Origin of the sequence: Streptomyces sp. NPDC000345 (assembly GCF_042898825.1) — a bacterium.
Lineage (GTDB): Bacteria > Actinomycetota > Actinomycetes > Streptomycetales > Streptomycetaceae > Streptomyces.
Genome location: NZ_JBIAZE010000006.1, coordinates 276,217 through 333,399 on the forward strand (window position 1 = coordinate 276,217; position 57,183 = coordinate 333,399).

45 protein-coding genes, 1 tRNA gene and 2 pseudogenes (1 of these 48 only partly in view) are annotated in these 57,183 nt (G+C 71.6%); 32 read left to right on the forward strand and 16 right to left on the reverse strand.

Annotated features, from left to right (window positions below):
* The 4 genes and pseudogenes from ACFY30_RS17120 to ACFY30_RS17135 all read left to right on the forward strand — a co-directional run.
* Window positions 1-152: the 3' portion of a hypothetical protein gene (locus tag ACFY30_RS17120; protein WP_390845985.1), read on the forward strand. Its footprint begins 127 nt before the window's first position; only the last 152 of its 279 coding nucleotides appear in the window; its start codon lies beyond the left edge, outside the window; it ends in the stop codon at window positions 150-152.
* A gap of 173 nt (window positions 153-325) precedes the next feature.
* Window positions 326-595: a barstar family protein gene (locus ACFY30_RS17125; protein ID WP_390845986.1), complete on the forward strand. Its 270-nt coding sequence runs from the start codon at window positions 326-328 to the stop codon at window positions 593-595.
* 355 nt (window positions 596-950) lie between these two features.
* Complete coding sequence (locus ACFY30_RS17130) at window positions 951-2,165, forward strand: PP2C family protein-serine/threonine phosphatase (RefSeq protein ID WP_390845987.1); 1,215 nt, start codon at window positions 951-953, stop codon at window positions 2,163-2,165.
* Between the two features lie 519 nt (window positions 2,166-2,684).
* Window positions 2,685-3,124: pseudogene (locus ACFY30_RS17135) on the forward strand (tyrosine-type recombinase/integrase); the annotation flags it as partial.
* A gap of 101 nt (window positions 3,125-3,225) precedes the next feature.
* On the opposite strand, the gene ACFY30_RS17140 reads toward ACFY30_RS17135, so the two are convergent.
* The 3 genes from ACFY30_RS17140 to ACFY30_RS17150 all read right to left on the reverse strand — a co-directional run bounded on the left by ACFY30_RS17140 (window position 3,226) and on the right by ACFY30_RS17150 (window position 5,228).
* A tRNA-Pro gene (locus ACFY30_RS17140) sits at window positions 3,226-3,299 on the reverse strand.
* A 42-nt stretch (window positions 3,300-3,341) separates the two neighbouring features.
* Window positions 3,342-4,127: a Pr6Pr family membrane protein gene (locus tag ACFY30_RS17145; RefSeq protein ID WP_390845988.1), complete on the reverse strand. Its 786-nt coding sequence runs from the start codon at window positions 4,125-4,127 to the stop codon at window positions 3,342-3,344.
* Between the two features lie 174 nt (window positions 4,128-4,301).
* A complete protein-coding gene (locus ACFY30_RS17150) occupies window positions 4,302-5,228 on the reverse strand; it encodes a metallophosphoesterase (RefSeq protein WP_390845989.1) in 927 nt (308 codons plus the stop codon).
* Between the two features lie 121 nt (window positions 5,229-5,349).
* Here ACFY30_RS17150 and ACFY30_RS17155 point away from each other — a divergent pair, with 121 nt between their 5' ends.
* Window positions 5,350-5,814 carry a GatB/YqeY domain-containing protein gene (locus ACFY30_RS17155; RefSeq protein WP_390845990.1) on the forward strand — a complete coding sequence of 155 codons (465 nt, stop codon included), beginning with the start codon at window positions 5,350-5,352 and terminating at the stop codon, window positions 5,812-5,814.
* Window positions 5,815-6,194: 380 nt separating this feature from the next.
* Here ACFY30_RS17155 and ACFY30_RS17160 read toward each other — a convergent pair whose 3' ends face one another.
* Window positions 6,195-8,474: a transglycosylase domain-containing protein gene (locus tag ACFY30_RS17160; protein ID WP_390845991.1), complete on the reverse strand. Its 2,280-nt coding sequence runs from the start codon at window positions 8,472-8,474 to the stop codon at window positions 6,195-6,197.
* Between the two features lie 407 nt (window positions 8,475-8,881).
* On the opposite strand from ACFY30_RS17160, the gene wblA reads away from it, so the two are divergent.
* Window positions 8,882-9,220 carry a transcriptional regulator WblA gene (gene wblA, locus ACFY30_RS17165; protein ID WP_390659500.1) on the forward strand — a complete coding sequence of 113 codons (339 nt, stop codon included), beginning with the start codon at window positions 8,882-8,884 and terminating at the stop codon, window positions 9,218-9,220.
* Window positions 9,221-9,234: 14 nt separating this feature from the next.
* Here wblA and ACFY30_RS17170 read toward each other — a convergent pair whose 3' ends face one another.
* Together ACFY30_RS17170 and ACFY30_RS17175 are read right to left on the reverse strand one after the other, a co-directional pair.
* Window positions 9,235-10,584: an ArsA family ATPase gene (locus ACFY30_RS17170; RefSeq protein ID WP_390845992.1), complete on the reverse strand. Its 1,350-nt coding sequence runs from the start codon at window positions 10,582-10,584 to the stop codon at window positions 9,235-9,237.
* Between the two features lie 10 nt (window positions 10,585-10,594).
* Complete coding sequence (locus tag ACFY30_RS17175; protein WP_390659337.1) at window positions 10,595-11,572, reverse strand: ArsA-related P-loop ATPase; 978 nt, start codon at window positions 11,570-11,572, stop codon at window positions 10,595-10,597.
* A 222-nt stretch (window positions 11,573-11,794) separates the two neighbouring features.
* Here ACFY30_RS17175 and ACFY30_RS17180 point away from each other — a divergent pair, with 222 nt between their 5' ends.
* The 4 genes from ACFY30_RS17180 to ACFY30_RS17195 are packed head-to-tail and all read left to right on the forward strand — an operon-like array spanning window position 11,795 to window position 14,177.
* Entirely contained in the window at window positions 11,795-11,953 is a 159-nt protein-coding gene (locus ACFY30_RS17180; protein WP_003967454.1) for a DUF4177 domain-containing protein, read from the forward strand.
* Window positions 11,950-12,414, forward strand: coding sequence for a RidA family protein (locus tag ACFY30_RS17185; protein WP_390845993.1), 465 nt, complete (start codon window positions 11,950-11,952; stop codon window positions 12,412-12,414). The genes ACFY30_RS17180 and ACFY30_RS17185 overlap by 4 nt, the downstream gene beginning before the upstream one ends.
* A 60-nt stretch (window positions 12,415-12,474) precedes the next feature.
* Window positions 12,475-13,350 carry an NUDIX hydrolase gene (locus ACFY30_RS17190; RefSeq protein ID WP_390845994.1) on the forward strand — a complete coding sequence of 292 codons (876 nt, stop codon included), beginning with the start codon at window positions 12,475-12,477 and terminating at the stop codon, window positions 13,348-13,350.
* Entirely contained in the window at window positions 13,347-14,177 is an 831-nt protein-coding gene (locus ACFY30_RS17195) for an MBL fold metallo-hydrolase (protein ID WP_390845995.1), read from the forward strand. Before ACFY30_RS17190 ends, ACFY30_RS17195 begins: the two co-directional genes overlap by 4 nt.
* A gap of 531 nt (window positions 14,178-14,708) precedes the next feature.
* Here ACFY30_RS17195 and ACFY30_RS17200 read toward each other — a convergent pair.
* On the reverse strand, window positions 14,709-15,383 hold the full coding sequence (locus tag ACFY30_RS17200; protein WP_029382547.1) for a Crp/Fnr family transcriptional regulator: 675 nt from the start codon (window positions 15,381-15,383) through the stop codon (window positions 14,709-14,711).
* A gap of 316 nt (window positions 15,384-15,699) precedes the next feature.
* Between ACFY30_RS17200 and nth the strand changes: the two genes are divergently transcribed.
* The 3 genes from nth (at window position 15,700) to ACFY30_RS17215 (ending at window position 18,773) form a co-directional block, all read left to right on the forward strand.
* The gene (nth, locus tag ACFY30_RS17205; protein ID WP_390845996.1) at window positions 15,700-16,614 is read left to right on the forward strand and encodes an endonuclease III; all 915 of its coding nucleotides are present in this window, start codon (window positions 15,700-15,702) and stop codon (window positions 16,612-16,614) included.
* Between the two features lie 142 nt (window positions 16,615-16,756).
* Window positions 16,757-17,479, forward strand: a complete 723-nt coding sequence (locus ACFY30_RS17210; RefSeq protein ID WP_390845997.1) for an NUDIX hydrolase — start codon at window positions 16,757-16,759, stop codon at window positions 17,477-17,479.
* Window positions 17,480-17,573: 94 nt separating this feature from the next.
* Window positions 17,574-18,773, forward strand: a complete 1,200-nt coding sequence (locus ACFY30_RS17215; RefSeq protein WP_390845998.1) for a MarP family serine protease — start codon at window positions 17,574-17,576, stop codon at window positions 18,771-18,773.
* Window positions 18,774-18,822: 49 nt separating this feature from the next.
* On the opposite strand, the gene ACFY30_RS17220 is transcribed toward ACFY30_RS17215, so the two are convergent.
* From ACFY30_RS17220 to ACFY30_RS17245, 6 genes are all read right to left on the reverse strand, one after another.
* Window positions 18,823-19,005 (reverse strand): hypothetical protein, encoded by a 183-nt coding sequence (locus ACFY30_RS17220; RefSeq protein WP_390845999.1) that lies wholly within the window; start codon window positions 19,003-19,005, stop codon window positions 18,823-18,825.
* A 127-nt stretch (window positions 19,006-19,132) separates the two neighbouring features.
* Complete coding sequence (locus ACFY30_RS17225; protein WP_390846000.1) at window positions 19,133-20,083, reverse strand: alpha/beta fold hydrolase; 951 nt, start codon at window positions 20,081-20,083, stop codon at window positions 19,133-19,135.
* Window positions 20,080-20,568: a phage holin family protein gene (locus tag ACFY30_RS17230; protein ID WP_390846001.1), complete on the reverse strand. Its 489-nt coding sequence runs from the start codon at window positions 20,566-20,568 to the stop codon at window positions 20,080-20,082. The genes ACFY30_RS17225 and ACFY30_RS17230 overlap by 4 nt, the downstream gene beginning before the upstream one ends.
* A gap of 71 nt (window positions 20,569-20,639) precedes the next feature.
* Complete coding sequence (gene nhaA / locus ACFY30_RS17235; protein WP_390846002.1) at window positions 20,640-22,172, reverse strand: Na+/H+ antiporter NhaA; 1,533 nt, start codon at window positions 22,170-22,172, stop codon at window positions 20,640-20,642.
* 190 nt (window positions 22,173-22,362) lie between these two features.
* Complete coding sequence (gene acs, locus ACFY30_RS17240; RefSeq protein WP_390846003.1) at window positions 22,363-24,318, reverse strand: acetate--CoA ligase; 1,956 nt, start codon at window positions 24,316-24,318, stop codon at window positions 22,363-22,365.
* A 281-nt stretch (window positions 24,319-24,599) separates the two neighbouring features.
* Window positions 24,600-27,326: a SulP family inorganic anion transporter gene (locus ACFY30_RS17245; protein ID WP_390846004.1), complete on the reverse strand. Its 2,727-nt coding sequence runs from the start codon at window positions 27,324-27,326 to the stop codon at window positions 24,600-24,602.
* 336 nt (window positions 27,327-27,662) lie between these two features.
* Between ACFY30_RS17245 and ACFY30_RS17250 the strand changes: the two genes are divergently transcribed.
* Window positions 27,663-28,928, forward strand: coding sequence for a hypothetical protein (locus tag ACFY30_RS17250; protein ID WP_390846005.1), 1,266 nt, complete (start codon window positions 27,663-27,665; stop codon window positions 28,926-28,928).
* A 53-nt stretch (window positions 28,929-28,981) separates the two neighbouring features.
* On the opposite strand, the gene ACFY30_RS17255 is transcribed toward ACFY30_RS17250, so the two are convergent.
* Window positions 28,982-29,962, reverse strand: coding sequence for an ATP-binding protein (locus tag ACFY30_RS17255; protein WP_390846006.1), 981 nt, complete (start codon window positions 29,960-29,962; stop codon window positions 28,982-28,984).
* 101 nt (window positions 29,963-30,063) lie between these two features.
* On the opposite strand from ACFY30_RS17255, the gene ACFY30_RS17260 reads away from it, so the two are divergent.
* Complete coding sequence (locus tag ACFY30_RS17260; protein WP_390846007.1) at window positions 30,064-30,888, forward strand: oxidoreductase; 825 nt, start codon at window positions 30,064-30,066, stop codon at window positions 30,886-30,888.
* A gap of 347 nt (window positions 30,889-31,235) precedes the next feature.
* Here the strand turns inward: ACFY30_RS17260 and ACFY30_RS17265 are convergent, their stop codons facing one another.
* Window positions 31,236-32,069, reverse strand: coding sequence for an HAD family hydrolase (locus ACFY30_RS17265; RefSeq protein ID WP_390846008.1), 834 nt, complete (start codon window positions 32,067-32,069; stop codon window positions 31,236-31,238).
* Window positions 32,070-32,650: 581 nt separating this feature from the next.
* Here ACFY30_RS17265 and ssd point away from each other — a divergent pair.
* The 7 genes and pseudogenes from ssd to ACFY30_RS17300 form a co-directional block, all read left to right on the forward strand.
* Window positions 32,651-33,754 (forward strand): septum site-determining protein Ssd, encoded by a 1,104-nt coding sequence (ssd, locus tag ACFY30_RS17270; protein WP_390846009.1) that lies wholly within the window; start codon window positions 32,651-32,653, stop codon window positions 33,752-33,754.
* A 160-nt stretch (window positions 33,755-33,914) separates the two neighbouring features.
* Window positions 33,915-35,126 carry a TadA family conjugal transfer-associated ATPase gene (locus tag ACFY30_RS17275; protein ID WP_390846010.1) on the forward strand — a complete coding sequence of 404 codons (1,212 nt, stop codon included), beginning with the start codon at window positions 33,915-33,917 and terminating at the stop codon, window positions 35,124-35,126.
* On the forward strand, window positions 35,119-35,979 hold the full coding sequence (locus tag ACFY30_RS17280) for a type II secretion system F family protein (RefSeq protein ID WP_390846126.1): 861 nt from the start codon (window positions 35,119-35,121) through the stop codon (window positions 35,977-35,979). The genes ACFY30_RS17275 and ACFY30_RS17280 overlap by 8 nt, the downstream gene beginning before the upstream one ends.
* 45 nt (window positions 35,980-36,024) lie before the next feature.
* The gene (locus tag ACFY30_RS17285; protein ID WP_390846011.1) at window positions 36,025-36,816 is read left to right on the forward strand and encodes a type II secretion system F family protein; all 792 of its coding nucleotides are present in this window, start codon (window positions 36,025-36,027) and stop codon (window positions 36,814-36,816) included.
* Between the two features lie 90 nt (window positions 36,817-36,906).
* Entirely contained in the window at window positions 36,907-37,116 is a 210-nt protein-coding gene (locus ACFY30_RS17290) for a DUF4244 domain-containing protein (RefSeq protein WP_390846012.1), read from the forward strand.
* Window positions 37,103-37,567, forward strand: a complete 465-nt coding sequence (locus ACFY30_RS17295) for a TadE family type IV pilus minor pilin (RefSeq protein WP_390846013.1) — start codon at window positions 37,103-37,105, stop codon at window positions 37,565-37,567. The genes ACFY30_RS17290 and ACFY30_RS17295 overlap by 14 nt, the downstream gene beginning before the upstream one ends.
* Window positions 37,564-37,956: pseudogene (locus ACFY30_RS17300) on the forward strand (Rv3654c family TadE-like protein); the annotation flags it as partial. The gene ACFY30_RS17295 and the pseudogene ACFY30_RS17300, both read left to right, overlap by 4 nt.
* On the opposite strand, the gene ACFY30_RS17305 reads toward ACFY30_RS17300, so the two are convergent.
* Window positions 37,901-40,588, reverse strand: coding sequence for a DEAD/DEAH box helicase (locus ACFY30_RS17305; protein ID WP_390846014.1), 2,688 nt, complete (start codon window positions 40,586-40,588; stop codon window positions 37,901-37,903). The pseudogene ACFY30_RS17300 and the gene ACFY30_RS17305 sit on opposite strands and share 56 nt — an antisense overlap.
* Window positions 40,589-40,668: 80 nt before the next feature.
* Between ACFY30_RS17305 and bldG the strand changes: the two genes are divergently transcribed.
* From bldG to ACFY30_RS17355, 10 genes are all read left to right on the forward strand, one after another.
* Window positions 40,669-41,010, forward strand: coding sequence for an anti-sigma factor antagonist BldG (gene bldG, locus ACFY30_RS17310; protein WP_352346343.1), 342 nt, complete (start codon window positions 40,669-40,671; stop codon window positions 41,008-41,010).
* A 108-nt stretch (window positions 41,011-41,118) separates the two neighbouring features.
* Window positions 41,119-41,550, forward strand: a complete 432-nt coding sequence (locus tag ACFY30_RS17315) for an ATP-binding protein (RefSeq protein WP_390846015.1) — start codon at window positions 41,119-41,121, stop codon at window positions 41,548-41,550.
* A 321-nt stretch (window positions 41,551-41,871) separates the two neighbouring features.
* On the forward strand, window positions 41,872-44,277 hold the full coding sequence (locus tag ACFY30_RS17320) for a sodium-translocating pyrophosphatase (protein ID WP_390846016.1): 2,406 nt from the start codon (window positions 41,872-41,874) through the stop codon (window positions 44,275-44,277).
* A 193-nt stretch (window positions 44,278-44,470) separates the two neighbouring features.
* Complete coding sequence (locus ACFY30_RS17325; protein WP_390659367.1) at window positions 44,471-45,070, forward strand: small secreted protein; 600 nt, start codon at window positions 44,471-44,473, stop codon at window positions 45,068-45,070.
* A 313-nt stretch (window positions 45,071-45,383) separates the two neighbouring features.
* Window positions 45,384-46,904, forward strand: a complete 1,521-nt coding sequence (locus tag ACFY30_RS17330) for a methyltransferase (protein WP_390846017.1) — start codon at window positions 45,384-45,386, stop codon at window positions 46,902-46,904.
* A gap of 439 nt (window positions 46,905-47,343) precedes the next feature.
* Window positions 47,344-47,541 carry a hypothetical protein gene (locus ACFY30_RS17335; protein WP_390846018.1) on the forward strand — a complete coding sequence of 66 codons (198 nt, stop codon included), beginning with the start codon at window positions 47,344-47,346 and terminating at the stop codon, window positions 47,539-47,541.
* Window positions 47,542-47,845: 304 nt separating this feature from the next.
* Window positions 47,846-50,680, forward strand: coding sequence for a type I DNA topoisomerase (gene topA / locus ACFY30_RS17340; protein ID WP_390846019.1), 2,835 nt, complete (start codon window positions 47,846-47,848; stop codon window positions 50,678-50,680).
* A 130-nt stretch (window positions 50,681-50,810) separates the two neighbouring features.
* Entirely contained in the window at window positions 50,811-54,092 is a 3,282-nt protein-coding gene (gene tmk, locus ACFY30_RS17345; RefSeq protein ID WP_390846020.1) for a dTMP kinase, read from the forward strand.
* A gap of 106 nt (window positions 54,093-54,198) precedes the next feature.
* On the forward strand, window positions 54,199-55,404 hold the full coding sequence (locus ACFY30_RS17350) for a DNA polymerase III subunit delta' (protein ID WP_390846021.1): 1,206 nt from the start codon (window positions 54,199-54,201) through the stop codon (window positions 55,402-55,404).
* Between the two features lie 149 nt (window positions 55,405-55,553).
* A complete protein-coding gene (locus ACFY30_RS17355; RefSeq protein ID WP_390846022.1) occupies window positions 55,554-57,137 on the forward strand; it encodes an alpha/beta hydrolase in 1,584 nt (527 codons plus the stop codon).
* The last annotated feature ends 46 nt before the right edge of the window (window positions 57,138-57,183 follow it).

Genomic DNA, 57,183 nt, shown 5'->3' on the forward strand with positions numbered 1-57,183 from the left:
GCGGGGAACTGCTGCGACTGCCTCTGGACCAGCGTGACCGCCTCTTGCGGGTGCTCACCGATCTGGCCGAAGCAGAGCCGCATCCCGCGCGACGGGAGTTCTTGGAGGCGTTCCCCTTTGACTGCGGCCTGGTCGAGGAAGAGGAAGGCTGAGCCCAACGTCGATTGGGAGAGCACCGCTTTAGGAGTTCGATCGTTCCCCGGCACTGCCGGGGAACCACCCGGTCACACTGGCCGTGCCGGACCGTCCAGGAGCGCTGGCGTCCGGCGTCGTTGATGTCACTCGTGGACGTCAGAACGGTGCAGCCACGTGCAAGCATGTCGTCGTGATCACCATTAATGTCAGCGAGGTGACCGATGAGCGCGCCCTGCACCTGCTTCTGATGCGGGAGCTAGGCTTCCCGGGCTTCTACGGCATGAACTGGGATGCCTTCTGGGACGCAATCACTGGCCTGGTCAGGATCCCAGAACATGTGCGCTTCCTTGGCTGGGATCAGCTCGCGGCCGGCGTTCCCCGCGGGGCCGCCATGCTTCGGCGGGCGCTCGATGACTACCAAGCCACGTACCGCCCGGAGTTCTTCGCTGAGTATGCCTAGCGATGAGCAATCTCCGGGCTTGGGCATGGTGCTACCAGTGTCACAGATCCAATCAGGTGACCTGCGGCTGTCGCCTGCTACGGCTGTCGTCAGTAGTCGTCACCGGTCGCCGCTGAGCGGCCTCGGACGGCCCAGAGACGGCCCAGAGACGGCCCAGCGGAGATCACTCGTCGGCTGCCGGCCCCTCATCAAGCCGGACCTTGACCTGGCGGTTGTGGGCGGTGCGCCAGAGGACCTCCCCATTAACCAGGGCCTTAGCTTCCTGATCGGGTTGCCGCCGACAGAGGAAGGGCCGGTCTCCATCAGAAGGATGCCGGTAAGCGTGAATCGCACCATTTGTCCATATCCTGCATCCATGATTATCGACTACGCGGCAGTGTTCCAAGCGCTGCCGGGCGCGGTCGCTCTGCTGACTCCCGAGCTGGTCTTCGCCGACGCCAACCTCGCGTGGCTGCGCCAGGCCGGACGCAGCCGCGACCAGGTGGTGGGCCGCTACCTCTTCGACGCCTTCCCCGGCAGCCCGCGGGACCCGGCAGCCTCCGACGCCCGCCACCTGGAGGCATCCCTGCGCGCGGTCCTGGCCAACCGCAAGATCGACATGGACCTGCAGCGCTACGACGTGGAATCCGTGCAGCGCCCCGGCCATTGGGAGGAACGCTACTGGAGCTTGGTCAACGCGCCCGTCTTCGCGCCCGACGGTCAGATCGCCCTGGTGATCCACCGCGTCGAGGAAGTCACTGAACTCCTGCGCGCCACCAGCCGGCCGGACGGCTCACTCCAGCTGGAGGCCGAGCTCTTCAGCCGGATGCGCCAGCTGCACGAAATCAACGAGCGCCTGCGTCGCGCCCACGCCCGCGAGCGTGAGGTCGCCCTCGCCCTGCAGCGCGCCATGCTCCCCGTTCCGCCCCCGATCGGCCATCACCGGTTCGCCGTCCGCTACCGGCCCGCGGTCGGCTCCCTCAATGTCTGTGGCGACTGGTACGACCTGGTCCAACTCCAGGACGGCGACAAGATCGCCGTGGCCGTAGGCGATGTCGTCGGCCACGGCCTGGAGGCCGCAGGCATCATGGGCCAGCTCCGCAGCGCCCTGTCCGCCACCTCCCTGGTCGCCACCGGCCCCGCACAGGCCCTCGAGGTCCTCGGCCGGTACGCGCATTGCGTCACCGGCGCCGAGTCGACCACCGCGGTGACCGCCTTCATCGACTTCAGCCGCCACCTCATCACCTACTCCAGCGCCGGCCACCCCCCTCCGGTCCTTCTTCGCACCGACGGCACGGTGGAGTTGTTGGACCAGGCGACCGATCCGCCGCTGGATGCCGTCTTCGAGTCCAGCCCTCGGCCGGAAGCCACCACCGCCTTCACCGACGGCGACATCCTCCTGCTTTACACCGACGGCCTCATCGAACGCCGCCACCAGGACATCGACACCGGACTCAGCCAACTCACCGACGCCCTGATCCGCCACAGGGAACTCACCACCCCCGAAGCACTCGCCGACGCCGTGATGAACGACCTGATCCCCGCCGAAGGCGTCACAGACGACACCGCCCTGGTCGTCGTCAGCCTGTGAGGCGTCTCAGTGACCGCACTGCAGGTCTCCGCCCGCCGATGCAGCACAAGACCCGCACCACCCGAGGAGACGACGCGGTCCCTCCCCAGCGGCTGCAACTCCACCTGTCAGGCGGCCCAGAACTTCCCGTCGCCTGCTGAGCGACTTTGACGACGGCTCACCAACGAAATTCGCTGATTTGCAGAAACGAGGGGAACGCGTCGCAAGAGTCCCACGCCCAGAAGTGGGGAGCTTCCCGCCTGACCCACGCAGGTTCCCAGCCTTGAGCCCGATGCGCGGGCGTGCGCCACTGGCTTGGCTTATGCCCGTCACAGCCTGTCCGGCATCCGCAACACCGATGACCGCCCAATGCATCCAAAAAGGCACTAACCCAAAAGAGGCCCCCTAAACAGGGCCCCTTCGAGGGGGATGTCAGGCTGCTTCCATCACGGTTCCGAAGGGGCAGACCGGCATCCCAGCCACTCACCTCAACCCGCCACTCTCTCCAGCTCCCATCCCGTACGCCATGGGCCGCGTCTGCGCACCGGAGACACGAAGACGCGGAAGTCCCGGCGCACGCTCGCTCTGCCGGCGCGCTGCGTCGAAGCTCTCTGGCGGCAATTCGAGGAGCAGGGCTGGGATCGGCTCGCCGCTGACGACAAGTGGGAGGAACACGGCCTCGTCTTCTCCTCGGCCGTCGGCAAGCCGCTCGACGCGGCCAACGTCCGCCGTGCCTTCCACCAAGCGCTCAAGGACGTCGACGGGATCAACGCCGACGAGTGGACGCCTCGGGAGCTCCGGCACAGCTTCGTGTCGCTGCTCTCCGACCGTGGCGTCCCGCTGGAAGAGATTCCCGGCTTGTCGGGCACTCCGGTACGGCCGTGACCGAGGAGATCTACCGGAAGCAGATCCGGCCCGTGATCCAGACTGGCGCCGTGGTCATGGACGGAATCTTCGGCACGCAGGAGCGGCGGCCGTAGGCACGCGGAAAGCCGTAGTCACTCAGATAGACACGCACGCAGGCAGAAACAAGAAGACCACCTAGGAACGTTCCTAGGTGGTCTACCTGCTGTTACGGCTGTCGGGGTGGCGGGATTTGAACCCACGACCTCTTCGTCCCGAACGAAGCGCGCTGCCAAGCTGCGCTACACCCCGATGTCGCTGCTTGTCCTGCTTGTCGCGGCGACGTCGTTTACTTTAGCCCACTGGTGGCTGGAGACGAAATCCGGTTTTGGCGCGGTGGTGGGGCGGGGCGGGGCGGACGTGGTCGAGGGCCACGAGGAGGGCGGCGAGGGCGTAGCAGGAGAGGCCGAGGAGGGCGGCGTTGGTCAGGGTGTGGTGGAAGCCGTGGGTCTCGGCGTCCAGGGCGGGGTAGAGGTAGCGGCCGGGGGCGCCGGGGGCGATCAACTCGGCTCGGATGAGGAAGAACAGCAGGTAGGCCGTGGGATAGAGCATCCAGGTGGCCGTCTGGCGCAGGCGCAGGCGGGCGGGTGGGGTGAGGAGCAGCCAGTCGAGGACGGCGGCCGCCGGGGTCACCGTGTGCAGGAGGTGGTTGGTCAGCGTTGCCCAGCCCGTGGGGGCGGTCGTCGCGCTCGTCAGCGAGAACGGGCGTGTCGCGTCCGCCAGGAGCAGGTGGTACGTGAGGCCGGTGATCGTGATGTAGAGCAGCGCGGCGCCGGTCAGGAGGGAGGGGAGAGGATCGCGGGCCGACCAGGCGCGGCGGGCGGAGAGGAACGTGACCAGGGCCAGCAGCAGGTTGCTCTGGACCGAGAAGTGGCTCAGTACCCGCAGCGGGCCGCCGTCCAGCAGCGCGAGTGTCACGCCCGCGGCCGCCGTGGCGGCGAGCAGCAGGCGCAGGACCGCGGCGAGCGGGCGGCGCGCGGGGGTCACCACCGCGGAGGCGAGGACGAAGGAGGGCAGGAGCGCGTGGGTCCGCGGGATCGGGGGCAGATCCGGGATGTCCCTGGGTATCGGCGCGGTCATGCCCTCACGGTAGGCAAGTGGGGTGAAAGGGGCGATGCGGGTGAGCCGTGCGGGTGGGCTGTGCGGAGGCCCCGGGAAGAATCGGGAGGGGCGGGAGGGGCGGGAGGGGCGGAGGGGCGGGGTCTGTGTCGTCGGGCTTGTCCCGAATCACCGCCCCCCACGCACGTCCCGTGACTAGTCCTTGCCGACCAGCGTCAGCAGCGTGACCTCCGGCGGGCAGGCGAACCTGACCGGTGTGTACCGGTTGGTTCCGCAGCCCGCCGATACGTGGAGGTAGGAGGTGCGCCCCTCCGCCGTGTGCGTCGAGAGGCCCTTCACGCGGTCCGTGTCGAGGTCGCAGTTGGTGACGAGGGCGCCGTAGAAGGGGATGCAGAGCTGGCCGCCGTGGGTGTGGCCGGCCAGGATCAGGGGGTAGTCGTCCGCCGTGTACGCGTCCAGGACGCGCAGGTACGGGGCGTGCACGACGCCCATGGAGAAGTCGGCGGAGGCCGAGGGGCCGCCGGCCACCTGGGCGTACCGGTCCCGCTTGATGTGCGGGTCGTCCAGGCCCGTCAGCTCCACCGACATGCCGTCGATCTTCAGGATGCCCCGCGTGTTGGTGAGGTTCAGCCAGCCCGCCGCGTCGAAACCGTCCCGCAGGTCCTCCCACGGGTTGTGGACGACGCCGACGACGGGCGGGTTGCCGTTCAGTCCGTGGCGGCCCTGGACCTTCTCCATCAGGTAACGGGCGGGGTTGCGCGGCCTGGGGCCGTAGTAGTCGTTGGAGCCGAAGACGTACGCGCCCGGGAAGTCCATCAGGGGGCCCAGCGCGTCCAGGGTCTCCGGCACGCCCTCCGGGTCGGAGAGGTTGTCGCCCGTGTTGATCACGAAGTCGGGCCGCAGGCCGGCCAGCGAGCGAAGCCAGCGCTGCTTCTTGCGCTGGCCGCCGACCATGTGGATGTCGGAGACCTGCAACACGCGCAGGGGGCGCATACCGGAGGGGAGTACGGGGACCGTCACCCGTCGGAGGCGGAAGGAGCGGGCTTCGAAACCCGCCGCATAGGCCAGACCGGCGGCGCCAGCCGCCGCGATGGACAGGGGTACTCCGTATCGCGCGCGCATACCTCCATCGTGTCAGATCCCGCCGGTTCCCCTGGCCGCGCGGCTCCTTGAGGGTTCATCGCCCACCGCGCCCCCTAAATGAACGGGCGTCGGGCCTGCCGCACCTGCGACAATCACCTGCATGACCACGCTCAAGTCGAAGCTGCAGGAAGACCTCAACGCCGCGATCAAGGAGCGCGACGAGCTCCGCTCCTCGACGCTCCGGCTGACGCTCGCCGCGATCACCAAGGAGGAGGTCGCGGGCAAGGAGAAGCGCGAGCTCTCCGACGACGAGGTGCAGAAGGTGATCACCCGTGAGGCGAAGAAGCGCCGGGAGGCGGCCGAGGCCTTCGCGCAGGGTGGTCGCGCCGAGTCCGCCGAGCGGGAGAAGGCGGAGGGCGAGGTGCTCGCCACGTACCTGCCGAAGCAGCTCGGCGACGAGGAGCTGAACGACATCGTCGCTCAGGCCGTCGCGGAGGCGAAGGCGGCCGGCGCGGAGGGTCCGCGGGCCATGGGCGCCGTCATGAAGATCGTCAACCCGAAGGTGGCGGGGCAGGCCGAGGGCGGCCGCGTCGCCGCGGTGGTCAAGAAGCTCCTCGCGGGCTGACCGGCCCCAGCCGTCCGTACCTGGTGGGCGACCGGCCCCGGCCTTAGCGCGGTGAGCCGGCCGGCCCACCGGTCGTAGCGCGGTGAGCCGGCCGGCCGCCTCCGGCCGCACCTCGTCGGGGTTGACCGGCCGCCTCCGGCCGAACCTCCCGGGCTGGCGGACCCCGGTCGTACCGTCCTCGCGCCGCCGACCGGCCCGCCCCCGGTCATACCGTCCCAGGCCCTACGGCCCCCGCCCCCGGCCCCCAGGCCAACCGCCCCGCTCGCCGCCCCGGCGAAACGGCCCCCGTCTCCCCGTACCCGCTCACTCCGCGGTACGAGGAGACAGGGGCCGTTCCCCGTCTCCGTCGGCCGGTGTCCTGCCGGCCGTGGCGCGGGGTCTCAGCCGCGTCCGCCTCCGTTGCCGTTCCCGTTGCTCTGCCCCTGGAACAGGTTCTCCCAGCCGCCCGTCGAGGTGTCGCCGCCGGTCGAGGAACCGCCGTCGGTCGTGCCGCCGGTGAGCAGGCCGCCGATGAAGCCGTCGTTGTTGCCGTTGTTGTTGTCGTCGTTTCCGTTGTCGCCGCTGTCGTCGTCGCCCCTGCCCGGGTTGTTGCTCGGGATGGAGACGAGGTTGAAGCTCGGCGCTTCCTTGCCCTCGAGGGCGCCGGTCATGGCGTCGCGCCAGATCGGGCCGGGGGTGTCACCGCCGTAGACCTGGGCGTGGTAGACGCCGCCGATGCGGATGTTGGTCATCTTGACCTTCTGGGTGGCGCTGCCGACCCACACGGCGCCCGAGAGGTTCGGGGTGTAGCCGACGAACCAGGCGTTCTTGCGCTCGTCCGTCGTACCCGTCTTACCGGCGTTCGCGCGGCCCGACAGACCGGCCTGCTGGCCGGTACCGGAGTCGACCACGCCGCTCAGCAGGGTGTTGATGGTGTCCGCGGTCTTCTCGCTCATCGCGCGCGAGCAGGTCGACTTCGGGACCTCCAGCGACTTCTTCTTGCCGTTCGCGGTCTGGGTGATCGACTCGATGGCGACCGGGGTGCAGTACATGCCGCGGCTGGCGAAGGCGGCGTACGCGCTCGCCATGGTCAGGGGGGAGAGGCCGGTGGAACCGAGGGTCATGGACGAGGGGACCTCGGGGACCTTGTCGCCGTTGCCCTGGACCACGCCGAGGGCGTCGGTCATCTTCACCACGGGGCACATGCCGATGTCGGCGAGCATCTGCACGAAGTAGGTGTTGACCGACTTGGCCATGGCCGTCTTCAGGTCGTACGGGCCCTTCTCGGACTCGCTCTCGTTCTCCAGCTTGTAGTTGCCGTCGTTGACCCACGCCTTGCCGCTGCAGGTCTGGACCGTCGCCGGGTACTGCATCTCGTACGGCGCGGGGTACATCTGGTTGGCGGGGCGGCCCTCCTCGATCGCGGCCGCGGCCACGAACGGCTTGAACGTCGAACCCGTCGGGAAACCGAAGTTCGAGCCGCCCATGGAGGCGTTGACCGAGTAGTTGTACTCGGTCTCGTTCTTGCCGTAGCCGTACGGCTTCGACTGGCCCATCGCGAGGATCTTGCCGGTGCCCGGCTCGACGAGCGTCGAGGCCGCGGCGACCTTGTCCGACTTGTAGACGTGGTCCTTCAACGAGGCCTGGACGGACTGCTGGGCCTGCGGGTCGAGCGTCGTCCGGATGGTCAGGCCGCCCTGGTTCCAGAGCTTGGCGCGCGCCTCCTTGGTCTTGCCGAAGACCGGGTCGCTGAGGAAGGCCCGCTCGACGTACTTGCAGAAGAAGCTGGCTCCCTGGACGGCGGTGATGCAGCCGTTCTTCGGCTGGGTGACCTTCAGGCCCAGCGGGGCCTTCTGCGCCTTGGCGGCCTCGGCCTCGGAGATGTCGCCGACCTCGGCCATGCGCTGCAGGACGGTGTTACGGCGCCGGGTGGCCTCGGTCTCGTCGTTGACCGGGTCGTAGCGGCTCGGGGACTGGACGATGCCGGCCAGCAGGGCCGCCTGGGGCAGGGTGAGGTCCTTGGCGTGGGTGGAGAAGTAGCGCTGGGAGGCCGCCTCGACGCCGTAGGCCTGCTCGCCGAAGAACGTGATGTTCAGGTAGTTCTCGAGGATCTTCTTCTTGCCGAGTTCCTCCTCGACCTGGATCGCGTACTTCAGCTCCTTGATCTTGCGGCCGATGGTCTGCTGGGTGGCCTGCGCGACCTTCGTCGGGTCGTCGCCGGCCTCCTCCACGAAGACGTTCTTCACGTACTGCTGGGTGAGCGTCGAGGCGCCCTGGGCGACCCCACTGCTCTGCACGTTCTTGTTGAGGGCGCGCAGGACGCCCTTCAGGTCGATCGCGCCGTGCTGGTAGAAGCGCGAGTCCTCGATCGCGACGATCGCCTTCTGCATGTACGGCGAGACGTTCTTCAGGTCGACCACCGTGCGGTCACGGGAGTAGACCGTCGCGATCTGGGAGCCCTTGGCGTCGAGGATCGTGGTGCGCTGGCTCAGCGGCGGGGTCTTCAGGTTGGCCGGGAGTTCGTCGAACGACTCCACCGACCCCTTGGCCGCCAGTCCCAGCGCGCCGAACGCGGGCAGCGCGATGCCCGCCAGCACGGCTCCCGAGAGCACACTGACACCGAGGAACTTGGCGGCCTGCTGCGTGGCGGACAGGCCACCGCCCGAGCGCTTGTTTGGCATGAGGGCAGCCTACGTTCTCATTCGCCGGACACGCGTATAGGCCTTGGCCTAAGCTGCTCTTAACTGTCACAGCAGCAGGGCCACGTATCAATACGTCCGGCGACCCCGAATCGTTCCGGAGGTTCCCCGACTTTTTTGGTGGGGGCGTGCCCGAATCCGCCTTGTGTGTCATCCGGCGTCCGTTGTGGCCCAACAGAACTGTCCTGTTTGCCGGGATAGTCATGTATGTCGCAGGCTCACTCCCCCGGGTGATCTGCCGCTTACCCATAGTCCGTTCGGGCCATTCAAGATTGGGCCCGAAGGGGGTGTTGCGCTGTGCCCACCTTCCGTAACGTCCTCAACTGGCGGCGGTGAATATGCCGCTGCCGCCGTGGGGGAGCCTCGATTCGGGAGAGGACGGCGCCGGTATGGGCTGGGTAACCGACTGGAGTGCGCAGGCTGCCTGCCGCACTACCGATCCGGATGAACTGTTCGTTCAGGGAGCAGCGCAGAACAGGGCCAAGGCGGTGTGCACCGGATGCCCGGTACGCACCGAATGTCTGGCCGACGCGCTCGACAACCGCGTCGAGTTCGGCGTGTGGGGAGGCATGACGGAGCGCGAGCGCCGCGCCCTGCTGCGCAGGCGGCCGACCGTCACCTCGTGGCGCCGGCTGCTCGAGACCGCACGCTCGGAGTACGAGCGCGGCGCGGGCATCGTGTCGCTCGACGACGACCAGATGTACGAGAACTACGCGGCGGTGAGCTGAGGCGAAACCCTCGCTCAGCTGTCGGCGGCCTCGGGCAGCTCCGGCCGGTTGGCCGCGAGCCGGCTGCCGATGTCCCGCAGTCCCGCGAGGTCGTGTACGTCGCCGGGCAGCGCCGCCACTTCGGCCACTGCCACCTCCGGGTGGAGGGCGGTGAAGCGGTCACGCGTGCGCTGCTCGCGGGAGAGCAGGTGCATGCGCTCGGCGTGCAGCCTCAGCAGGCCTGCGGTCAGCTGATCGGCACTGTGGGACCCGGGCCCCGGATCGGGTGCGGGAGATTCTGAACTGGCGTACGTGTCGGGAGAGTTACGAAGTCCAGCTTTCCCGCCGTCCTGATCCACAATGCGGGGCTCTTCAAGATTTTCCGCCGCGGGGGAATCGGCAGCGGCGTCGGCGATCCCGTCGGCCAGGTCGAGGTTCTCCGCGGCGGCGAGCGCCCGCTCGGCGGACAGCTGGGCCGCACCGCTGCCATGGACCCGGTTGAGCACCAGGCCGGCCAGCGGCATGTCCTCCGCGGCCAGTCGTTCCACGAAGTAGGCGGCCTCCCGCAGCGCGTCCCGCTCGGGCGCCGCCACCACCAGGAAGGCCGTACCGGGCGCCTGGAGCAGCTTGTACGTGGCGTCCGCGCGCGTGCGGAACCCGCCAAACATCGAGTCCATCGCCGCCACGAACGTCTGTACGTCCTTCAGCAGCTGTCCGCCCAGCAGCTTGCCGAGCGCGCCGGTCATCATCGACATCCCGACGTTCAGGAACTTCATGCCCGCGCGGCCGCCGACCTTGGCGGGCGCGAGCAGGACGCGGATCAGCTTTCCGTCCAGGAACGAGCCGAGCCGCTTCGGTGCGTCCAGGAAGTCCAGCGCCGACCGGGACGGCGGGGTGTCGACGACGATCAGGTCCCACTCGTCCCTGGCGCGCAGCTGGCCCAGCTTCTCCATCGCCATGTACTCCTGCGTGCCGGCGAAGCCCGCGGACAGCGACTGGTAGAAGGGGTTCGCCAGGATCGCGGACGCCCGCCCGGGGTCGGCGTGCGCTTCGACGATCTCGTCGAAGGTGCGCTTCATGTCGAGCATCATCGCGTGCAACTCGCCGTCGCCCTCGACGCCCTTCACCCGGCGCGGGGTGTTGTCGAGCGAGTCGATGCCCATGGACTGTGCGAGCCGGCGCGCCGGGTCGATGGTGAGGACGACGACCTTGCGGCCCCGCTCGGCGGCCCTGAGTCCCAGCGCCGCCGCCGTCGTCGTCTTGCCGACCCCGCCCGAACCGCAGCACACCACGATGCGGGTCGCCGGGTCGTCGAGCAGCCGATCGAGGTCGAGCACGCGCGCGGGGGAGAGCCGGTGCTGTGGCTGGCCCTGGTCCCGACTCATACGGTCCCCCTCATGCGATCCCCTGCTTCCGCAGCTCGGTGGCGAGTTCGTACAGACCCGCCAGGTCCATTCCCTCGGCGAGCAGTGGCAGTTCGTGCAACGGCAGGTCCAGCTCGCCCAGGACCGCGCGCTGCTCATGCTCCAGCGTGTGCCGCTCGGCGTACTCCTCGGCCTGCTGCAGGAGCGGGTCGACCAGTCGCTCGGCGTGTCCGCCGCGCCGCGCCCCGCCCAGCCCGGCCGCGGACAGCGACCGCGCGATGGAGGAACGTGTCACGGTTCGTACGAGTTCCAGCCCGTCCGCGTCCAACACCTCGGGCCGCACCATGTTGACGATGACCCGGCCCACCGGCAGCTTCGCCGCCCGCAGTTCGGCGAGGCCGTCCGCGGTCTCCTGGACCGGCATCTCCTCGAGCAGCGTCACCAGGTGCACGGCCGTCTCCGGGGACTTCAGCACCCGCATCACGGCCTGCGCCTGATTGTGTATCGGGCCGATCTTGGCGAGGCCCGCGACCTCGTCGTTGACGTTCAGGAAACGGGTGACGCGCCCGGTGGGGGGTGCGTCCATGACCACGTAGTCGTATACGAACCGCCCGTTCTTGTCCTTGCGCCGGACCGCCTCGCACGCCTTGCCGGTGAGGAGCACGTCCCTCAGGCCCGGTGCGATGGTGGTGGCGAAATCGATCGCGCCCAGCTTCTTCAGGGCCCGTCCGGCGCCCCCCAGCTTGTAGAACATCTGGAGGTAGTCCAGAAGGGCCAGTTCGGGATCGATGGCGAGGGCGTACACCTCCCCACCGCCCGGCGCGACGGCGATCTTGCGTTCCTCATAGGGCAACGCCTCCGTCTCGAAGAGCTGCGCGATGCCCTGCCGGCCCTCCACCTCGACGAGAAGCGTCCGCTTCCCTGCCGTGGCGAGGGCCAGCGCGAGGGCCGCGGCGACCGTCGTCTTTCCGGTCCCGCCCTTACCGCTGACGACCTGGAGCCTGCTCACGTCTTCGAGCGTAACCAGTCCGCGCCCGGGGCGACCGGGAGGCTGTGGACAACGGGGGCCGGTATCGGCCACTTGGCCTGTGGACGGCAGGGGGCGCGACCGGCCGCTCGGCCAGTGGACAACCGGGTGTGCACCCTGCCGCACGGCCGGTGGACGACCGGGTGTGCAACCGGCCACATGGCCTGCGAAGGCCCCCCGGGCAACAGCGGATACAGTCGCCCCATGACCAAGTGGGAATACGCAACCGTGCCGCTGCTCGTCCACGCCACGAAGCAGATTCTGGACACCTGGGGCGAGGACGGCTGGGAGCTCGTCCAGGTCGTGCCCGGGCCGAACAACCCCGAGCAGCTCGTGGCCTACCTGAAGCGGGAGAAGGCGTGAGCGCGGTCGAGGCGAAGCTCGCCGAGCTCGGCCTGACCCTGCCGGCCGTGGTGCCGCCGCTCGCGGCCTACCAGCCCGCCGTGCAGTCCGGGCCGTACGTGTTCACGGCAGGCCAGCTGCCCATGGTGGACGGCAAGCTGCCGGTCACCGGCAAGGTCGGCGCGGAGGTCACCCCCGAGGAGGCCAAGGAGCTGGCCCGCACCTGCGCCCTGAACGCCCTGGCCGCCGTGAAGTCCGTCGTGGGCGATCTGGACCGCGTCGCGCGCGTGGTGAAGGTCGTCGGCTTCGTCGCGTCCGCCACGGACTTCACCGGCCAGCCGGCCGTCCTCAACGGCGCGAGCGAACTGCTCGGCGAGGTCCTCGGCGACAAGGGCGTGCACGCGCGCAGCGCGGTGGGTGTCGCGGTGCTGCCGCTGGACGCCCCGGTCGAGGTCGAGATCCAGGTCGAGCTGGTGCCGTAGCGGCGCCCCGGCCTCGGGCACCTCTCGAACATTCGCTCACCAGGGGATAGCCTCGCGCCCATGGCGAATGGGCAGTGGTTTCCCTCGGACTGGCCGGAACGCATCCGCGCGCTCGCGGACGGGACGCTGACACCCGTCACACCCAAGCGCGCGGCCACCGTCATGCTCCTGAAGGACACCGACGGCGGCCCGGCCGTCCACATGCTGCGCAGACGCGCCTCCATGGCCTTCGCCGGAGGCGCGTACGCCTATCCCGGCGGCGGCGTCGACCCGCGGGACGACGAGCGCCTGGTGCGCTGGGCGGGCCCCACGCGCGCGTGGTGGGCCGAGCGGCTCGGCGTCGACGAGGCGGAAGCCCAGGCGATCGTCTGCGCGGCCGTACGGGAGACGTACGAGGAGGCAGGCGTGCTGCTCGCCGGACCGGCCCCGGACTCGGTCGTCGGCGACACGACCGGCGCCGACTGGGAGGCGGACCGTGCGGCGGTGGCCGCCCGCGAGCTGTCCTTCGCGGAGTTCCTCGACCGCCGCGGCCTGGTCCTGCGCTCCGACCTGCTCGGCGCCTGGACCCGCTGGATCACCCCGGAGTTCGAGCCCCGCCGCTACGACACCTGGTTCTTCGTGGCCGCCCTCCCCGAGGGCCAGCGCACCCGCAATGCCTCCACGGAGGCCGACCGCACCGTGTGGATCCGCCCGCCGGAGGCCGCCGACGGGTACGACAGGGGTGAGCTGACGATGATGCCGCCCACCATCGCGACCCTGCGCCAGCTGATCCCGCACGCCACGGCCGCCGACGCGCTCACCGCGGCGCGCGGCCGCGACCTGACCCCGGTCCTGGCCGAGGCCCGCCTGACGGACGACGAGATCGTGCTGTCCTGGCCGGGTCACGGCGAGTTCACCAAGCACATTCCGATCGCCGCAGGCGGAGGCCCCGCATGACGGACGCAGCAGCCCTCCCCGGCCAGCCCCGCGGCAGCGTGCTGTCCGGGCCGGCCACCCCGCGCGCGGTGAACGTCCTCGCGCCCAACGCCTCCGCGATGACCCTGGACGGCACCAACACCTGGATCGTCTCCGAGCCCGGCTCCGAGCTGGCGGTCGTGATCGATCCGGGCCCGCTGGACGACGGCCATCTGCGGACCGTCGTCGAGACCGCCGAGCAGGCCGGCAAGCGCGTCGCCCTGACCCTGCTGACGCACGGCCACCCCGACCACGCCGAGGGCGCCGTCCGCTTCGCCGCGCTGACCGGCACCAAGGTCCGGGCCCTGGACCCGGCGCTGCGACTGGGCGACGAGGGCCTGGGCGCCGGTGACGTGATCACGCTGGGCGGGCTGGAGCTGCGGGTCGTGCCGACGCCGGGCCACACCGCCGACTCGCTCTGCTTCCACCTCCCGGCCGACCGGGCGGTGCTGACCGGCGACACCGTCCTGGGCCGGGGTACGACGGTCGTGGCGCACCCGGACGGGCGGCTGGGCGACTATCTGGACTCCCTGCGGCGTCTGAGGTCCCTCACGGTCGACGACGGCGTCCACACGGTCCTCCCGGGCCACGGACCGGTCCTGGAGGACGCCCAGGGCGCCGTGGAGTTCTACCTCGCCCACCGTGCCCACCGGCTCGCCCAGGTCGAGACGGCCGTGGAGAACGGCTACGGCAGCCCCGCCGAGGTCGTCGCCCACGTCTACGCCGATGTCGACCGCTCCCTGTGGCCGGCGGCGGAGCTCTCGGTACGGGCGCAGATGGAGTACCTGGAGGACCACGGGCTGATCTAGGGCCTGCCGCGAAAGCGGCGCCTGCCGCGCACAGGACCTGTCCTGGCCGGGACGCGTGCCTTGACCGCATGAGGGGGCCGCCGGGGCTCGTCCGAGTCCGTCACCGCCGTTGTTCCGCTCGCGCCGGCGCGGCAGGGGCAGGACGAGTCCGCCGACGCGGCGAACCCCGGGCGTACGTCTCCGGGCCGCTCAGCAGCCGCGTACGGCCGTACAGCGGCATCCCGCAGCCGTCGGCGCCTTGTACAGGGCGGTCAGCAGGTCCAGGTCGCTGCGACCCGCGCGCGGTGCCGCGGGCGGGGGACCGACCCGTGGACCTGCGCGCGGACGTACGCGCCGTGCGGGCCGTGCGGGCTCCGCAGAGCCCCGGCACCCGGTCCCCGGCGCCCGCGAGGACGGGCCGGGAGGGCGTGCGGCACGCACGCCGGAGAGCCCTCGCGGGCGATGTGGCCCTCGGGGCCGCGACCTCGGAGAGGAACCGTTTCCGCCATGGGCCGAAGGAGTGGGCCTGGGGGCGCGCGGCCCCCGGTGCCGTCAGCGGGACCGCTTGGCCAGCCGCTCCACGTCCAGCAGGATGACCGCCCGCGCCTCCAGACGAAGCCACCCGCGCTGTGCGAAGTCGGCGAGCGCCTTGTTGACCGTCTCGCGCGACGCGCCGACGAGCTGTGCCAGCTCCTCCTGCGTCAGGTCGTGGACGACGTGGATGCCTTCCTCGGACTGCACGCCGAAGCGGCGGGAGAGGTCCAGCAGGGCGCGCGCGACCCGGCCCGGGACGTCCGAGAACACCAGGTCGGACATCGCGTCGTTGGTCTTGCGCAGGCGCCGGGCGACGGCGCGCAGGAGCGCGGCGGCCACCTCGGGGCGTGCGTTCAGCCAGGGCTGGAGGTCGCCGTGGCCGAGGCCGAGGAGCTTGACCTCGGTGAGCGCGGTGGCCGTCGCCGTACGCGGGCCCGGGTCGAAGAGCGACAGCTCGCCGATGAGCTCACCGGGGCCCACCACGGCCAGCATGTTCTCGCGGCCGTCGGGGGAGGTGCGGTGGAGCTTGACCTTGCCCTCGGTGACGACGTAGAGCCGGTCGCCCGGGTCGCCCTCGTGGAACAGGGAGTCGCCACGGGCGAGGGTCACCTCACTCATGGAGGCGCGCAGCTCCGCGGCCTGCTCGTCGTCGAGAGCCGCGAAGAGCGGGTTGCGCCGCAGAACGTCGTCCACGAGTTCTCTCCTTGTCGACCTGCTCAGGGGATCTTGTCCCCCGCTTACCAGGGGACCGTGTTCCCCATTTTGCCGGACGGTCCAAACAGTGTGATCTGTCACAAGGATGCCGCACACATGTCCCGGGGTAAGCGGCAGGGGTCCAATTGGACGCCGATCTTCGGGGTCCGGGGCGGATGTCGGTGCCGGGCTTTAGGCTGGCCGGGTGTCCAAATCGCCGGTGAGAGCACAGGCCAAGGGGGCTGGGCGGGTGGTTGTACGTCGCAATTCCGCTGTGGGCGAACAGGACCCCGGTGGTGGTAGGAAAACGGCAAAGGTGACGAAAAAGACCGACGGCGATAAACCGGTCGTAAAGCCGGCCGCAAAGCCCGCGTCGAAGGCTTCCGGGCGGCCCGCGGCGAAGGCGGCGGCGAAACCGGACGGGAAGTCCACCGCGAAGCCGGTGGTGGCCGGAAAGCCCGAGTCGCGCACCGCGCTCGTCCGCCGGGCCCGCCGCATCAACCGCGAGCTCGCCGAGGTCTATCCCTACGCCCATCCCGAGCTGGACTTCGAGAACCCTTTCCAGCTCCTGGTCGCCACGGTCCTGTCCGCCCAGACCACCGACCTCAGGGTCAACCAGACGACCCCCGCCCTCTTCGCCAAGTACCCCACCCCCGAGGACCTGGCCGCGGCCAACCCGGAGGAGGTCGAGGAGATCCTCCGCCCGTGCGGCTTCTTCCGCGCCAAGACCCGGTCGGTCATAGGACTGTCCAAGGCCCTGGCCGAGGAGTTCGACGGCGAGGTCCCCGGCAGGCTGGAGGATCTGGTCAAGCTGCCCGGGGTCGGCCGCAAGACCGCCTTCGTCGTGCTGGGCAACGCCTTCGGGCGCCCCGGCATCACCGCGGACACGCACTTCATGCGGCTCGTACGGCGCTGGCAGTGGACCGAGGAGACCGACCCCGACAAGATCGAGGCGGCGATCGGCGCGCTCTTCCCCAAGAGCGACTGGACGGACCTCTCCCACCATGTCATCTGGCACGGCCGCCGCATCTGCCACGCCCGCAAGCCCGCCTGCGGCGCCTGCCCCATCGCCCCGCTCTGCCCGGCGTACGGCGAGGGCGAGACGGACCCGGAGAAGGCGAAGAAGCTCCTGAAGTACGAGAAGGGCGGCTTCCCCGGCCAGCGGCTGAACCCCCCGCAGGCCTATCTGGACGCGGGCGGCAGGCCGGCCCCGCCGCTGGGGGCCGGATGAGGACAACGGCGACGCGGGCACGGACGGAGGAACGATCTACGGGTCCTCACGCGTTGGACCCGGCAGAACGGGGGGTGGTGCGGTGATGACACGGGTGAGTGACGCGGCGAGCGGTGCAGCGGGTGCTACGGCGAGTGAGCGGATGAGCGGCCTCCACAGTGCCCGAGGCGGGCCGGGCGCTCCGGGCGGGCCGGGTGCCCCCGTGCCGCTGGCCAAGGACGGCCTGCCCGCCTGGCTCGACCCGGTGGTGCACGCCGTGGAGACGGTCCAGCCCCGCCAGCTCAGCCGTTTCCTGCCCCCGGAGGACGGCGGCGGACGGCAGTCGGCGGTCCTCGTGCTGTTCGGCGAGGGCGGGAGAGGCCCGGAGCTGCTGCTCATGGAGCGCGCCGGATCCCTGCGCTCGCACGCGGGACAGCCCTCCTTCCCCGGCGGCGCGCTCGACCCGGAGGACGGCGATCCGCAGGGCGACGGGCCGCTGCGGGCCGCCCTGCGCGAGGCCGAGGAAGAGACCGGGCTCGACCCCGCCGGCGTCCAGCTCTTCGGCGTCCTGCCCAAGCTGTACATCCCGGTCAGCGGTTTCGTCGTGACGCCCGTCCTCGGCTGGTGGCGTGCACCCAGCCCGGTGGGAGTCGTCGACCCCAACGAGACGGCCCGGGTCTTCACCGTCTCCGTGGCCGATCTCACGGACCCGGCCAACCGCGCCACCACCGTCCACCCCAGCGGCCACCGAGGCCCGGCATTCCTGGTCGAATCCGCCCTCGTATGGGGCTTCACGGCCGGCATCATCGACCGACTGCTCCACTTCGCGGGCTGGGAGCGCCCCTGGGACCGCGAGAAGCAGGTCCCGCTCGACTGGCGGTCATGACAGGGTGAACCCCGTGCTGTGTCAATCCGGGGGACGGCCCCCGGACCCCCGGCCGCGCTGCTGGGACCGGAGTGAATAGGCGAGGCCTGAGTCAGTGAACGTGCTGGACATCCTGTTGCTGGTCGCGGCCGTCTGGTTCGCGGTGGTCGGCTTCCGTCAGGGCTTCGTCGTCGGCATCCTGTCGGTGATCGGCTTCCTGGGCGGCGGTCTGGTCGCCGTCTACCTGCTGCCGGTGATCTGGGACTGGCTCACGGACAACTCCGAGGTGAGCACGTCGGCAGCCGTCGTCGCGGTCGTCGTCGTGATCGTCTGCGCCTCGGTCGGGCAGGCCCTGACCACCCATCTCGGCAACAAACTGCGCCGGCACATCACCTGGTCCCCGGCCCGCGCCCTGGACGCGACGGGCGGCGCGCTGGTGAACGTCGTGGCCATGCTGCTGGTGGCCTGGCTGATCGGGTCCGCGCTGGCCGGCACCACCCTGCCGACCCTTGGCAAGGAGGTCCGCAACTCCACGGTGCTGCAGGGGGTGTCCCGGGCGCTGCCCGCCCAGGCCGACACCTGGTTCGCCGACTTCTCCTCCGTCCTCGCGCAGAACGGCTTCCCGCAGGTCTTCAGCCCGTTCGCCAACGAGCCGATCACCGACGTCCAGCCGCCCGACCCGGCCCTCGCCAACAGTGCCGTGGCCACCCGCGCGCAGCGCTCCATCGTCAAGGTGATGGGCACCGCCGAGAGTTGCGGCAAGGTCCTGGAGGGCACCGGCTTCGTCTTCGGCGAGCGCCGCGTCATGACCAACGCGCATGTGGTGGGCGGCGTCGACGAGCCCACCGTGCAGATCGGCGGCGAGGGCCGCAAGTACGACGCCACCGTCGTGCTGTACGACTGGAAGCGCGACATCGCGGTGCTCGACGTGCCCAACCTGGACGCGCCCGTGCTGCGCTTCAGCACCGCCGACGCCACCAGCGGCGCCGACGCGATCGTCGCGGGCTTCCCGGAGAACGGGTCGTACGACGTCCGTGCCGCGCGGGTGCGAGGCCGCATCACGGCCAACGGCCCGGACATCTACCACCGCGGCACCGTGCGCCGTGACGTGTACTCGCTCTTCGCGACCGTCCGGCAGGGCAACTCCGGCGGTCCCCTGCTCACGCCCGACGGCCGGGTGTACGGCGTGGTCTTCGCGAAGTCGCTCGACGACGCCGACACCGGATACGCGCTCACCGCGGACGAGATCCAGCGGGACGTCCTCGAGGGACGTACCGCCGGTCAGCAGGTGGACAGCGACAGCTGCGCCCTCTGAGGGCCTGTTGCGACAGTGGGGCGACAGGCCCTGGACGGGACGCGGGGCGTCAGCCTCGCGGGTGACGCAGGCGTACCGAGACCCAGCGGGCCCGGCGGCGCAGGATGCGCGGAATGCCCACGCGGAGGTCGGAGCCCGGCAGCTGCGGGTCGGGGCCTCGTTGGTGGGAGCTCAGCCCGCCGAGCGTGCGGCGGTTGCGTGCTGCGTCACTGTAGTCGTGCGTCCAGCCCATACCCCGACGTCTGCCCCTGCCCCAAGGTCGATAACCGCCTGGAGGGCCGCCAATTGGCCTATGCGCCGGGCAATTGGCTGTTCGTCGTACAGGCGTTTCACTCCGGATACCGGGCGCGACGTTTTGGTCACCGATCGGGTTCCGGATCTTTCAGCCAATTGACCAGTTCGGTGGAGAAAGCGACCGGATCCTCCTCGTGCGGGAAGTGGCCCAGGCCGTCGAACAGGCGCCACCGGTACGGCGCCTCCACGTACTCGCCGGAGCCGGCCGCGCTGCGGGTGCGCATCACCGGATCGAGGGAGCCGTGCAGATGGAGCGTGGGGACGCGCACGGGCCGCTTCATGCGCCGGTAGAACTGGATGCCGTCCGGCCGGGCCAGTGAACGCACCAGCCACCGGTACGGCTCGACCGAGCAGTGCGCGGTGGAGGGGATGCACATGGCACGCCGGTACGTCTCCAGCGCGACGTCCTCCGGCAGGCGTGGCCCGGACCACTCCCGGATCAGCCGGGCCACCAGCTCGCCGTCGTCGGCGGTGAGCTGCCGCTCGGGGATCCACGGCCGCTGGAACCCCCAGATGTGGGAACTCGCGGTCGACTGCCGGACGTCGGCGAGCATCGCCGAGCGCCAGCGCCGGGGGTGCGGCATCGAGGCCACCGCGAGCCGCCGGACCAGCTTCGGGCGCATCACGGCCGCCGTCCACGCCAGGTAGCCGCCCAGGTCGTGGCCGACGAGCGCGGCGTCCGGCTCGCCGAGCGAGCGGATCACGCCGGTGATGTCGAGGGCGAGGTTGGCCGGGTCGTAGCCCCGGGGCGTACGGTCGCTGCCGCCCACGCCCCGCAGGTCCATGGCGACGGTCCGGAAGCCCGCGTCGGCCAGCGCGCCCAGCTGGTGCCGCCAGGTCCACCAGAACTGCGGGAAGCCGTGGACGAGCATCACCAGCGGCCCGTCACCGGCCTCCGCGATGTGGAAGCGGGCGCCGTTCGCGGCCACCTCGCGGTGGGTCACCTTGGTGCCGCAGGCGAAGTCCGGGCGTACGACCGAGGTGGGTTGCGCCGATGGGGTGGCGGGGTCCGTCATGACGACGAGCGTGCCACAGCCTCGATGGCTTCGGGGACACGGTCCTGCGTCAGCTCCGGCCGGGGGTGCGGCTTGGCGTTCTGCAGGACGCCCGCGCTCTCCTTCATCGACGCGGCCACCTTCTGCGGGCCCTGGCTCTTCTTGGCCTTCTTCGCGAAGGCCGTGCCGATCAGCACGAGGAGGAGCGCGACGAGCACGTTCGCCGCGAAGGACAGCAGGAAGCAGATCGCGAGGTTCCAGTCGCTCCAGGTCCGAATGCCGTACGCCAGGGCGAAGTTCAGCATCGGCAGGGAGAACAGCAGGACGGCGCCGGCCACCGTGAACGCTCCGCCGCTCGCCGCTCCGCGCTTGACGTCCTGCTTGAGCTGCGCCTTCGCCAGCGCGATCTCGTCGTGCACCAGCGCCGACAACTCGGTGGTGGCCGAGGCGAACAGCTGGCCGATGCTGCGTTCGGCGCCGACCGGGCTGCCGTCGGGTGCGCTCATCGCGGTCTCCCTCTTCTGCTGCTCTGTGTTGCTGGTCTGTGGTCCGGCTTCTTTTGTACCGTCCCGTCAGATCATGCCGGACGGTCGCCGTCCTCGCCTGCCCCGCCCGGTACTTCGGCCGCCAGGGGAGGCACGGATCCCCTCTTCACGGCCTTCTCACCGCTTCCCTCCACGGCCTCGTCCGCACCTGTCTCTCCGTCCCCGTCCCCGTCCGTCTCTCCTGCCCTGGCCCGGGTGATCTCCTCGGCGGTCCGGCGGTGCTGGGCGGCCTTGCGGTCGTAGATCTCGGCCATGCGGAGGTGGTACGCCGGGTCGTCCTCCTCGTAGACGTCCGGGATGCCGTCGCTGTCCTCGTCGCGCTCCTCGGCCTCGTAGATCCGGCGGTACTTGGCGTTGCGCAGCTTCAGCAGCACGGTCGCGAGGGTCGCCGCGATCAGTGAACCCATCAGGACGGCGGCCTTGACCTCGTCGGTCAGCGCCGCATCGCCCTCGAAAGCCAGTTCGCCGATCAGCAGGGAGACCGTGAAGCCGATGCCGGCCAGCGAGGCGACGGCGAAGACGTCCGCCCAGGCCAGGTCCTCGCTGAGCGAGGCCCGGGTGAAGCGCGCGGCCAGCCAGGTCCCGCCGAAGATGCCGATCGTCTTGCCCACGACGAGCCCGAGGACGACCCCGAGGGTCTCAGGCCTGGTGAACACCTCGCCCAGCGCACCGCCCGAGATCGACACCCCGGCGCTGAACAGCGCGAACAGCGGCACGGCGAGGCCCGCGGAGAGGGGGCGCACCACGTGCTCGATGCGCTCGCCGGGGGAGTGTTCCTCCCCTTCACGGGTGGTGCAGCGCAGCATCAGGCCCATGGCGACGCCGGCGATGGTCGCGTGGATGCCGCTGTTGTACATCAGCGCCCAGATGACCAGCGCGAGCGGCACGTACACGTACCAGCCGCGCACGCCCTTGCGCAGCAGCACCCAGAAGACGGCGAGCCCGGCGACCGCGCCGCCCAGCGCGGCGAAGTCGATGGTGTGCGTGAAGAACACGGCGATGATCAGGATGGCGAAGAGGTCGTCGACGACGGCGAGCGTGAGCAGGAAGGCGCGCAGGGCGCTCGGCAGCGACGTACCGATGACGGCGAGCACGGCGAGCGCGAAGGCGATGTCGGTGGCGGTGGGCACGGCCCAGCCGCCCGGATCGCCGCCGCCGGTGAGCGCGGTGAGCGTGTACACCAGCGCCGGTACGGCCATCCCGCACAGCGCGGCCACCACGGGCAGCGCGGCGGCCTTGGGGTCTTTCAGATCCCCGGCGACCAGCTCGCGCTTGAGTTCGATGCCGGCGACGAAGAAGAAGACCGCGAGGAGGCCGTCGGCCGCCCAGTGCTCGACCGAGAGGTTCAGCCCGAGGGCCGTGGGGCCCAGGTGGAAGTCGCTGACGCTCTCGTAGCTGTCGTGCAGCGCGGGGATGTTCGCCCAGATCAGCGCGGCCACCGCGGCGACGAGCAGCAGCACACCGCCGACGGTCTCGGTGCGCAGCGCGTCCGCGACGAAGGTCCGCTCGGGGAGGGAGAGGCGGTCGAAGACCTTGCGGGCGGCGGTGGAGCGGGGCGCGGTCACGGCGAGACCTCCGGTTGGCGGGCAGCACTGAGCACATGCCGACCAGACTTCCCGGCGCACCTGTTTTCCTTAGTTTACCTAAGATGCGCGGGAAAGGATCCGGTGATCTCCACGGTAGGGGCGAAAAGGGCACCCGGCGCACTGGCGCCGGGTGCCCTTGCGAGCCTGGTCCCCGTCCTCGCTCGGCGTCCTAGTCCTCGCTCGGCGCCGCCGGGAGCTTCGCCTGGATGAGGTCCATGACCGTGGAGTCGGTCAGGGTGGTCACGTCGCCGAGCTCACGGTTCTCCGCGATGTCACGGAGCAGCCGGCGCATGATCTTGCCCGAGCGGGTCTTGGGCAGCTCGGTCACCGGGTGGATCTGCTTGGGCTTGGCGATCGGGCCGAGTGTCGTGCCCACGTGGTTGCGCAGTTCGGAGACCAGGTCCTCGGACTCGGCGGCGGTGCCGCGCAGGATCACGAACGCGACGATCGCCTGTCCGGTCGTCTCGTCGGCGGCGCCGACCACGGCCGCCTCGGCGACCGACGGGTGCGACACCAGCGCCGACTCCACCTCGGTGGTGGAGATGTTGTGCCCCGACACGAGCATCACGTCGTCGACGCGCCCGAGGAGCCAGACGTCCCCGTCGTCGTCCTTCTTCGCGCCGTCGCCGGCGAAGTACTTGCCCTCGAACCGCGACCAGTACGTGTCGAGGAACCGCTGGTCGTCGCCCCAGATGGTGCGCAGCATCGACGGCCACGGCTCGGTCAGGACCAGATAGCCACCGCCGCCGTTGGGCACCTCGTTCGCCTCGTCGTCGACGACGGTCGCGGAGATACCGGGCAGCGGGCGCTGCGCCGACCCCGGCTTGGTCTCGGTGACGCCCGGCAGCGGCGAGATCATCATCGCGCCGGTCTCGGTCTGCCACCAGGTGTCCACGATCGGGGTCCGGTCGGCGCCGATGTGCTTGCGGTACCAGATCCACGCCTCGGGGTTGATGGGCTCACCCACGGACCCCAGCACCCGCAGGCTGCTGAGATCGAACTTCGCGGGGATGTCGTCGCCCCACTTCATGAACGTCCGGATGGCGGTCGGCGCCGTGTACAGGATCGTCACCCCGTACTTCTGGACGATCTCCCAGAAGCGGCCCTGGTGCGGGGTGTCGGGCGTGCCCTCGTACATGACCTGCGTCGCGCCGTTCGCCAGCGGCCCGTAGACGATGTACGAGTGCCCGGTGACCCAGCCGACGTCGGCGGTGCACCAGTACACGTCGGTCTCCGGCTTGAGGTCGAAGACCGCGTGGTGGGTGTACGCGGCCTGCGTGAGGTAGCCGCCCGAGGTGTGCAGGATGCCCTTCGGCTTACCCGTCGTACCGGACGTGTAGAGGATGAACAGCGGGTGCTCGGCGTCGAAGGCCTCGGGAGTGTGCTCGGCCGGCTGCCGCTCCACGATCTCGTGCCACCACACGTCCCGCTCGTCGTTCCACGCGACCTCCTGGCCGGTACGGCGGACCACCAGCACGTGCTCGACGTTGTCCACGCGCGCGACGGCGTCGTCGACGGCCGGCTTCAGCGCGGACGGCTTGCCGCGCCGGTACCCCCCGTCGGAGGTGATGACGACCTTGGCGTCGGCGTCCTGGATCCGGGTGGCCAGGGCGTCCGCCGAGAAGCCGCCGAAGACGACGGAGTGTGCCGCACCGATCCGGGCGCACGCCAGCATCGCGATCGCCGTCTCCGGGATCATCGGCATGTAGACCGCGACCCGGTCGCCCTTCTGGACGCCCAGCTCCAGCAGCGCGTTGGCGGCCTTCGACACCTCGTCCTTGAGCTCGGCGTAGGTGACGGCGCGGCCGTCGCCCGGCTCGCCCTCGAAGTGGATCGCGACCCGGTCGCCGTGCCCGGCCTCCACGTGCCGGTCGACGCAGTTGTACGCCACGTTGAGCCGGCCGTCCTTGAACCACTTCGCGAACGGCGGGTTCGACCAGTCCAGCGTCTCCGTCGGCTCCTTGGCCCAGGTCAGCCGACGGGCCTGCTCGGCCCAGAAGCCGAGCCTGTCAGCCTTGGCCTGTTCGTACGCCTCCGCCGTGACATTGGCATGTGCGGCCAGGTCGGCGGGCGGTGCGAACCTGCGCTCTTCCTTGAGCAGGTTGGCCAGGCTCTCGTTGCTCACGACATCTCCCTCTCGAAGGGTGTCCGTTGTGTCCCAGGCCACAGCTCATCAGAACCGGGGGGCCGGTGACAAGGGTCGACGGAAAATTGGTTTAGACCTGTCCCGGGTTCGGGTGGGCCGGGTTCATCCGTACCCACGGACCGGGGCCGGGCGGAGTTCAGCCGGTGTAACGCCTTTCACACGCTTTGCCCCCGGTGCGGCTCACCGGCTCGGCCCGGGCCGGCCCGGCAGGGGGTGGCGCCCACCCGGAGAGGGAGGGGCGGGCGCCACCCGTCATCCGTTCACGCCGTCAGGTCCGCCACCCCCACGTGATCGAACAGCTCGTCGCCGCCTCCCCCGGTGAGCAGGTACGTCTGTGCCTCGCCCACGTGGAAGTACAGCCCGTGCAGCTCCAGCGCCCCGGCCCGCAGGGCTCGCGCCACCGACGAGTGGGCGCGCAGATGATCCAACTGCTGGACCACGTTGGTCAGACAGAGCTGCTCGACCGCGTCTGCCGGAGCCCGCCCGGCCAGCCGGGGCCAGGGGTGGCTGTCGTCGGCCATCCGCTCCAGGCTCGGCAGCCCGTGCCGCAGCCACCGCTTCAGCGGGGTCTGCTGACCGCCGGGCTCGGAGCCGAGCAGTGCCTGCATGGCTCCGCACCCGGAGTGCCCGCACACGGTGATGGACCGCACGTTCAGCACGTCCACCGCGTACTCGATCGCGGCCCCCACCGAGTCGTCCCCGCTCTCCTCACCCGGCGGCGGCACCAGGTTGCCCACGTTCCGCACCACGAACAGGTCGCCCGGACCACTGGAGGTGATCATCGAGGTGACCAGCCGGGAGTCGGCGCAGGTGAGGAAGAGCTGGGTGGGCCGCTGCCCCTCCCGGGCCAGCCGCGCCAGCTCCCCGCGCACCAGGGGGGCGGTGTTCCGCTGGAACGCGCTGATACCGCGGACCAGTTGATGACTGCCGGGCTCCTGGGGGGTGCTGGGCTCCTGGGAGTCGAGGGGGGAGCTGTCGGAGGCCGTGCCGCCGGGGGCGTGGGATGCGGGGCTGGTGGATGTGGGGGCGGGGGAGCCGGGGGCGGCGGATGCGGGGGTGGTGGATGTCGTGGCGGTGGATGTCGCGGTGGTGGAGGGGGGAGTGGTCGGGTGCGGTTCGGGTTCGGTGGACGAGGGGTGACCAGCCGCCCCGGCGGGGCCGGTCGTTCCCACGGAGCGTCCCGCAGGGTGTCCGCCGGGAACGGTGCCGGGAGCAGCCACCGGCTCTTTCGCCGGATGCCCGCCGGGGGAGATGCCGGACGAGGGCCCGGAGGGCGGGACCTCGCACTGGTGGTTGCGCCAGGGTGTCCAGGGCCGGCAACGGCAGTCGGCCAACGGGGTTCCGGCTCCGGGGGCGGCCGGGACGGTCGGCTCCTCTCCTCCGGTCCCGGCGCCGGCACCGGCCGCGGCCGGGGTGATGGTCCCCGTGCCGAGCCGACGACCGGTCAGCTCGACGCTGCCGCCCTGTGCGGTGTGCGTCTTCTGCCAGTCCTGCAGGGCCTCGTAAGCCGCGTGGTCCATGAAGGAACCGTCCAACTCGACCACGGCAGGGCTTCCGTGAGGCACGAGATGCAGGGCTCGGCTGAGGCGCGGCACCGCGAGGAACGTCAACTGGCCGCGCACCTGGATGTGATGGACCCCTTCCCGCTCGTCATGCGTGATACGGGTGTGGGCGAGGCGGTTGAGGGCGACGGCGACCGCCACGGCGATCCCCAGGATCACGCCCTGCAGGACGTTGAGGAAGACCACGGCGAGGGTGGTGGCGGCGTACACCAGCACCTCTCGGTGGCGCGTCACCGTGCGGATGTGGTGCAGGGACACCATCTGGATGCCGACGGCCATCACCAGGGCGGCGAGCGAGGCGAGCGGGATGAGCTCCAGGATCGGGACCATCAGCAGCGCGGCGACCACTACGAGAACGCCGTGCAGCATCGTGGAGTTCCGGCTCACGGCACCGGCGTGGACATTCGCCGAACTGCGTACGGCCACTCCCGCGACCGGCAGTCCGCCGAGTGAGCCGGAGACGATGTTGGCGGCTCCCTGACCGAGCAGCTCGCGGTCGAGGTCGGAGCGGCCGACACGCGGGGCGCGGGTGGCGGGAGAGGTGATGAGGCCGGGCCGGGAGGCGATCAGCTTGTCGACGGCGACCGCGCCGAGCAGTGACTGCACGCTGCACACCAGCGTGATGGTGAGGACGGCGGCGGCGACGCCGAGCGCCGGGCCCTCGGGCAGTCCCGCCAGGGCATGGCTGCGCCAGGAGGGCAGATCGACCTTGGGGAGGGTGAGGCCCGCGAGGGACGCGGTGGCCGTGGCCCCGGCGACGGCGACGAGGGGGGCGGGCATCGTGCGCAGCAGCCGGCCCGTCCGGCCGGGGATGCGCGGCCAGATCAGCAGCAGGCTGAGGGTCAGTACGCTCACCGCGACGGCCGCGGGTTGCAGCCCCGCCAACTGGGCGGGCAGCGCGAGCAGGTTGTCGAGGACGGAGCTCTGCGGGGTGCCGCCGAGGACGATGTGCAGCTGGGCGACGGCGATGGTGACGCCGATGCCGGCGAGCATGCCGTGCACGATGGCGGGGCTGACGGCGAGCGCGGTGCGCGCCACACGCAGACAGCCGAGGCCGAGTTGGGCGACTCCGGCGAGGACGGTGACGGCACAGGTGGTCCGCCAGCCGTAGCGCTGGATGAGGTCGGCGGTGACCACGGTCAGTCCGGCGGCGGGGCCGCTGACCTGGAGCGGGGAGCCGCCGAGCCGGCCGACGACGATCCCGCCCACCGCGGCGGCGACGAGGCCGGCCTGGAGGGGGGCTCCGGTGGCCAGGGCGATGCCCAGGGACAGGGGGAGGGCGATCAGGAAGACCGCGATCGAGGCGGACACGTCGGCGCCCGCGATGCGGAAGCGGCGGCGAGGTCCTGGTGGGGGGCTGTGGGGCGGGTGGACGCGCTTCGGGTGCGTCGAGTCGGACGTACGAGTGGGGACGCAGGCTGACATGTTCCCGTCTCCTCCGGGGCAGCGCGGTCGCGGAACTGGTGGTCCCCGTCGAGGACGGGGGCGGTCGCGGCCGTGGGTCACGGCGTACAGCGGCGGGATGAAAAATCAACGCTCGGTAAAGCGATCGTAATGCAGAGTAAAGGGCGGGCGTGGACTTATGTGGCAAATAGGGCAATGAATCACCCTCACGTGTGATGTGGCCATTTCATCGGCTTGTCGTACTAATTCCTTCTCCGTCCCATGCGACCTTGACCGCGCTGCCGGCTCGCCCCGGCACGCCACCGACAGAACGCCCTCGTCGGCGTGGGCCGAGAGAAGGAAGAAGGTGGGCGGAACATGGCCGCCACCCAGAGGATCGCCGCGGGCGCCGTGGTCGCCGCGACGGTCGCCGCATCGCTCGCCGGTTGTGCGACGGGAACCGACGGTTCGAAGAGGAAAGCGCCCGCTCCGCAGAAGGGCGCCCCGGCGCCGAGGAGCGCGGTCCGCCTGATCGGCGACGGCTCCACCGCGTACACCGGACCACAGCCGCACCTGCCGAGACCGGAGCGCCTGAAGCCGGGTCAGAAGCCCCCGCAGTTCGTGGTGTTCTCCTGGGACGGGGCCGGCGAGGACAGCCAGAAGCTGTTCTCCCACTTCCGCAAGGTCTCCAAGGCCAACCACGCGACCATGACGTACTTCCTCAGCGGTGTGTACATGCTGCCGGAGGAGAAGGCCGACCTGTACAGGCCGCCCCAGCACTCGCCGGGCCGCTCCGACATCGGCTTCAACGACGAGCAGGGCATCGCCGACACCGTGAAGCAGTTGCGTCTGGCGTGGCTGGAGGGCAACGAGATCGGTACCCACTTCAACGGCCACTTCTGCGGGAGGAACGGCGGCGTCGGCGAGTGGTCGGTCGAGGAGTGGAAGGACGAGATCGCCCAGGCCAAGCAGTTCGTGAGGACCTGGAAGACCAACACCGGCATGCAGGAGGCGGCCCCGCTGCCCTTCGACTACGACAAGGAGCTGATCGGCGCCCGCACCCCCTGCCTCGAAGGCCGGAAGAACTTCATGCGGGCCGCCCGCGAGCTGGGCTTCCGCTACGACACCAGCGGGGTCAACAACCAGCTCTGGCCCCGCAAGAGAACGGGCCTGTGGGACCTGTCGATGCAGCTCGTGCCTTTCCCCGGCCACACGTTCGAGCAGCTCACCATGGACTACAACTTCATGGTCAACCAGTCCGGCACCAGGACCCAGGGCAATCCCGACAAGTACGCGTACTGGGGCGACCAGATGCGTGAGGGCCTGCTCCAGGGCTTCCGCCGTGCCTACGACGGAAACCGGGCCCCGCTGATCATCGGCAACCACTTCGAGTCCTGGAACGGCGGCACGTACATGCGCGCCGTCGAGCAGGTCGTCGAGACCGTCTGCAACAAGCCGGACGTGCGCTGCGTGTCCTTCCGGCAGCTCGCCGACTGGCTGGACGCCCAGGACCCGGAGACCCTGGCCAGGCTGCAGTCGCTGGGGGTCGGCGAGTCTCCCCGGCAGGGCTGGGCGTCCTTCCTGTCCGGCCGCCCCGCCCCGGCTCCGAAGGGCGTGCCCGGCGCTCCGGCGGCCCGGCGGTAGACCTCACTCGTCCGGGGCCCCGCCGCCGGTGGATCACACCGCGGGCCCGGGCCCTAGACGGCGGCCGTGACGCTTTCGCCGAGGACGAAGTGGGGGTCGACCTGTGCGGCCAGGTCGGCCCCGGTGCGTTCGTTGCCCCAGGACTGGGCGTTCTTCAGGTGGAAGTGCACCATCTGTCGGGTGTAGCGCTCCCAGTCGCGCCGCTCGTAGGCGGCGTCGACGGTCGTCCGCAGCAGGCTCAGGGCCTCACGGTTGGGCTCCTCCAGGAGGTCGAACCGGGGCGGCCGGCCCTTCTCCATGGCGCGCACCCAGTCCGAGTGCCCGACCGTGACGAGCAGGTCGTCGCCGACCTCGGCGCGGAGGAAGTCGATGTCGTCCTGACCTTGCACCTTGTTGCCGACCACTTTCAGCTCGACGCCGAAGTCGCGGGCGTACTCCTTGTACTGGCGATGGACGGAGACCCCCTTCCGGGTCGGCTCGGCGACGAGGAACGTGATGTCGAAGCGGGTGAACATGCCGGAGGCGAAGGAGTCCGAGCCCGCCGTCATGTCGACCACGACGTACTCGTCACGCCCGTCCACCAGGTGGTTCAGGCACAGCTCCACCGCTCCTGTCTTGGAGTGGTAGCAGGCGACCCCCAGGTCGGCGTCCGTGAAGGGGCCGGTGACCATCAAACGGATCGCGCCCCCGTCGAGTTCCACGGGCCGGGCGCAGGCGTCGTACACCGGATTGTCCTCGCGTACCCGCAGCAGCCGGGAGCCCTCGCCGGGCGGTGTCGTCTTGATCATCGTCTCGGCGGACCCGATACGCGGGTTGGAGCCGCGCAGGTAGTCCTTGATCACCGGCAGGTGCTCGCCCATCGCGGGCAGTCCGGCCGCCTCCGCCTCGTCGAGGCCGAGAGCGGGTCCCAGATGCTGGTTGATGTCCGCGTCCACGGCGATCACGGGGGCGCCGAGGGCTGCGAGGTGACGGATGAACAGGGAGGACAGGGTGGTCTTGCCGCTGCCGCCCTTCCCGACGAAAGCAATTTTCATGTTCACCAAGCGTAGTGCCGTGATAGCTGTACGTGGCAGCGGTGCGTGAAGAAGACCACTCCATCGAGGGGTGTGCGCCAAGGTTGCGTAATGTCGTACTCATGAGTACGACAGGCGCGTCCGCCGATCCGCTCGCGGCCCTGGGCTCGTTGCCCGGTGTGGCCGAGTCCGTGGAGTCCGTGCGCAAGGCCGTGGACCGGGTCTACGGGCACCGTGTCATGCGGCGCCGCAGCACCGAGATCACCTCCGAGGCCGCCCTGCGCGGCGCTCGCGGTTCTGCGGCGCTGTCCGGCGCGGACTGGGCGCTGGAGGAGGTGCGCCGGCGCAGCGACTTCGGCGTCGACGACGAGGCGCGGGTCGTGGGGGCCGCGCTGCGGCTGACCGCGGAGGCGGGGCAGCTGCTGTCCATCTGGCGGCAGTCGCCGCTGCGGGTGCTGGCGCGGCTGCACCTGGTGGCCGCGGCCGACGGCGGCGACGAGGTCGGAAGGCCGCGGCAGGCCGGGGAAGCGGTCGACGAGCCGCTGATCGAGCTGCCGCTGCCCGGCGCCGACGAGTTGGCCGGCCGGCTGGAGGGACTGGCCCAGCTGATCATCGCGGGCAGCTCGGCGCCCGCCCTGGTGACGGCCGCCGTCGTCCATGGCGAGCTTCTCGCCCTGCGCCCCTTCACCTCGCACAACGGTCTGGTGGCGCGCGCCGCCGAGCGGATCGTGCTGATCGGCAGCGGCCTCGACCCCAAGTCCGTCTGCCCGGCCGAGGTGGGCCATGCCGAGCTGGGCCGGGCCGCCTACCTGGCCGCCCTGGAGGGCTATGTCTCCGGCACTCCGGAGGGCATGGCGGCCTGGATCGCCCACTGCGGCAGGGCGGTCGAGTTGGGCGCCCGCGAGTCGACGGCGGTGTGCGAGGCGCTGCAGCGCGGCGCGGCGTGACGGACGGAAATTCCCCGTACACGGGTTGCGGCGGTACGAGTAATTCGTACCGCCGCTGGCATGCTCACCGGGTTACCAAGCGTCCTCGATATATTGCCCATCAGGCGGGGATCTTTGCCCGTCACCTGGTGCGGCTGGCCCGTAATCGACGGGTCGACGTCGCGTGGGTGCTCGATGTTCATGCATCGGTCCGTGGGGCCAATTGCGTTATTAAGGTGATCCTCTCGGATGTCCTTGGTCTCGCGGGCCGTTGAGTCCTTTCTACTCCAGGACCACGGCAAGTGGAAGGGCTGCCGCCGGTTCTTTACTTTTGCTGCCAAACAGGCTTCAAACGGTCGCGCAGCGGCTCAGGCGGTCGCCGCACGGCGACGGCTCGCGTACCAGACCAGTCCCGCGGTGGCGGCCGCCGCGCCTATGGCCGCGGCCGCGACGAGAGCCGGACGGGGCGGCACCGAGAACGACGGGATGCGCTGCTTGAGCCGTACGGGCCGGTGGAAGTCGAGAATCGGCCACCCCCGTGCGATGGCCTCGCGCCGCAGGGTCCGGTCCGGGTTCACGGCGTGTGGATGGCCCACCGCCTGCAGCATCGGCAGATCGGTCGCCGAGTCGCTGTAGGCGTAGCAGCGCTCCAGGTCGTACCCCTCCGAAGCGGCCAGCTCCTTGATCGCCTCCGCTTTCGTCGGGCCGTAGGCGTAGTACTCCACCTCACCGGTGAAACACCCGTCCTCGCCCACGACCATCCGGGTGGCCACCACTCGGTCCGCCCCGAGCAGTTCGCCGATCGGCTCGACCACCTCGGCGCCCGACGTGGACACGATCACGACGTCCCGGCCGGCCGTGTGGTGCTCCTCGATGAGGGAGGCGGCCTCGTCGTAGATGAGCGGGTCGATCAGGGCGTGAAGAGTCTCGGCGACGATCTCCTTCACCTGTTGGACGTTCCAGCCGCGCACCATCCCTGACAGGTACTCGCGGGTCCGTTCCATCTGGTCGTGGTCCATACCGCCGACGAGGAAGACGAACTGGGCATATGCGGTCCGCAAGGCGGCCCTGCGGTTGATCAGCCCGCCTTGGTAGAAGGACTTGCTGAAGGTGAGCGTGCTCGACTTCGCAATGACCGTCTTGTCCAGGTCAAAGAAGGCCGCTGTGCGGGGCAAGGAGTGGTTTTCCACAACCAAGAGCATAGGGGCAGCCCATTCGGCGTAAGGTGGGCGCGTGGGTTTGCCTGAGAGGGCTCTCGGGTACACCATGGAAGTCACGGATCGTTCGCGACCGTGCTAACCCGGTCCGGCTCCTCCCCCCCCGAGTCGGCCGTGGAGACGACCCCCGCTCTCCCCCCCGGCGGGGGTCGTCGCATGTCCGGGTGGGTTTTCCCGTTCTGTGCGCGGTTGTACCGCGCGTTCGAGGCGGCTGAGGCCGCCTCTTCGGCATGTCCGCGCTCCGTCACGGTGGGTAGTCGTCGGACTGCTCTGCGGAAGTCGCACAGGAGATGGTTCAAGCGTCACCGGTTTGGGTGATGGCGATATTCACAACCGCCTGGCTGTCCACAGTTTTCCACCAAGATCCACAAGATTTCCCGGTTCGCTGCACCGTGATTCCGACGCGTTCGCTCGGGCCGAGTTCATGACCGGTTCCGTATGCCGGGTGCGCGCGGCCGGTTTCTGCCGGCCGTTCATATGGAGACCGGGTCGTCCGGTTCTTCGCACGCAGGGGAATCGCGGGCCGCAAGGGCTGCGCGGTCCACAGTCAAAGGGGGACGAAGACCATGGCAGGAGCAGTGACCCACGACCCGCCGCCCGCCGCTTCCGGCCGGCAGGGCAAGCCGCTGATCGTGACGGAGGACACGTACCTCCTCGACGACCTGCTGCGCCTGTGCGCCGCCGCCGGTGCCACGCCCGAGGTGCACCCCTCGGTGCCCGCGCGCCGGGGCAGCTGGGAGGCGGCGCCGCTCGTCCTGGTCGGCGACGACGCGGCGCGCCGGATGCGCGGGGCCGTCCGCAGACGCGGGGTGGTCCTCGTCGGACGTGACCAGGACGACTCCGGGGTGTGGCAGCGCGCCGTCGAGATCGGCGCCGACCATGTCCTGGTGCTGCCCGACGGCGAACAGTGGCTGGTCGACCGCATCGCCGACGTGGCCGAGGGCGTCGGCCGGCCGGCGCTCACCGTCGGCGTCATCGGGGGGCGCGGCGGCGCCGGAGCGTCCACGCTCGCATGCGCCCTCGCCGTCACCTCCGCGCGTGAGGGGTTGCGCACCCTCCTGGTGGACGCCGATCCGCTGGGCGGCGGACTCGACGTACTGCTGGGCGGAGAGGCGACCGAAGGGCTGCGCTGGCCGGCGTTCGCCGCCTCACGCGGGCGGGTCGGCGGCGGTGCCCTGGAGGAGTCGCTGCCCGAACTGCACTCGCTGCGGGTGCTCAGCTGGGACCGCGGCGACTGCGTCGCCGTCCCGCCGCAGGCGGTGCGCGCGGTACTCGCCGCGGCCCGGCGCAGGGGCGGCGCCGTCGTCGTCGACCTGCCGCGCCGCATCGACGACGGGGTCGCCGAGGTCCTCGCCCAGGTCGACCTCGGGCTTCTCGTGGTCCCCGCCGAACTGCGCGCCGTCGCGGCGGCCGGCCGGGTGGCCTCCGCCGCCGGCATGGTCCTGCGCGACCTCAGGGTGGCGGTACGGGGACCGTACGCACCCGGCCTCGACGACCGCGAGGTGGCCAGGCTGCTCCGGCTGCCGCTGGCCGGCGAGGTGCCGGTGGAGCAGGGCCTGCTGCGGCCGGACGGCGGAAAGTCGCCACCGGGTGCTGCCGCGCGCGGGCCCCTCGCCCGTTTCTGCAAGCAGTTCTGGGAGCGGGCGCTGACCGAGGCGGGCGCGCCGTGAGGGGGGTGCCGCCCGGGCTCGGACGGGGTGTGCGCACGCTGCCCGGGGCTTCATGGGCTGAGGGCGAGCGGGGTGGTGACCCCGACGGGTGGTGCGAGAGCACGCCGCCCGCGGGCGAGCGGGTGAAGGCCACCGCGCCGCGGACAGAGGCGGGTGGGTCATGAGTACGGCACCGGCGCTGGAAGGGGCGCTGCTGGAGGGCGTACGGCAGTGGCTCGCGGCGAGGGGGGCCGAGCCGACGCCCGCGCGTGTGGCGCAGGCGCTGCGGGAGCAGGGGCGGGTGCTCGGGGACGCGGAGGTCCTCGGCGCGGCCGAACAGTTGCGGTCCGAGCTGATCGGCAGCGGGCCGCTGGAACCGCTGCTCACCGACCCGTCGGTGACCGACGTGCTGGTGTCGGCGCCGGACCGGGTCTGGGTCGACCGGGGCGGCGGCCTCGAACTGTCCGCCGTCTCCTTCCCGGACGCCGCGGCCGTACGACGTCTCGCGCAGCGCCTGGCAGCGGTGGCCGGGCGGCGACTGGACGACGCCCGGCCCTGGGCCGACGCCCGGCTGCCCGACGGGACGCGGCTGCACGCGGTGCTGCCCCCGGTCGCCGTCGGCTGCACCTGCCTGTCCCTGCGGGTGGTACGGCCGCGGGCCTTCACGCTCGAGGAACTGGTGGCCGCGGGCACGGTGCCGCCGGGCGGGGACGCGGTGCTGCGAGCCCTGCTGCGGGCGCGGCTTTCCTTCCTGGTCAGCGGCGGTACGGGCAGCGGCAAGACGACTTTGTTGAGCGCGCTGCTCGGCCTGGTCGGGCCGGGGGAGCGGATCGTTCTCGCCGAGGACTCGGCGGAGCTGCGGCCGGATCACCCGCATGTCGTCCGTCTGGAGACCAGACCCGCCAATCAGGAGGGCGCCGGGCTCGTCACCCTCGAGGACCTGGTGCGGCAGGCCCTGCGGATGCGGCCGGACCGGCTGGTCGTGGGCGAGGTGCGCGGGCCGGAGGTGGTCCATCTGCTGGCCGCGCTCAACACGGGCCACGAGGGCGGCTGCGGGACGGTTCACGCCAACGCCGCCGCGGACGTCCCCGCCCGGCTGGAGGCGCTCGGCACGGCGGCCGGACTCGACCGGGCCGCGCTGCACAGCCAGTTGGCTGCCGCGCTCTCGGTGGTCCTGCACCTCGTCCGCGACCCGGCCGGACGGCGGCGGATCGCGGAGGTGCATGTCCTGGAGCGGGACCCCTCGGGCCTGGTGCGGACGGTTCCGGCGCTGCGGTGGCAGCCGGACGCGTTCGCGCGGGAGCGGGGATGGGGGCGGCTTCGGGACCTGCTGCGAAGCCACGAGGACCGAACGGGTGAAGGACACGGGGAGCGCGATGTACGAGATGGGTGAGGTGCCGTCGGCGGCGGCTGCCGCCTGTGCGGGAGCGGCGGCATGGCTGCTGGGGGGGCCGTACTCCGGGGCCCGGCGGGCGCGGCTGCTGCTGGCCGGAGGCGGGGTGGTGGGAAGCGGGCCGCCGGCATGGGAGGACCTGGCCCTCGGACTGCGCAGGATGCGGGGGCGGTGGCGGACCGAGTGGTGGGCGCCCGTCGTCGGGCTGGTCCTGGCGGTCCTGGGAGTTTCGGTGCTGCCGCTCGTCGTGGGGGCGGCCGGCGTGCCGCTGCTGCGCCGGATGCGGCGGGCCGCGGAGGCCCGGCGGGCCGGGGAGCGCCGGGGAGACGCCGTGATCGCGCTGTGCGCGGCGCTCGCGGGCGAAGTGCGGGCGGGCAGGCAGCCCGGAGAGGCGTTGCGGTGCGCCGCGCGGGACTCCGGGGGACTGGGCGAGGCGCAGGCGGCGGTGCTGGCGGCCGCACGGTTCGGCGGGGACGTGCCGGAGGCGCTCACGGACGCCGCGCGGCAGCCCGGAGCCGGCGGACTGCTGGGACTCGCGGCGTGCTGGCGGGTGGCCGTGGACCAGGGAGCGGGCCTCGCGGTCGGACTCGACCGTCTGGAAGGGGCGTTGCGTGCCGAGCGCGACCAACGAGCCGACCTGCGTGCCCAGTTGGCGGGAGCGCGCGCCACCGCGGTGATGCTGGCCGGCCTGCCGGTGCTGGGTCTCCTCCTGGGCGCCGCGCTCGGCGCCGACCCGCTGCACGTGTTGCTGCACACGGGGGCGGGGCTGGGCTGCCTGCTCGTCGGCGGGCTCCTGGAGGGCGTGGGGGTGTGGTGGGCGCTGCGGATCGTGCGGAGCGCGGAGGGGACGTGAGGTGACGTGAGGCGACGGGTGGTGGCTGACGAGGAGGGAGGCCTGATGAGCGCGGAAGTTGTCCACAGGCTGGGGGTGACCGTGGGGATCGTCCTGGTCCTCGCGGGGCTCACGGGGTGGCTGGAGAGGGTGCGGAGCCTGCGCAGGGTGCGCCGCCGGGTGTCCGGGCTGGTGGGGCAGGGACGGGCGCGGGCGCGCGACGCCCCCCACACGGCGCTGCGGGATGCCGCGCGCACGTGGCTGCCGGCGGGGGCGGTGGTGGGCGCCGGCTGGGTGGTGATCGGCGGCGTCATGGGGGCCGTGGTCGGGGCCGTTGGCGCGGTGGGGCTGTGGCGGTGGCACAGCCGGCAGCGGGCGGCGGGAGCCGTGAGCGAGGCGGACGCGCGGCTGGCCGCCGGGCAACTCCCGCTCGCCGCGGACCTGCTGGCCGCGTGCATCGCGGCGGGTGCCGGCCCGGCGGTCGCGGCGCAGGCCGTGGGCGAGGCGCTGGGCGGCCCGGTGGGGGAGGGGCTGGCGCGCGGTGCCGCCGAGGTGCGGCTGGGCGGCGAACCGGCCAGGGCGTGGCGGGGGTTGGCCGACGTGCCGGGCGCCGTGGCCCTGGCACGGCTGCTGGAGCGGGCCGATGTGACGGGGATTCCGGCGGCGGGACCGGCGGCCCGGCTCGCCGGGGACACCCGCGCCGACTGGACCCGTGCGGCGACGGCACGGGCGCGGCGCGCGGCCGTCGCGATCGCCGCGCCGGTGGGGCTGTGCTTCCTGCCCGCCTTCGTCGCGATCGGCGTCCTGCCGGTCGTCATCGGGCTCGCGGGCGGAGTGATGGGAGGAGGCGGGCGATGAGAAGGGGGTGAGCGGGGACGGTGCCGCATGGCCGGACGACGCGGATCGAGCGATGACAGAGCAACAGGACCGAACCTCACGGGGGTTGAGATGTACAAGGTGGTACGGGCACGGCTGGGTGCCCTGGTGTGCGGGATGCGGGGCGCCCGGAGGGACGCCGGAATGGTGACCTCCGAATACACGATGGGGATCGTGGCGGCCGTGGCGTTCGCCGTGATCCTCTACCAGGTGGTGACGGGCGATGCCGTCACCGCGGAGCTGCAGGACATCGTGAAGCGGGCGCTCAGTGCGGGGATGTGAGCGGCAGCGGTTCCGCGGGGACCGGGGCTTCGTGACGGCGGAGTCGGCCGTGGCGCTGCCGGTGCTGGTGGCGTTCGTGATGGCGCTGGTGTGGGGGCTGCTCGCGGTGGCCGTCCGGATCCAGTGCGTGGACGCGGCCAGGACCGGCGCGCGGGCGGCGGCACGGCAGGACCCGACGGCGGTGGTCGTCGGGCTGGCCCACGCGGCGGCGCCGCGGGGGGCGCGGGTGACGGTCGGCAGGGAGGGCGACCAGGTACGCGTGGTGGTCGTCGCGAAGCCGCCGCTGCTGCGCGGGTTGCCGTTCGAGGTGCGGGAGGAGGCCGTGGCGGTGGCGGAGGAGGCCGTGGGGGCGACGGAGGCCGGTCCTGCCGTAGAGGACGCCCAAGGGGCGGCGGAGGAGGCCGTGGAAGCCCCTGGGAGGTCGGCGGACGCCGTGGGAGGTGGGCCATGAGCGTGGCCGGTGCGGTCGGCGGGTGGCTGCGCCGAAGGGGCGACCGGGGCTCGGCCACCATCTGGAGTCTCGGTGCGATCGCCGTGCTGTGCGTGGTGTTCGGTGTCGTCCTCGCCCTGGGGCAGGCCGTGGTGGTCCGCCACCGTGCCGCGGGAGGCGCCGACCTCGCGGCCCTCGCGGCGGCGGACCACTGGGCGGACGGCGAGGAGCAGGCCTGCGCCCGGGCGGGCCGGGTGGCTCGGGCACAGGGCACACGGCTGGTGCGATGCGCCGTCCTGGGAGAGATCTCGGACGTGACGGCGGCGTCGGGGCAGGGCCCCTTCACGGCCGAGGTCAGGGCACGGGCGGGCCCTCCGGGGCCGGTATCGCAGCCTCCGGCCCCGCTTCCGCCTCCGGGGCCTGGGTCGCATTCGTCGGTTCCGCTTCCGCCTCCGGGGCCTGGGTCGCACCTGCCGGCCCCGCTTCCGCCTCCGGGGGCCGGGTCGCACCCGTCGGCCCCGCCTCCGGCGCCCGGGCCCCACTTGTCGGCCCCGCTTCCGCCCCCGACACGGCCTCGTCCCCCGGAGCCCCCTCCTCCGGCGCCCCCCGCAGCAGTTCCGTGAGGAGCCGTACCGCCCCGCGTTTGTGCAGGGGGTCGTTGCCGTTGCCGCATTTGGGCGACTGGATGCAGGACGGGCAGCCGGCGTCGCACTCGCAGGAGGCGATGGCCTCGCGGGTGGCGGTGAGCCAGGCGCGGGCGGTGTGGAAGGCCCGCTCGGCGAAGCCCGCGCCGCCGGGATGGCCGTCGTAGACGAAGACGGTCGGCAGGAGTGTGTCGGGGTGCAGCGGGACCGACACGCCGCCGATGTCCCAGCGGTCGCAGGTCGCGAAGAGGGGCAGCAGGCCGATCGAGGCGTGCTCGGCCGCGTGCAGGGCGCCGCCGAGGATCTCCGGGTTGATCCGGGCGGAGTCCAGCTGGTCCTCGGTGACCGTCCACCACACCGCGCGGGTGCGCAGCGTACGAGGAGGGAGGTCGAGCTTCGACTCGCCCAGTACTTCACCGGTGATGACACGCCGGCGCAGGAAGGAGACGACCTGGTTGGTGACTTCGACGGAGCCGTAGCACAGGCGGCCCTGGCCCCAGGGGACTTCGACGTCCGTCTCCAGGACGGAGATCGACGTCGTGTCGCGGGCCACCGTCGAGTACGGCGGACTGGCCTCCTCGACCAGGGCGACCGAGTCCTCCAGGTCCAGGGAGCGGACGAGATACGTACGGCCCTGGTGGAGGTGGACGGCGCCCTCGTGGACGGTGGTGTGGGCGGCGCCCGCGTCCACCGTGCCGAGCAGCCGGCCCGTGCCCTCCTCGACGATCTGCACCGGCCGGCCGCCCTCGCCGCGGATGTCGGTGAGGTCGGCGGCCCGTTCGCGGCGCGTCCAGTGCCAGGCCTTCGTCCGGCGGCGCAGCAGCCGCGCGGCCTCCAGCTGGGGGAGCAGTGCCTCGGTCTCCGGGCCGAACAGCGGCAGGTCCTCGTCCGTCAGCGGGAGTTCCGCGGCCGCCGCGCACAGGTGCGGGGCGAGGACGTAGGGGTTGTCGGGGTCGAGGACCGTCGACTCCACGGGGCGGTCGAACAGCGCCTCCGGGTGGTGGACCAGGAAGGTGTCCAGCGGGTCGTCGCGGGCGACCAGCACCGCCAGCGCGCCCTGCCCGGACCGCCCGGCCCGGCCGGCCTGCTGCCACAGGGACGCGCGGGTGCCCGGGTAACCGGCGATCAGGACGGCGTCGAGGCCGGAGACGTCGATGCCGAGTTCCAGGGCGGTCGTCGCGGCGAGGCCCAGGAGTTCCCCGGAGTGGAGGGCCTGTTCCAGGGCGCGGCGTTCCTCGGGCAGGTAGCCGCCCCGGTACGCCGCGACACGCCGGGCGAGGGAGCGGTCGACCTCCGCCAGCCGCTCCTGGGCGATCACCGAGATCAGCTCGGCGCCACGCCGGGAGCGGATGAAGGCGACCGTGCGCACGCCCTGGACGGCGAGGTCGGTGAGCAGGTCCGCGGTCTCGGCGGTGGCGGTCCGCCGGACGGGGGCGCCCTTCTCGCCCTGCAGCTCGGTGAGCGGGGGCTCCCAGAGAGCGAACACCAGTTCACCACGGGGCGAGGCGTCGTCGGCGACCTCCACCACCGGCAGACCGGTGAGACGGCCGGCGGCGACCGCGGGTTCGGCGGCCGTCGCGGAGGCCAGCAGGAAGACGGGGGAGGCGCCGTAGCGGGCGCACAGGCGGCGCAGCCGGCGCAGGACCTGGGCGACGTGCGAGCCGAAGACACCGCGGTAGGTGTGGCACTCGTCGACGACGACGTACTTCAGCGACTTCAGGAAGGAGGCCCAGCGGGGGTGGGAGGGGAGGATGCCGCGGTGCAGCATGTCCGGGTTGGTCAGGACGTAGTTGGCGTACTGCCGGATCCACTCGCGTTCCTCGAACGGCGTATCGCCGTCGTACACGGCCGGGCGTACGGCGTTGCCCAGCGGATGTGAAAGTTCTTTCACAGAGCGGCACTGGTCGGCGGCGAGGGCCTTGGTGGGGGCGAGGTAGAGCGCGGTCGCGCCCCGGCCGTTCGGGGCCTCGGAACCGTCCAGAAGGGTGGACAGCACGGGCACGAGGTACGCCAGGGACTTGCCGGAGGCCGTCCCCGTGGCGACGACCACCGAGTCGCCGTCCAGGGCGTGCTCGGCGGCGAGGGCCTGGTGGGCCCAGGGGTGCTCGACACCGCACGCCTGGACCGCCGCGATCACCTCCGGGCGAATCCGGTCAGGCCAGACGGCATGGCGGCCCGCTCGCGGGGGCAAGTGCTCCGTATGAGTGATGCGCGACGCACGGCTCGGGCCCGGGGCGAGCCGGTCCAGGAGCGCGCCCGGCGACAGGCGCGGAGCGGGCTGTGCCGAGGATCGATCGGATCGGTGATTCTTGGCCATCGGCACCGAGTGTGTCACTGGCGTGACGGACAATGGAGCCAAGGCGTCGTGCACGCCTGCCGGTAAGTGATTGAATGCCATCGCGGCTGGCGAACCGTCCAGGGGGCTCTGCCGAGGTGTCCCGAGGGGCGACCGCTCGATAGCAAGGTGCTGGAGGATCCGTGGACCTGTCCCTGTCGACCGAGACCGTCGGCGATCGCACGATCGTCAAGGTCGGTGGCGAAATCGACGTATATACCGCGCCCAAGCTGCGCGAGCAGCTGGTCGAGCTGGTGAACGACGGGAATTTCCACCTCGTCGTGGACATGGAGGGCGTGGACTTCCTCGACTCCACCGGGCTCGGCGTGCTGGTCGGCGGCCTGAAGCGAGTGCGTGCCCATGAGGGCTCGCTGCGCCTGGTCTGCAACCAGGAGCGCATTCTGAAGATCTTCCGCATCACCGGTCTGACCAAGGTGTTCCCCATTCACACCTCGGTCGAGGAAGCTGTCCAGGCCACCGACTGACTCACCCGTCCGGGTCCGGTGGTCCGGACGGCCCAGTTGAACACCGGGGGACCGGGCTTTCGGCAGCCCGGCCCCTCGACAGCACGCCCGTAGTTCCGAGGGGGACGTATGGCCACCGTTGAACTCCGCTTCAGCGCGCTGCCCGAGCATGTCAGGACCGCCCGACTGGTGGCGGCAGCGGTGGCGCGCAGGGCCGGAGTGGACGAGGCCGTCCTCGACGAGGTGCGGCTCGCCGTGGGTGAAGCCTGCACCCGAGCGGTCGGCCTTCACCAGATTGGCGGAATCACCGCTCCGGTGAAGGTGGCGCTGATCGAGGAGGAGAAGCAGTTCTCCATCGAGGTCGGCGACGAGGCCCCGCACTCCGCCCCCGGCGACCGGGCGCCCGGCTCCGGCGCGGACGACGTGGAGGCCGAGGAGGACGAGATGGGTCTCGCGGTCATCAGCGGCCTCGTCGACGACGTGGAGGTCACCGCCGGCGAGCACGGCGGGCTGATCCGCATGACCTGGCCGAGGACACCGGCGGCGGCGACGCCGGCCTGAGTCCGGCCGCGCGAGACTGACCCGAAGGGCCCCACTCCGGTGGGGCCCTTCGGCATGTGCGCAGGTCTCCGCCCACGCTTACAGTGGATCCAAGATTCATCACTCGGTGTTCTCGGGGAAGTGAATCTTGGCAAGTGAATCTTGTGCGGGAATGTCGTGAACCAATTCACGATCGCTTTCGATCACCGGCGTGAATCAATTCACGATCTCTGGCGGATGTATTCGGTAGCGAATTCTGTATACCGCGCACTGTTTTGATCAGGTTCCGGTACCTACAATCCGTCCACATCTTGAGCTCAGCCCAAGCGTCAAGGAGGACGAATGGCGGGGCTTTCTACCCCTCATCGGTTGGACCACCCCACAACCTTCGCGGCCGCAGTGCTGACCGACGGCAACCGCCTGCTCGTGGTGGTCATCGCGGTCGTCGCACTGGCTGCGCTCGTGGTCGCGGGTGCCCTGTTGCGCCAGGTGCTCGCGGCCGGCGAGGGTACCGACAGCATGAAGAAGATCGCGGCCGCGGTCCAGGAAGGCGCCAACGCCTATCTGACCAGGCAGTTGCGCACGCTCAGCGTATTCGCCGTCCTGGTGTTCTTCCTGCTCATGCTGCTGCCCGCGGACGACTGGAATCAACGCGCCGGACGATCGGTGTTCTTCCTGGTCGGTGCGGCATTCTCGGCAGCCACCGGTTATATCGGCATGTGGCTCGCCGTGCGCAGCAATGTGCGGGTCGCCGCAGCGGCCCGCGAAGCCACTCCGGCGGCGGGTGAACCGGAAAAGGATCTCACCGCCGTCTCGCACAAAGCGATGAAGATCGCGTTCCGCACGGGCGGCGTCGTCGGCATGTTCACGGTGGGGCTCGGCCTGTTCGGCGCCTCCTGCGTGGTGCTGGTGTACGCGGCCGACGCGCCGAAGGTGCTGGAGGGCTTCGGCCTCGGCGCGGCGCTCATCGCGATGTTCATGAGGGTCGGCGGCGGCATCTTCACCAAGGCCGCCGACGTCGGCGCCGACCTGGTCGGCAAGGTCGAACAGGGCATTCCGGAGGACGACCCGCGCAACGCCGCGACCATCGCGGACAACGTGGGCGACAACGTCGGCGACTGCGCGGGCATGGCGGCCGACCTCTTCGAGTCGTACGCCGTGACCCTGGTCGCCGCGCTGATCCTCGGCAAGGTGGCCTTCGGCGACTCCGGGCTGGCGTTCCCGCTGCTCGTGCCCGCGATCGGCGTGCTCACGGCCATGGTGGGCATCTTCGCCGTCGCCCCGCGCCGGACGGACCGCAGCGGCATGTCGGCGATCAACCGCGGCTTCTTCATCTCCGCGGTGATCTCGCTGGTGCTGGTGGCGGTCGCCGTCTTCGTCTATCTGCCGGGGAAGTACTCGGACCTCGACGGGGTGACCGACGCGGCCATTCGGGGCAAGGACGGCGACCCGCGCATCCTCGCCCTCGTCGCGGTGGCGATCGGCATTCTCCTGGCCGCCGTCATCCAGCAGCTGACCGGGTACTTCACCGAGACCAGCCGCCGCCCGGTCCGGGACATCGGCAAGTCGTCCCTGACGGGCCCCGCCACGGTCGTGCTGGCCGGCATCTCCGTCGGGCTCGAATCGGCCGTCTACACCGCCCTGCTGATCGGGCTCGGGGTGTACGGCGCGTTCCTGCTCGGCGGTACGTCGATCATGCTGGCGCTGTTCGCGGTCGCGCTGGCCGGCACCGGCCTGCTCACCACGGTCGGCGTGATCGTCGCGATGGACACCTTCGGCCCGGTCTCCGACAACGCGCAGGGCATCGCCGAGATGTCCGGCGACGTCGAGGGCGCGGGCGCGCAGGTGCTCACCAACCTCGACGCGGTCGGCAACACCACCAAGGCGATCACCAAGGGCATCGCCATCGCCACGGCGGTCCTGGCGGCGTCGGCGCTCTTCGGGTCGTACCGTGACGCGATCACGACCGGCGCGGAGGACGTCGGCGAGAAGCTCTCCGGGGCGGGCGCGCCGATGAGTCTGATGATGGACATCTCGCAGCCCAACAACCTGGTCGGCCTCATCGCGGGCGCGGCGGTCGTCTTCCTCTTCTCGGGGCTGGCGATCAACGCGGTCTCGCGGTCGGCGGGTTCGGTGGTGTTCGAGGTGCGGCGGCAGTTCCGCGAGCACCCCGGGATCATGGACTACAGCGAGAAACCGGAGTACGGCAAGGTCGTCGACATCTGCACCCGGGACGCCCTGCGCGAGCTCGCCACACCCGGTCTGCTCGCCGTCATGGCCCCGATCTTCGTCGGGTTCACGCTCGGCGTGGGCGCGCTCGGCGCGTTTCTCGCGGGCGCGATCGGCGCGGGCACGCTGATGGCGGTCTTCCTCGCCAACTCCGGTGGCGCGTGGGACAACGCCAAGAAGCTCGTCGAGGACGGCCACTACGGCGGCAAGGGCAGTGAGGCCCACGCCGCCACGGTGATCGGCGACACCGTCGGCGATCCCTTCAAGGACACCGCCGGTCCCGCGATCAACCCGCTGCTCAAGGTCATGAACCTGGTCGCGCTGCTGATCGCGCCCGCCGTGATCAACTTCAGTTACGGCGACGACAAGAACATCGGCGTACGGATCATGATCGCGGTGCTCGCCCTCGTGGTGATCGTCGGCGCGGTGTACGTCTCCAAGCGTCGCGGCATCGCGATGGGGGACGAGACCAACGCCGATTCGTCGTCCAAGTCGGCCGATCCCGCCGTGGTTTCGTAGGCCGGCCGCCGGGGCCCAGTTCAAAGGGCGGGAGGGCGACGCGTGTTGACGCGTCGCCCTCCCGCTGTGCCGCGTGTGTGCCGGGGCCGTGAGGCTTCTCTCCCTTGGTGCAAATGGCTTCAAAGGGCTATGGAGTGGACATTCGGCCTGGGGTCGGTGCCCCATGGGCGTGTATGTTCCGGGGCCGAGAGCCATGGAAGGGACCAAACCGGTGAACAAGAAGCTCGCGGCCGCACTGTCCGGCGGTGCGGTACTGGTACTGGCGCTGTCCGGATGCAGCAGCGACGACGGCAACAAGGAGCTCGACGCCTGGGCCAAGAAGGTCTGCGACGCGCTGCCGGCACAGGACGCGAAGGTCGACGCGGCCAACGCCGCGATCAAGCAGGCCGCCACCGACAACAACGCCCCGGCGAACGTCCAGAAGACCGACTCGCAGGCCTTCCAGGACATGTCCGACGCCTACGCGGCGCTCGCCCAGGCCGTCCAGAAGGCCGGCACGCCGCCCGGGGTCGAGGGCGGCGCGAAGAAGCAGAAGGACGCCGTCGCGGCGCTCAACACGCTCTCCACCTCCTACGCGGACCTCAAGAAGAAGGTCGACGCGCTGGACACCAAGGACCAGGCGAAGTTCGCCGACGGCCTGGCGGAGATCGCCACCCAGCTCGGCACGCTCAGCAAGACCGGCAACACCGCGCTGAAGAACCTGGAGCAGGGCGACGTCAAGGGCGCGATGGCCAAGCAGGACAGCTGCAAGAAGGTCGCCGCGTCGGCTTCGGCCCGCGCGACGACCAGCTGAGCGCCAAGCGGCGGCGGGTCGCCTGCGCCCGGGCGGTGGCGTGGCCCGTGCCGGCCGCCGCCGTGTCGACTGCTGTGGCGGCGCGGGTGCGGGTGGTCCGGCGCCGGTCACGTGGTTCCCCGCGCCCCTCGGGGGCCGGAGCCGCGCCCCTGGGCCCCGCCCGGTCGTGGTTCTGCCCCGGCGGGCCGGCGTGGGCCGGTCGCGCGGTTGCCCGCGCCGACTCGGGCCGGGTTACGCCTTTTGCCCCCTTGCAGGTCGGCGTGAAACGGGTTGTGGGGCCGCGCGGGGGCGGGGGAGTGGGGACAATGGGTGCGTGAGTGACGCCACCCTGTCCCCCCTGCCCTCCGCCGACCGCCCCGACGTGGCCGCCCGGCTGCGCGAGGCCCTGCTCGCGGCCTCCTTCACCGCCGACGGCCTGCTCGACCTGCTCGGCGCCCCCGCCTACGCGGCCCTGGCCCGCAGCGAGACCGTGCCCGCCCTCCGGGCGACCCGCGGGGACACCCCGCTGGAGGCGCTCGTCCGTCTCTTCCTGCTCCAGCAGCCCGTGCCGCACGCGCGTGTGGCGGAGTTGCTTCCCGTGCACGCGTGCGTGGAGAGCGGCTGGCTGGCCCGGGTCGGCGCCGACGAGGTGGCCGCGACCGTGGACGTACGCCCGTACGGCGGACCGGACGGTGAGGACTGGTTCATCGTGTCCGACCTGGGGTGCGCGGTCGGCGGCGCCGGGGGCATCGGCAGCCGGAACGAGGGCGTCGTCCTCGGGGTCGGCGGTGCCTCCACGACGCTCGCCGGGATCACCGTCCGTACGCCCGTCTCCTCCGCCCTCGACCTCGGCACCGGCTCCGGGATCCAGGCACTGCACGCCGCGCAGCACGCCACACGCGTGACGGCCACCGACCTCAACCCGCGCGCCCTGCACGTCACCGCGCTCACCCTCGCCCTGTCCGGCGCCCCGGCCGCGGAGCTGCGCGAGGGTTCTCTCTTCGAGCCCCTCCGGAACGACGAACGGTACGACCTGATCGTGTCCAACCCGCCGTTCGTGATCTCCCCGGGCGCCCGGCTGACGTACCGGGACGGCGGGATGGGCGGGGACGATCTGTGCCGCTCGCTCGTTCAAGGGGCGGGGGAACGCCTGAACGAGGGCGGGTTCGCGCAGTTCCTCGCCAACTGGCAGCACGTGGAAGGGGAGGACTGGCAGGACCGGCTCAGGTCGTGGGTGCCGCGCGGCTGCGACGCGTGGATCGTGCAGCGCGAGGTGCAGGACATCACGCAGTACGCCGAGTTGTGGCTCAGGGACGCCGGTGACCACCGGGGCGACCGGGCCGAGTACCAGGCGCGGTACGACGCGTGGCTGGACGAGTTCGAGGCGCGCAAGGTGAAGGCCGTCGGCTTCGGCTGGATCACCCTGCGCAGGACGGCGTCCGCCGAGCCCGTCATCACCGTGGAGGAGTGGCCGCACCCGGTCGAGCAGCCGCTGGGCGACACGGTCCGCGCGCACTTCGAGCGGCTCGACTACCTGCGCGCGCGCGACGACGCGGCCCTGCTCGCCGCGCACTTCAGGCTGGCCGGCGAGATCGTCCAGGAGCAGGTCGGCATGCCCGGAGCCGAGGACCCGGAGCACGTCGTGCTGCGCCAGCACCGCGGGATGCGCCGCGCCACGGCGGTGGACACGGTCGGCGCGGGCTTCGCGGGTGTGTGCGACGGCTCGCTGAGCGCGGGCCGCATCCTGGACGCCATCGCCCAGCTGGTCGGGGACGATCCGGTGATGCTGCGCGACCGCACACCCGCCCAGATCCGGCTTCTGGTGGAGCAGGGATTCCTGGAACCGGCGGAGTGAACCCGCCCGCCGTCCGTCCGGGCTGAGACGCTCCTCACGGAATGCGCCCCTCCGTACATGGATCAAGTGATCGGAACCGTTCAGTCTTCCAGCAAATTGAGCGACGAGTGGGCGTCGGCAACTCCAAGGTGCCCGGGACGGCGGATTCACCAAGATCGGATCGTGTATACGGTCGGCCGCGCCGGCCGCATGAAGACGTCCGGAAAAACACCCACGCCTGTTCGGTGTGAGGCGCGTCGCAGCGTCATCGGTCCGCGCGAGGCGACGGGGTCGACGGCCGGGCCGCCCGTCCGCGTGCCCGGCGGCGGGCTCCGGCGGCGGCCCGCCGCCCCCGCCCGTAGGTCTGTCGTTCACCTCGGGTTCGCCAGGGCGCCGCCCGTGCGTGTCAGCCTCCCGAGGGCGAGGGACACGCAGGTGGAAGACAGGGGCGGGGACGATCATGGAGAGCGGGCCGGCGATCTTCGCTGGAATGGTGTTCGCCCTGTTCGGAGGCGTGCTGCTGGTGTGGACGGCGGTCCGTGTGCGGCACCGCGAACCCGTCGCCCAGGGGGTCGACCCGCTCGCTTCGGCGACCCTCGCGGCCCTCGCCGCGGTCGTCGCGCTCGCCCTCGGAACGTGGTGCTTCACCCGCCTCTGAATCCGTCTTCGGGCCGGTCTCCGAACCGGTCGTGGAGGATCTTGCCGGGACACCCGTTTGAAGCGCGTGAGCAGGGTCATGCCGGTAAAGGAGAGGACGCGTTCCGGTCCGGCGGAAAAAGACCGGTCGGCACTCCGGGCGGCAGGAATGGCGGTAGTCGGGTTACCGTTCGAGTGGCCGTTGCGGGCTTTTCCCGTTTGACACGGGGGCGGGATGTACCGTCACACTCCGCAGCGTCACCATGACCCGACCCCGGGAGCAAGGCCTGGGGAGGCCCCAGCGTCGACCGGAGAGAAGAGCGAAGTTGTCCCCGACCAGCGAGACCGCACAGGGCGGCCGCCGACTCGTCATCGTCGAGTCGCCTGCCAAGGCGAAGACGATCAAGGGCTATCTCGGCCCCGGATACGTCGTCGAGGCGAGCGTCGGGCACATCCGCGACCTCCCCAACGGCGCCGCCGAGGTGCCCGAGAAGTACACCGGCGAGGTCCGTCGCCTCGGCGTGGACGTCGAGCACGACTTCGAGCCGATCTATGTCGTCAACGCCGACAAAAGGGCCCAGGTCAAGAAGCTCAAGGACCTGCTGAAGGACTCCGACGAGCTCTACCTCGCCACCGATGAGGACCGGGAGGGCGAGGCGATCGCCTGGCACCTCCAGGAAGTGCTCAAGCCCAAGGTCCCGGTCAAGCGGATGGTCTTCCACGAGATCACCAAGTCCGCGATCCAGGCCGCCGTGGCCAACCCGCGCCAGCTCAACCAGCGGCTCGTCGACGCCCAGGAGACCCGCCGCATCCTCGACCGCCTCTACGGCTACGAGGTCTCGCCGGTCCTGTGGAAGAAGGTCATGCCGCGCCTGTCGGCCGGCCGTGTCCAGTCCGTGGCGACCCGGCTCGTCGTCGAGCGGGAACGCGAGCGCATCGCGTTCCGTTCCGCCGAGTACTGGGACCTGACGGGCACCTTCGCGACCGGCCGGGCGGGCGACCCCAGCGACCCGTCGTCCCTGCTCGCCCGCCTCCAGACCGTCGACGGCAGGCGGGTCGCGCAGGGCCGCGACTTCGACTCCCTGGGACAGATCAAGAGCGCGAACACCCTCCACCTCGACGAGGCGAACGCCCGGGCCCTCGCCGCCGCCCTGGAGAACACCCGCTTCTCCGTGCGGTCCGTCGAGTCCAAGCCGTACCGCCGCTCGCCGTACGCCCCGTTCCGTACGACGACGCTGCAGCAGGAGGCCAGCCGCAAGCTCGGCTTCGGCGCGAAGGCCACCATGCAGGTCGCGCAGAAGCTGTACGAGAACGGCTACATCACGTACATGCGTACGGACTCCACGACGCTGAGCGACACCGCCGTCGCCGCGGCCCGTGCCCAGGTCACGCAGCTGTACGGCGCCGACTACCTGCCGCCCCAGCCGCGCACCTACGCCGGCAAGGTCAAGAACGCGCAGGAGGCGCACGAGGCGATCCGCCCCTCGGGTGATCGTTTCCGCACGCCCGCCGAGACCGGCCTCACCGGCGACCAGTTCAGGCTCTACGAGCTGATCTGGAAGCGGACCGTCGCCTCCCAGATGAAGGACGCGACCGGCAACAGCGTGACCGTCAAGATCGGCGGCACCGCCGCCGACGGCCGGGACGTCGAGTTCAGCGCCTCCGGCAAGACGATCACCTTCCACGGCTTCCTGAAGGCCTACGTCGAGGGCGCCGACGACCCGAACGCCGAACTGGACGACCGCGAGCGCCGGCTGCCCCAGGTGAGCGAGGGCGACGCCCTCAGCGCCGAGGAGATCACGGTCGACGGGCACGCCACCAAGCCCCCGGCCCGCTACACCGAGGCCAGCCTGGTCAAGGAGCTCGAAGAGCGCGAGATCGGCCGCCCGTCGACCTACGCGTCGATCATCGGCACGATCCTCGACCGCGGCTATGTGTTCAAGAAGGGCACGGCCCTGGTGCCGTCCTTCCTGTCCTTCGCCGTGGTCAACCTCCTGGAGAAGCACTTCGGGCGGCTCGTCGACTACGACTTCACCGCCAAGATGGAGGACGACCTCGACCGCATCGCGCGAGGCGAGGCGCAGTCCGTGCCGTGGCTCAAGCGGTTCTACTTCGGCGAGGGCACGGTCGCGGGCGGCGCCGCCGACGCCGGCAACGGCGACGGGGACCACCTCGGCGGCCTCAAGGAGCTGGTGACCGACCTGGGCGCGATCGACGCGCGCGAGGTGTCGTCGTTCCCCGTGGGCAACGACATCGTGCTGCGGGTCGGCCGCTTCGGGCCGTACATCGAGCGCGGCGAGAAGGACTCGGAGGGCCACCAGCGCGCCGACGTCCCCGACGACCTCGCGCCCGACGAGCTGTCCGTCGAGTACGCCGAGGAACTGCTCGCCAAGCCGAGCGGCGACTTCGAGCTGGGTGCCGACCCGGTCAGCGGCAACCAGATCGTCGCCAAGGCCGGCCGCTACGGCCCGTACGTCACCGAGGTGCTCCCCGAGGGCACCCCGAAGACCGGCAAGAACGCCGTGAAGCCGCGTACGGCCTCGCTGTTCAAGTCGATGTCCCTGGACACGGTGACGCTGGAGGACGCCCTCAAGCTGATGTCCCTGCCGCGGGTCGTCGGCACCGACGCCGAGGGCCAGGAGATCACCGCGCAGAACGGGCGCTACGGGCCGTACCTGAAGAAGGGCACGGACTCGCGTTCGCTCCAGTCGGAGGACCAGCTCTTCACGGTCACCCTCGAAGAGGCGCTGGAGATCTACTCCCAGCCCAAGCAGCGCGGCCGGGCCGCCGCCAAGCCGCCGCTGAAGGAGCTCGGCCAGGACCCGGTCAGCGGCAAGCCGGTCGTCGTCAAGGACGGGCGCTTCGGGGCGTACGTCACCGACGGGGAGACCAACGCGACCCTGCGCTCCGGCGACAGCGTCGAGGAGATCACCCCCGAGCGCGGCTACGAGCTGCTCGCCGAGAAGCGCGCGAAGGGCCCCGCCAAGAAGACGGCGAAGAAGGCGCCCGCGAAGAAGACCGCGGCCAAGAAGGCGGCTCCGGCGAAGAAGGCGGCCGCCAAGAAGACCGCGGCGAAGAAGACCACGACGGCGGCGGCGAAGAAGACCGCCGCGAAGAAGACGACGGCCGCGCGGTCGGCGTCGGAGGACAGCACCGGCTGACGGGCCGTCGGCCACGCGTTCCCCACCGCGGCTTCACGAAACGAACGCCCCGGCATCACTTTGGTGTCGGGGTGGTCGTACGTGCGGACGGGCGCTCTTGACCGTCAGTCGCTGCCGATAGGCTGAAAGCATGACGCGAGCCGAGCAGCCAACGGCCCACCACCCGGCACCGGACGACGCCCTGGTGGCGGACTCCCGCGAGCGCGCCGTCCGCGCCCTGTTGCGCGAGCCGCAGCTGAAGCGGTTGTGGAGCGCGCAGTTGGTGGGCGGTGTCGGAGACGCACTCGCCCTCCTGGTGTTCGTCCTCCTCGTCCTCCAGGCGGCCATCGCCGAGGGCTCCTTCGGGGGCGGCTACCGGGGCGTGGCGTTCGCGGTGGCGACCGTGTTCGCGGTGCGGATCCTGGCCACCCTCCTCTTCGGCGCGGTCCTCCTGGGCCCGCTGACCTCGCTCACCTCCCCGGAAGGCCCGCTCGACCGCCGCTGGACCATGGTCGGCGCGGACGGGGCGCGCGCCGCCCTGCTGCTCGTCGCGCCTCTGTGGATCGACTGGACGCCCGACGACGCCCTCGCCTTCCTGCTGGTCACCGTCTTCGTGACCGGTGTCGCCGAGCGCCTGTGGACCGTCGCCCGGGAGAGCGCCGCCCCCGCCCTGCTGCCCGCCCCGCCGCTGGAGGGCGCGACGGTGCGGCCCCTGCCGGACCACATGGACGCCCTGCGCCGGCTGTCGCTGCGCACGGGCTTCGCGGCGATCCCGCTGGGCGCCGCCACCCTGATCGTCGCGGCCCTGGCCAACAATCTCCTGGGCACCGGGATCGACTGGTTCGACCAGCACCAGGCGGCCCTCGCCTCGTACGTCGCGGGCGGGCTCTTCGCCGGATCCCTGTCCGTCGTGGCCTTCCTGGAACTGCCGGCGGCGCGCACCCCGCGTCCGCGCTCCCCGCTGGAGGGGCTGCGCCGTCCGAAGACCGCGACGGGCGTCGACGCGGGCCGTACCGGCGCGATCCCGCTGCTGGTCCTCGCCTGCGCGGCCGTCGCCGCGTCGATCGCCGCCGCCGTCGCCGTCGCGGTGCTGCACGCCAAGGACCTGGGCGGCGGCCCGGTGCTGTACGGCCTGCTCGTGCTCGCGCTGACCGGCGGCGTCGCCGTCGGCGTCCGTACGGCGCCCAAGGTGCTGGTGTCGCTGTCGCGGCGCCGGCTGCTCGCACTCGCGATCGCCTTCACCGGCGTGGCCCTGCTGGCCGCCGGACTGGACCCCGACGTCACCAGCGTGCTGCTGATCACGGGGCTGGCCGGCGTCGGCGCGGGGGTCGCCGCGAACACCGGGCACGCGCTGCTCGACCAGGAGACCGAGGACAGCCGCCGCACGCGCACGACGGAACACCTGCACGCGGTGGTGCGGGTCGCCGTGGCGCTGGCCGCGCTGGGCGCCCCCCTGCTCGCGGCGCTGATCGGGCCGCACCGCCTGGAGAACGGCAGGTTCGTGTTCGCGCACGGCGGTGCCGCGTTCACGCTGATGCTGGTCGGCGCACTGCTGCTGCCGGTGGCCGCACTGGTCCTGGCCAAGGTCGACGACCGCTCCGGCGTCCCCCTGCGCCTCGACCTGCGCGACGCGCTCCTCGGGGGCGACGACCCGGCGGTCGCACCGGCCGCGAACGGCTTCTTCATCGCCCTGGAGGGCGGGGACGGCGCCGGCAAGTCCACCCAGGCCGAAGCGCTCGCCGAGTGGATCCGCGCCAAGGGCCACGAGGTCGTCCTGACGCGCGAGCCGGGGGCCACGCCCGTCGGCAAGCGCCTGCGCTCGATCCTGCTGGACGTGTCCTCCGCGGGCCTGTCGCACCGCGCGGAGGCACTGCTGTACGCGGCGGACCGCGCGGAGCACGTCGACACGGTCGTCCGGCCCGCCCTGGAGCGCGGCGCCGTCGTGATCACCGACCGGTACGTCGACTCCTCCGTCGCCTATCAGGGCGCCGGGCGCGACCTGTCCCCGACCGAGATCGCCCGGATCTCGCGCTGGGCGACGAACGGCCTGGTGCCGCACCTGACCGTGCTGCTGGACGTCTCCCCCGAGACCGCCCGCGAACGCTTCACCGAGGCGCCGGACCGCCTGGAGTCGGAGCCCGCCGAGTTCCACACGCGTGTGCGCTCCGGTTTCCTCACCCTGGCCGCCGCCGACCCCGGCCGCTACCTGGTGGTCGACGCGGGCCAGGAGCCCGAGGCCGTCACCGCCGTCGTACGCCACCGGCTCGACCGGATGCTGCCGCTGTCCGAGGCCGAGATCAAGGCCCAGGAGGAGGCGCGCCGCAAGGCCGAGGAGGAGGCCCGGCGCAAGGCCGAGGAAGAGGCCGCCCGCAAGGCCGAGGAGGAGCGCCTGGAGCGCGAGCGCCAGGAGCAGCTCGCCAAGCTGCGCGCCGAGGAGGAGGAGCGCAAGCGGCGCGAGCTGGAGGAGGCGCAGCGGCGCGAGGCCGAGCGCCAGGCCGAGGAAGCCCGCCGGCGCGCCGAGGAGGCACGCAGGCGTGCGGAGGAGGAGCGGCAGCGGCTGCTCGCCGAGGAGAAGGCCCGCGCCGAGGAGGAGGCCCGCCGCAAGGCGGAGGAGGAACGGCGCAAGGCCGAGGAGGAGCGGCGCCGCAAGCTGGCCGAGGAGGAAGCGCGCAGGCACGCCGAGGCCGAGGCGGCGCGCCTGGAGGAACAGCGCAAGGCCGAGGCGGCGCGTCTGGAGAAGCAGCGCAAGGCGGAGGAGGCGCTGCTGCGGGCCGAGGAGGCGCGGCGCGCGGCGGAGGAGGCCGCCGCGGCGGCGCAGGTCGGCCCCCGGCCGAAGCCGTCCGCCGCGGCCCCGGCGGCCGCGCCGGACGCGGCGACCGTCCCGACGCCCGTGGTCACGCCGACGAACGCGTCGGGCGGGCCGGTGGAGGAGACGGCGGTCCTGCCCCGGGTGCCGATGGGCAAGAAGCCGGGGGAGGAGACCACCCCGCTGCCCCGGGTGCGCATGGACAAGGACCCGGAGGAGCCCTCCCGGTCGTCCGGGCCGGAGGCCGGGGCGTCCGCGAAGGGGACCGACGCCGAGGTGACGGCGGAGCTGCCCCAGCCGCCGGCGCCGCCCGCCGGAGCGGCCGACGAGACGGCCGTACTCCCGCCGGTGCGCCAGGACGGTCCCGCGGACCGGGTACCGCCGGGCTACTTCCGCGACGAGCGCCAGGGCGCGGGCCCGGACGGCTCCGAGGACCGTACGCGCGAGCTGCCGCAGGTCGACGAGGAGGGCACACCCCGGCAGCGGCCGCGGCCGGACTGGGCCGAGGAGACTCCGCTGGACGACCTCCCCTCGCTCGCGGACGAACTGCTCGGACCGCACCGGGACGACGACGGGAGCGACGACGAGGGCCGGGGCGGCGGTCGCGGCCGGGGACGGCGGCGCTGAGCTCACGGGGGTCACGCGGCCGCTTCGGCCGGTGGCCCCCGTTGTCAGTGGGGGCCCGCACAATGGAACCGGCAGCGCGCAACGTGACGGAAGGGCGGCGTGACCCATGACCGTGTGGGACGACCTCGTCGGGCAGGAGAAGGTGAGTGAGCAGCTGGCCGCTGCCGCTCGGGACGCCGACGCGCTCGTCACCGCGGCCACGTCCGACGCCCCGCCGCCCGAGGCGTCGAAGATGACCCACGCCTGGCTGTTCACGGGCCCGCCCGGCGCGGGCCGCACCCAGGTGGCGCGGGCGTTCGCCGCCGCGCTGCAGTGCGTGAGCCCGGACCGGGCGCTCGGCGGCGCCCCCGGCTGCGGCTTCTGCGACGGCTGCCACACGGCGCTCATCGGCACCCACGCCGACGTCACCACCGTCGCCGCCGTGGGCACCCAGATCCTCGCCGAGGACATGCGCGACACGGTCCGCAAGTCGTACACCTCGCCGGCCACGGGCCGCTGGCAGGTCATCCTCGTCGAGGACGCCGAGCGGCTGAACGAGAAGTCAGCCAACGCCGTCCTGAAAGCCGTCGAGGAGCCCGCCCCGCGGACGGTCTGGCTGCTGTGCGCGCCCTCCCTGGAGGACGTGCTGCCCACCATCCGCTCCCGCTGCCGCCACCTGAACCTGCGCACGCCGTCCGTCGACGCCGTCGCCGACATGCTGGTACGGCGCGAGGGCATCGAACCCGCCGTCGCGGCGGCCGCCGCCCGGGCCACGCAGGGACACGTCGACCGGGCCCGCCGCCTGGCCACCGACCCGGCCGCCCGTGAGCGGCGCGCCGCGGTCCTCAAGCTGCCCCTCCGGATCGACGACATCGGCGGCTGTCTGAAGGCGGCCCAGGAGCTGGTGGACGCGGCGGCGGAGGACGCCAAGGTGCTCGCCGAGGAGCGGGACGGCAAGGAGACCGAGGAGCTGAAGGCGGCGCTGGGCGCGGCCCAGGGCGGCCGGATGCCACGCGGCACGGCCGGGGTGATGAAGGACCTGGAGGACAAGCAGAAGCGCCGCCGCACCCGCACACAGCGCGACAGCCTCGACCTCGCGCTCACCGACCTCACGGCTTTCTACCGCGACGTCCTCGCCCTCCAGCTCGGCTCCCGTGTCGCGATCGCCAACGCCGACGCCGAGGACACCCTGGAGCGCCTCGCCCGCGGCAGCAGCCCGGAGACCACCCTGCGGCGCATCGAGGCCATCGGCGCGTGCAGAGAGGCCCTCGACCGCAATGTGGCTCCCCTGCTGGCGGTGGAGGCGATGACGATGGCGCTGAGAGCGGGCTGACGGGCGCCCGGAGGCAGGGCTGCCGGGCCGGCAATGGGGCAGACGCAGGAGAGCGGGTGAGCGTCGCCCTGGGGTTGACGGTGTAGCTCATCCGTGGCTGTTCGCACACGGACGGCACTCGTCCCGTAGCTCAGAGTTAGGCTCGCTGGATGTACACCAGGCCCTTCCCCAGCAGGCCCCGACCCCGCGTCGCCCTCCGCGCCCTCGCCCTCCCCCTCGCCGCACTGCTGGCCCTCTCCGCCTGCTCCTCCGGGAGCGCGACGAGTTCCCCCGGCTCGGCGGCGCAGGCGGAACTGGCCGCGCTGCCGAAGGCGACCCCGTCGGCGCTGGCGCCGTACTACGGGCAGAAGCTGACCTGGCGCTCCTGCGGTGTCCCCGGCTTCGAATGCGCCACGCTGAAGGCGCCGCTGGACTACGCCCACCCGGACGCCGGTGACGTCCGGCTCGCCGTCTCCCGCAAGAAGGCGACGGGGCCGGGCAAGCGGCTCGGGTCGCTCCTGGTGAACCCGGGCGGGCCGGGCGCCTCGGCGGTCGGCTACCTCCAGGCCTACGCCGGTGTCGGCTACCCGGCACAGGTCCGCGCCCGGTACGACATGGTCGCCGTCGACCCGCGGGGCGTGGCGCGCAGCGAACCCGTGGAATGCCTCGACGGCCGTGCCATGGACGCGTACACGCAGACCGACACGACCCCCGACGACCGGCGTGAGACGGGCGAACTCGTCGACACCTTCAAGGAGTTCGCGGAGGCCTGCGGTGCGCACACGCCCAAGCTGCTCCGCCATGTGTCCACCGTCGAGGCGGCCCGTGACATGGACATCCTGCGGGCGGTGCTCGGGGACCGGCGGCTGTCGTACGTGGGGGCGTCGTACGGGACGCTGCTCGGGGCGACGTACGCGGGTCTGTTCCCGAAGCGGGTGGGCCGGCTGGTCCTGGACGGCGCGCTGGACCCGTCGCTGTCCGCCCGCCGGCTGAACCTGGAGCAGACGGGGGGCTTCGAGACGGCGTTCCGGTCCTTCGCGAAGGACTGCGTACGGCGGCGGGACTGCCCCCTGGGGAACAAGGTGAACGAGGTCGGGCCCCGCCTCAAGGCCTTCTTCACCAGGCTGGACCAGCACCCGATCCCCACCGGCGACGCCGACGGCCGCAAGCTGGGCGAGGCGCTCGCCACGACCGGCGTGATCGCCGCGATGTACGACGAGAGCACCTGGGAGCAACTGCGCGAGGCGCTGACCGCGGCGATCAAGGACAAGGACGGCGCAGGACTGCTCGCCCTGTCCGACAGCTACTACGAGCGCGATCCCGACGGCCGCTACGCGAACCTGATGTCGGCCAACGCGGCCGTGAACTGCCTGGACCTCCCGCCCGCCTTCGCCAGGCCCGAGCAGGTGGAGAAGTCCCTCCCGTCCTTCGAGAAGGCGTCCCCGGTCTTCGGCGAGGGCCTCGCCTGGGCCGCGCTGAACTGCGCGTACTGGCCGGTGAAGCCCGCCGGCGAGCCGCACCGCATCGAGGCGAAGGGCGCCGCCCCGATCGTCGTCGTCGGCACCACCCGCGACCCGGCCACCCCGTACCGCTGGGCCCGCTCCCTGAGCCGCCAGCTCGCCTCCGCCCGCCTCCTCACCTACGTCGGCGACGGCCACACCGCCTACGGCCGCGGCAGCAGCTGCATCGACTCCACGATCAACGCCTACCTCCTCCACGGAACGCCCCCGGCGGCGAAGAAGCGCTGCTCCTAGCCCCGCCCCACCCCCGGAGCGGCGCCCTCCGGGGGTGGTACGGAGC

What these genes read in the sequence shown, in the direction of transcription:
- ACFY30_RS17245 (WP_390846004.1), bottom strand. Translation starts at nt 27,326, where the DNA reads ATGTCAGCCTGCGTCCCCACTCGTACGTCCGACTCGACGCACCCGAAG.
- ACFY30_RS17350 (WP_390846021.1), top strand. Translation starts at nt 54,199, where the DNA reads ATGACCGTGTGGGACGACCTCGTCGGGCAGGAGAAGGTGAGTGAGCAG.
- ACFY30_RS17230 (WP_390846001.1), bottom strand. Translation starts at nt 20,568, where the DNA reads ATGAGCGCACCCGACGGCAGCCCGGTCGGCGCCGAACGCAGCATCGGC.
- ACFY30_RS17320 (WP_390846016.1), top strand. Translation starts at nt 41,872, where the DNA reads ATGGCGGGGCTTTCTACCCCTCATCGGTTGGACCACCCCACAACCTTC.
- ACFY30_RS17145 (WP_390845988.1), bottom strand. Translation starts at nt 4,127, where the DNA reads ATGACCGCGCCGATACCCAGGGACATCCCGGATCTGCCCCCGATCCCG.
- ACFY30_RS17355 (WP_390846022.1), top strand. Translation starts at nt 55,554, where the DNA reads ATGTACACCAGGCCCTTCCCCAGCAGGCCCCGACCCCGCGTCGCCCTC.
- ACFY30_RS17325 (WP_390659367.1), top strand. Translation starts at nt 44,471, where the DNA reads ATGGAAGGGACCAAACCGGTGAACAAGAAGCTCGCGGCCGCACTGTCC.
- ACFY30_RS17160 (WP_390845991.1), bottom strand. Translation starts at nt 8,474, where the DNA reads ATGCCAAACAAGCGCTCGGGCGGTGGCCTGTCCGCCACGCAGCAGGCC.
- ACFY30_RS17275 (WP_390846010.1), top strand. Translation starts at nt 33,915, where the DNA reads ATGAGTACGGCACCGGCGCTGGAAGGGGCGCTGCTGGAGGGCGTACGG.
- ACFY30_RS17315 (WP_390846015.1), top strand. Translation starts at nt 41,119, where the DNA reads ATGGCCACCGTTGAACTCCGCTTCAGCGCGCTGCCCGAGCATGTCAGG.
- ssd (WP_390846009.1), top strand. Translation starts at nt 32,651, where the DNA reads ATGGCAGGAGCAGTGACCCACGACCCGCCGCCCGCCGCTTCCGGCCGG.
- ACFY30_RS17290 (WP_390846012.1), top strand. Translation starts at nt 36,907, where the DNA reads ATGTACAAGGTGGTACGGGCACGGCTGGGTGCCCTGGTGTGCGGGATG.
- ACFY30_RS17305 (WP_390846014.1), bottom strand. Translation starts at nt 40,588, where the DNA reads ATGGCATTCAATCACTTACCGGCAGGCGTGCACGACGCCTTGGCTCCA.
- ACFY30_RS17335 (WP_390846018.1), top strand. Translation starts at nt 47,344, where the DNA reads ATGGAGAGCGGGCCGGCGATCTTCGCTGGAATGGTGTTCGCCCTGTTC.
- ACFY30_RS17130 (WP_390845987.1), top strand. Translation starts at nt 951, where the DNA reads ATGATTATCGACTACGCGGCAGTGTTCCAAGCGCTGCCGGGCGCGGTC.
- ACFY30_RS17190 (WP_390845994.1), top strand. Translation starts at nt 12,475, where the DNA reads ATGGCGAATGGGCAGTGGTTTCCCTCGGACTGGCCGGAACGCATCCGC.
- ACFY30_RS17280 (WP_390846126.1), top strand. Translation starts at nt 35,119, where the DNA reads ATGGGTGAGGTGCCGTCGGCGGCGGCTGCCGCCTGTGCGGGAGCGGCG.
- ACFY30_RS17255 (WP_390846006.1), bottom strand. Translation starts at nt 29,962, where the DNA reads ATGAAAATTGCTTTCGTCGGGAAGGGCGGCAGCGGCAAGACCACCCTG.
- ACFY30_RS17180 (WP_003967454.1), top strand. Translation starts at nt 11,795, where the DNA reads ATGACCAAGTGGGAATACGCAACCGTGCCGCTGCTCGTCCACGCCACG.
- tmk (WP_390846020.1), top strand. Translation starts at nt 50,811, where the DNA reads ATGACGCGAGCCGAGCAGCCAACGGCCCACCACCCGGCACCGGACGAC.
- wblA (WP_390659500.1), top strand. Translation starts at nt 8,882, where the DNA reads ATGGGCTGGGTAACCGACTGGAGTGCGCAGGCTGCCTGCCGCACTACC.
- ACFY30_RS17225 (WP_390846000.1), bottom strand. Translation starts at nt 20,083, where the DNA reads ATGACGGACCCCGCCACCCCATCGGCGCAACCCACCTCGGTCGTACGC.
- ACFY30_RS17155 (WP_390845990.1), top strand. Translation starts at nt 5,350, where the DNA reads ATGACCACGCTCAAGTCGAAGCTGCAGGAAGACCTCAACGCCGCGATC.
- ACFY30_RS17285 (WP_390846011.1), top strand. Translation starts at nt 36,025, where the DNA reads ATGAGCGCGGAAGTTGTCCACAGGCTGGGGGTGACCGTGGGGATCGTC.
- ACFY30_RS17195 (WP_390845995.1), top strand. Translation starts at nt 13,347, where the DNA reads ATGACGGACGCAGCAGCCCTCCCCGGCCAGCCCCGCGGCAGCGTGCTG.
- ACFY30_RS17220 (WP_390845999.1), bottom strand. Translation starts at nt 19,005, where the DNA reads ATGGGCTGGACGCACGACTACAGTGACGCAGCACGCAACCGCCGCACG.
- ACFY30_RS17250 (WP_390846005.1), top strand. Translation starts at nt 27,663, where the DNA reads ATGGCCGCCACCCAGAGGATCGCCGCGGGCGCCGTGGTCGCCGCGACG.
- ACFY30_RS17265 (WP_390846008.1), bottom strand. Translation starts at nt 32,069, where the DNA reads ATGCTCTTGGTTGTGGAAAACCACTCCTTGCCCCGCACAGCGGCCTTC.
- ACFY30_RS17260 (WP_390846007.1), top strand. Translation starts at nt 30,064, where the DNA reads ATGAGTACGACAGGCGCGTCCGCCGATCCGCTCGCGGCCCTGGGCTCG.
- ACFY30_RS17150 (WP_390845989.1), bottom strand. Translation starts at nt 5,228, where the DNA reads ATGCGCGCGCGATACGGAGTACCCCTGTCCATCGCGGCGGCTGGCGCC.
- ACFY30_RS17210 (WP_390845997.1), top strand. Translation starts at nt 16,757, where the DNA reads ATGAGCGGCCTCCACAGTGCCCGAGGCGGGCCGGGCGCTCCGGGCGGG.
- ACFY30_RS17170 (WP_390845992.1), bottom strand. Translation starts at nt 10,584, where the DNA reads ATGAGTCGGGACCAGGGCCAGCCACAGCACCGGCTCTCCCCCGCGCGC.